This window comes from Lysinibacillus sp. NPDC097279 (assembly GCF_044761745.1).
Lineage (GTDB): Bacteria > Bacillota > Bacilli > Bacillales_A > Planococcaceae > Lysinibacillus.
Map to the genome: position 1 here is coordinate 1,906,656 of NZ_JBIWDA010000001.1, position 57,671 is coordinate 1,964,326.

56 protein-coding genes and 2 riboswitches (1 of these 58 only partly in view) are annotated in these 57,671 nt (G+C 37.2%); of the genes, 13 read left to right on the forward strand and 43 right to left on the reverse strand.

All coding sequences use genetic code 11. The annotated features are described in order from the left end of the window. Positions 1-17 precede the first annotated feature (17 nt). Positions 18-143: riboswitch (FMN riboswitch) on the reverse strand. A 120-nt stretch (positions 144-263) separates the two neighbouring features. Continuing rightward, positions 264-389: riboswitch (FMN riboswitch) on the reverse strand. A gap of 394 nt (positions 390-783) precedes the next feature. Continuing rightward, positions 784-1,917, forward strand: a complete 1,134-nt coding sequence (locus tag ACIQ1H_RS09635; protein WP_402888384.1) for a YibE/F family protein — start codon at positions 784-786, stop codon at positions 1,915-1,917. After that, positions 1,914-2,696: a YibE/F family protein gene (locus tag ACIQ1H_RS09640; protein WP_402888385.1), complete on the forward strand. Its 783-nt coding sequence runs from the start codon at positions 1,914-1,916 to the stop codon at positions 2,694-2,696. The genes ACIQ1H_RS09635 and ACIQ1H_RS09640 overlap by 4 nt, the downstream gene beginning before the upstream one ends. Before the next feature lie 60 nt (positions 2,697-2,756). Here ACIQ1H_RS09640 and ACIQ1H_RS09645 read toward each other — a convergent pair whose 3' ends face one another. Genes ACIQ1H_RS09645 through ACIQ1H_RS09655 form a run of 3 tightly spaced genes read right to left on the reverse strand, consistent with a single transcriptional unit; the run spans position 2,757 to position 4,685 of the window. Further along, positions 2,757-3,545 (reverse strand): ABC transporter permease, encoded by a 789-nt coding sequence (locus ACIQ1H_RS09645; protein WP_402888387.1) that lies wholly within the window; start codon positions 3,543-3,545, stop codon positions 2,757-2,759. Continuing rightward, on the reverse strand, positions 3,542-4,450 hold the full coding sequence (locus tag ACIQ1H_RS09650) for an ABC transporter ATP-binding protein (protein ID WP_402888389.1): 909 nt from the start codon (positions 4,448-4,450) through the stop codon (positions 3,542-3,544). Before ACIQ1H_RS09650 ends, ACIQ1H_RS09645 begins: the two co-directional genes overlap by 4 nt. Continuing rightward, entirely contained in the window at positions 4,434-4,685 is a 252-nt protein-coding gene (locus ACIQ1H_RS09655) for a PLD nuclease N-terminal domain-containing protein (protein WP_402888391.1), read from the reverse strand. Before ACIQ1H_RS09655 ends, ACIQ1H_RS09650 begins: the two co-directional genes overlap by 17 nt. Before the next feature lie 361 nt (positions 4,686-5,046). Here ACIQ1H_RS09655 and ACIQ1H_RS09660 point away from each other — a divergent pair, with 361 nt between their 5' ends. Then, the gene (locus tag ACIQ1H_RS09660; protein WP_402888393.1) at positions 5,047-5,664 is read left to right on the forward strand and encodes an HAD-IA family hydrolase; all 618 of its coding nucleotides are present in this window, start codon (positions 5,047-5,049) and stop codon (positions 5,662-5,664) included. 153 nt (positions 5,665-5,817) lie between these two features. Here ACIQ1H_RS09660 and ACIQ1H_RS09665 read toward each other — a convergent pair whose 3' ends face one another. Continuing rightward, entirely contained in the window at positions 5,818-6,783 is a 966-nt protein-coding gene (locus tag ACIQ1H_RS09665) for a VanW family protein (protein WP_402888395.1), read from the reverse strand. 517 nt (positions 6,784-7,300) lie between these two features. Here ACIQ1H_RS09665 and ACIQ1H_RS09670 point away from each other — a divergent pair. Continuing rightward, positions 7,301-9,802: a winged helix-turn-helix domain-containing protein gene (locus tag ACIQ1H_RS09670; RefSeq protein WP_402888397.1), complete on the forward strand. Its 2,502-nt coding sequence runs from the start codon at positions 7,301-7,303 to the stop codon at positions 9,800-9,802. Positions 9,803-10,204: 402 nt separating this feature from the next. Here ACIQ1H_RS09670 and ACIQ1H_RS09675 read toward each other — a convergent pair whose 3' ends face one another. The 5 genes from ACIQ1H_RS09675 to ACIQ1H_RS09695 form a co-directional block, all read right to left on the reverse strand. Further along, a complete protein-coding gene (locus tag ACIQ1H_RS09675; RefSeq protein WP_402888398.1) occupies positions 10,205-10,813 on the reverse strand; it encodes a CAP domain-containing protein in 609 nt (202 codons plus the stop codon). A gap of 323 nt (positions 10,814-11,136) precedes the next feature. Beyond that, on the reverse strand, positions 11,137-12,288 hold the full coding sequence (locus ACIQ1H_RS09680; protein WP_402888400.1) for a DHHW family protein: 1,152 nt from the start codon (positions 12,286-12,288) through the stop codon (positions 11,137-11,139). A 14-nt stretch (positions 12,289-12,302) separates the two neighbouring features. Further along, positions 12,303-13,688 (reverse strand): MBOAT family O-acyltransferase, encoded by a 1,386-nt coding sequence (locus tag ACIQ1H_RS09685; RefSeq protein WP_402888402.1) that lies wholly within the window; start codon positions 13,686-13,688, stop codon positions 12,303-12,305. Positions 13,689-13,691: 3 nt separating this feature from the next. Continuing rightward, a complete protein-coding gene (locus tag ACIQ1H_RS09690) occupies positions 13,692-14,174 on the reverse strand; it encodes a DUF4358 domain-containing protein (RefSeq protein ID WP_402888403.1) in 483 nt (160 codons plus the stop codon). Positions 14,175-14,390: 216 nt separating this feature from the next. Further along, positions 14,391-15,005: a transmembrane-type terpene cyclase gene (locus ACIQ1H_RS09695; RefSeq protein WP_402888404.1), complete on the reverse strand. Its 615-nt coding sequence runs from the start codon at positions 15,003-15,005 to the stop codon at positions 14,391-14,393. Between the two features lie 211 nt (positions 15,006-15,216). Here ACIQ1H_RS09695 and pgeF point away from each other — a divergent pair, with 211 nt between their 5' ends. Together pgeF and ACIQ1H_RS09705 are read left to right on the forward strand one after the other, a co-directional pair. Then, a complete protein-coding gene (pgeF, locus tag ACIQ1H_RS09700) occupies positions 15,217-15,978 on the forward strand; it encodes a peptidoglycan editing factor PgeF (RefSeq protein ID WP_402888406.1) in 762 nt (253 codons plus the stop codon). A gap of 232 nt (positions 15,979-16,210) precedes the next feature. Then, positions 16,211-16,501 carry a DUF5658 family protein gene (locus ACIQ1H_RS09705; RefSeq protein ID WP_402888408.1) on the forward strand — a complete coding sequence of 97 codons (291 nt, stop codon included), beginning with the start codon at positions 16,211-16,213 and terminating at the stop codon, positions 16,499-16,501. A gap of 30 nt (positions 16,502-16,531) precedes the next feature. Here ACIQ1H_RS09705 and ACIQ1H_RS09710 read toward each other — a convergent pair whose 3' ends face one another. The 4 genes from ACIQ1H_RS09710 to ACIQ1H_RS09725 all read right to left on the reverse strand — a co-directional run bounded on the left by ACIQ1H_RS09710 (position 16,532) and on the right by ACIQ1H_RS09725 (position 21,718). Then, a complete protein-coding gene (locus ACIQ1H_RS09710; RefSeq protein ID WP_402888410.1) occupies positions 16,532-17,644 on the reverse strand; it encodes a Ger(x)C family spore germination protein in 1,113 nt (370 codons plus the stop codon). Beyond that, on the reverse strand, positions 17,641-18,732 hold the full coding sequence (locus tag ACIQ1H_RS09715) for a GerAB/ArcD/ProY family transporter (protein WP_402888411.1): 1,092 nt from the start codon (positions 18,730-18,732) through the stop codon (positions 17,641-17,643). Before ACIQ1H_RS09715 ends, ACIQ1H_RS09710 begins: the two co-directional genes overlap by 4 nt. 30 nt (positions 18,733-18,762) lie before the next feature. Beyond that, the gene (locus ACIQ1H_RS09720; RefSeq protein ID WP_402888413.1) at positions 18,763-20,157 is read right to left on the reverse strand and encodes a spore germination protein; all 1,395 of its coding nucleotides are present in this window, start codon (positions 20,155-20,157) and stop codon (positions 18,763-18,765) included. 187 nt (positions 20,158-20,344) lie between these two features. Next, on the reverse strand, positions 20,345-21,718 hold the full coding sequence (locus ACIQ1H_RS09725; protein WP_483869766.1) for an amino acid permease: 1,374 nt from the start codon (positions 21,716-21,718) through the stop codon (positions 20,345-20,347). A 489-nt stretch (positions 21,719-22,207) separates the two neighbouring features. On the opposite strand from ACIQ1H_RS09725, the gene bcaP reads away from it, so the two are divergent. Continuing rightward, positions 22,208-23,593 (forward strand): branched-chain amino acid transporter BcaP, encoded by a 1,386-nt coding sequence (gene bcaP, locus ACIQ1H_RS09730; protein ID WP_402888415.1) that lies wholly within the window; start codon positions 22,208-22,210, stop codon positions 23,591-23,593. A gap of 137 nt (positions 23,594-23,730) precedes the next feature. Here bcaP and ACIQ1H_RS09735 read toward each other — a convergent pair whose 3' ends face one another. From ACIQ1H_RS09735 to ACIQ1H_RS09760, 6 genes are all read right to left on the reverse strand, one after another. After that, complete coding sequence (locus tag ACIQ1H_RS09735; RefSeq protein ID WP_173478500.1) at positions 23,731-23,940, reverse strand: hypothetical protein; 210 nt, start codon at positions 23,938-23,940, stop codon at positions 23,731-23,733. Positions 23,941-23,962: 22 nt separating this feature from the next. After that, positions 23,963-25,483 (reverse strand): NCS1 family transporter, encoded by a 1,521-nt coding sequence (locus tag ACIQ1H_RS09740; RefSeq protein ID WP_402888417.1) that lies wholly within the window; start codon positions 25,481-25,483, stop codon positions 23,963-23,965. A gap of 275 nt (positions 25,484-25,758) precedes the next feature. After that, entirely contained in the window at positions 25,759-27,021 is a 1,263-nt protein-coding gene (preA, locus tag ACIQ1H_RS09745; protein WP_402888419.1) for an NAD-dependent dihydropyrimidine dehydrogenase subunit PreA, read from the reverse strand. Between the two features lie 13 nt (positions 27,022-27,034). Then, the gene (locus tag ACIQ1H_RS09750) at positions 27,035-28,402 is read right to left on the reverse strand and encodes an NAD(P)-dependent oxidoreductase (RefSeq protein WP_402888421.1); all 1,368 of its coding nucleotides are present in this window, start codon (positions 28,400-28,402) and stop codon (positions 27,035-27,037) included. Positions 28,403-28,609: 207 nt separating this feature from the next. Beyond that, positions 28,610-30,013, reverse strand: a complete 1,404-nt coding sequence (gene hydA / locus ACIQ1H_RS09755; protein ID WP_402888423.1) for a dihydropyrimidinase — start codon at positions 30,011-30,013, stop codon at positions 28,610-28,612. Positions 30,014-30,196: 183 nt separating this feature from the next. Continuing rightward, positions 30,197-31,441 (reverse strand): Zn-dependent hydrolase, encoded by a 1,245-nt coding sequence (locus ACIQ1H_RS09760; RefSeq protein WP_402888425.1) that lies wholly within the window; start codon positions 31,439-31,441, stop codon positions 30,197-30,199. 139 nt (positions 31,442-31,580) lie between these two features. On the opposite strand from ACIQ1H_RS09760, the gene ACIQ1H_RS09765 reads away from it, so the two are divergent. Together ACIQ1H_RS09765 and ACIQ1H_RS09770 are read left to right on the forward strand one after the other, a co-directional pair. After that, on the forward strand, positions 31,581-32,750 hold the full coding sequence (locus ACIQ1H_RS09765) for a PucR family transcriptional regulator (protein WP_402888427.1): 1,170 nt from the start codon (positions 31,581-31,583) through the stop codon (positions 32,748-32,750). A 213-nt stretch (positions 32,751-32,963) separates the two neighbouring features. Continuing rightward, a complete protein-coding gene (locus ACIQ1H_RS09770) occupies positions 32,964-34,493 on the forward strand; it encodes a CoA-acylating methylmalonate-semialdehyde dehydrogenase (protein WP_402888429.1) in 1,530 nt (509 codons plus the stop codon). Positions 34,494-34,580: 87 nt separating this feature from the next. Here the strand turns inward: ACIQ1H_RS09770 and ACIQ1H_RS09775 are convergent, their stop codons facing one another. From ACIQ1H_RS09775 to panB, 9 genes are all read right to left on the reverse strand, one after another. Then, positions 34,581-34,937, reverse strand: a complete 357-nt coding sequence (locus tag ACIQ1H_RS09775; protein ID WP_402888431.1) for a DUF378 domain-containing protein — start codon at positions 34,935-34,937, stop codon at positions 34,581-34,583. A gap of 263 nt (positions 34,938-35,200) precedes the next feature. Next, the gene (locus ACIQ1H_RS09780) at positions 35,201-35,683 is read right to left on the reverse strand and encodes a methylated-DNA--[protein]-cysteine S-methyltransferase (protein ID WP_402888433.1); all 483 of its coding nucleotides are present in this window, start codon (positions 35,681-35,683) and stop codon (positions 35,201-35,203) included. Further along, positions 35,670-36,584, reverse strand: a complete 915-nt coding sequence (locus ACIQ1H_RS09785) for a DNA-3-methyladenine glycosylase family protein (RefSeq protein WP_402888435.1) — start codon at positions 36,582-36,584, stop codon at positions 35,670-35,672. Before ACIQ1H_RS09785 ends, ACIQ1H_RS09780 begins: the two co-directional genes overlap by 14 nt. Continuing rightward, positions 36,581-37,156, reverse strand: a complete 576-nt coding sequence (locus ACIQ1H_RS09790; protein ID WP_402888437.1) for a bifunctional transcriptional activator/DNA repair enzyme AdaA — start codon at positions 37,154-37,156, stop codon at positions 36,581-36,583. Before ACIQ1H_RS09790 ends, ACIQ1H_RS09785 begins: the two co-directional genes overlap by 4 nt. 19 nt (positions 37,157-37,175) lie before the next feature. Continuing rightward, entirely contained in the window at positions 37,176-37,943 is a 768-nt protein-coding gene (locus ACIQ1H_RS09795) for an isocitrate lyase/PEP mutase family protein (protein WP_402888439.1), read from the reverse strand. A gap of 171 nt (positions 37,944-38,114) precedes the next feature. Beyond that, on the reverse strand, positions 38,115-40,886 hold the full coding sequence (gene dinG / locus ACIQ1H_RS09800) for an ATP-dependent DNA helicase DinG (protein WP_402888441.1): 2,772 nt from the start codon (positions 40,884-40,886) through the stop codon (positions 38,115-38,117). Between the two features lie 331 nt (positions 40,887-41,217). Further along, positions 41,218-41,601: an aspartate 1-decarboxylase gene (panD, locus tag ACIQ1H_RS09805; protein WP_173478486.1), complete on the reverse strand. Its 384-nt coding sequence runs from the start codon at positions 41,599-41,601 to the stop codon at positions 41,218-41,220. Position 41,602: 1 nt separating this feature from the next. Beyond that, entirely contained in the window at positions 41,603-42,457 is an 855-nt protein-coding gene (gene panC, locus ACIQ1H_RS09810; protein ID WP_402888444.1) for a pantoate--beta-alanine ligase, read from the reverse strand. Continuing rightward, a complete protein-coding gene (gene panB, locus ACIQ1H_RS09815) occupies positions 42,458-43,294 on the reverse strand; it encodes a 3-methyl-2-oxobutanoate hydroxymethyltransferase (protein ID WP_402888446.1) in 837 nt (278 codons plus the stop codon). A gap of 527 nt (positions 43,295-43,821) precedes the next feature. On the opposite strand from panB, the gene ACIQ1H_RS09820 reads away from it, so the two are divergent. Genes ACIQ1H_RS09820 through ACIQ1H_RS09830 form a run of 3 tightly spaced genes read left to right on the forward strand, consistent with a single transcriptional unit; the run spans position 43,822 to position 45,568 of the window. Next, complete coding sequence (locus tag ACIQ1H_RS09820; RefSeq protein WP_173478483.1) at positions 43,822-44,142, forward strand: PadR family transcriptional regulator; 321 nt, start codon at positions 43,822-43,824, stop codon at positions 44,140-44,142. After that, complete coding sequence (locus tag ACIQ1H_RS09825) at positions 44,135-44,734, forward strand: DUF1700 domain-containing protein (RefSeq protein ID WP_402888447.1); 600 nt, start codon at positions 44,135-44,137, stop codon at positions 44,732-44,734. Before ACIQ1H_RS09820 ends, ACIQ1H_RS09825 begins: the two co-directional genes overlap by 8 nt. Next, positions 44,735-45,568, forward strand: a complete 834-nt coding sequence (locus tag ACIQ1H_RS09830) for a DUF4097 family beta strand repeat-containing protein (RefSeq protein ID WP_402888449.1) — start codon at positions 44,735-44,737, stop codon at positions 45,566-45,568. Between the two features lie 67 nt (positions 45,569-45,635). On the opposite strand, the gene ACIQ1H_RS09835 is transcribed toward ACIQ1H_RS09830, so the two are convergent. From ACIQ1H_RS09835 to ACIQ1H_RS09865, 7 genes are all read right to left on the reverse strand, one after another. Then, positions 45,636-46,619 (reverse strand): biotin--[acetyl-CoA-carboxylase] ligase, encoded by a 984-nt coding sequence (locus ACIQ1H_RS09835; protein WP_402888451.1) that lies wholly within the window; start codon positions 46,617-46,619, stop codon positions 45,636-45,638. Between the two features lie 88 nt (positions 46,620-46,707). Continuing rightward, positions 46,708-47,238 carry a GNAT family N-acetyltransferase gene (locus ACIQ1H_RS09840; RefSeq protein WP_402888453.1) on the reverse strand — a complete coding sequence of 177 codons (531 nt, stop codon included), beginning with the start codon at positions 47,236-47,238 and terminating at the stop codon, positions 46,708-46,710. Positions 47,239-47,373: 135 nt separating this feature from the next. Next, complete coding sequence (locus tag ACIQ1H_RS09845) at positions 47,374-48,549, reverse strand: CCA tRNA nucleotidyltransferase (protein WP_402888455.1); 1,176 nt, start codon at positions 48,547-48,549, stop codon at positions 47,374-47,376. Beyond that, entirely contained in the window at positions 48,536-49,681 is a 1,146-nt protein-coding gene (gene bshA / locus ACIQ1H_RS09850) for an N-acetyl-alpha-D-glucosaminyl L-malate synthase BshA (protein ID WP_173478477.1), read from the reverse strand. The genes ACIQ1H_RS09845 and bshA overlap by 14 nt, the downstream gene beginning before the upstream one ends. Positions 49,682-49,712: 31 nt before the next feature. Next, entirely contained in the window at positions 49,713-50,117 is a 405-nt protein-coding gene (gene mgsA, locus ACIQ1H_RS09855) for a methylglyoxal synthase (RefSeq protein WP_173478476.1), read from the reverse strand. Positions 50,118-50,135: 18 nt separating this feature from the next. Then, on the reverse strand, positions 50,136-50,933 hold the full coding sequence (gene dapB / locus ACIQ1H_RS09860; RefSeq protein WP_173478475.1) for a 4-hydroxy-tetrahydrodipicolinate reductase: 798 nt from the start codon (positions 50,931-50,933) through the stop codon (positions 50,136-50,138). Beyond that, on the reverse strand, positions 50,933-51,268 hold the full coding sequence (locus ACIQ1H_RS09865) for a nucleotide pyrophosphohydrolase (protein WP_337981681.1): 336 nt from the start codon (positions 51,266-51,268) through the stop codon (positions 50,933-50,935). Before ACIQ1H_RS09865 ends, dapB begins: the two co-directional genes overlap by 1 nt. 114 nt (positions 51,269-51,382) lie before the next feature. On the opposite strand from ACIQ1H_RS09865, the gene ACIQ1H_RS09870 reads away from it, so the two are divergent. After that, positions 51,383-52,252 (forward strand): YitT family protein, encoded by an 870-nt coding sequence (locus ACIQ1H_RS09870; RefSeq protein WP_173478473.1) that lies wholly within the window; start codon positions 51,383-51,385, stop codon positions 52,250-52,252. A gap of 225 nt (positions 52,253-52,477) precedes the next feature. Here the strand turns inward: ACIQ1H_RS09870 and ACIQ1H_RS09875 are convergent, their stop codons facing one another. The 8 genes from ACIQ1H_RS09875 to ACIQ1H_RS09910 all read right to left on the reverse strand — a co-directional run. Further along, complete coding sequence (locus ACIQ1H_RS09875; RefSeq protein ID WP_483869769.1) at positions 52,478-53,152, reverse strand: zinc metallopeptidase; 675 nt, start codon at positions 53,150-53,152, stop codon at positions 52,478-52,480. A gap of 60 nt (positions 53,153-53,212) precedes the next feature. Continuing rightward, positions 53,213-53,809, reverse strand: coding sequence for a lipoprotein heptaprenylglyceryl N-acetyltransferase LhaT (gene lhaT / locus ACIQ1H_RS09880; protein ID WP_402888589.1), 597 nt, complete (start codon positions 53,807-53,809; stop codon positions 53,213-53,215). A gap of 225 nt (positions 53,810-54,034) precedes the next feature. Beyond that, a complete protein-coding gene (locus ACIQ1H_RS09885; protein ID WP_173478471.1) occupies positions 54,035-54,808 on the reverse strand; it encodes a menaquinol-cytochrome c reductase cytochrome b/c subunit in 774 nt (257 codons plus the stop codon). Positions 54,809-54,850: 42 nt separating this feature from the next. After that, positions 54,851-55,525, reverse strand: coding sequence for a menaquinol-cytochrome c reductase cytochrome b subunit (gene qcrB / locus ACIQ1H_RS09890; protein ID WP_024364262.1), 675 nt, complete (start codon positions 55,523-55,525; stop codon positions 54,851-54,853). A 22-nt stretch (positions 55,526-55,547) separates the two neighbouring features. Next, the gene (locus ACIQ1H_RS09895; RefSeq protein ID WP_173478470.1) at positions 55,548-56,051 is read right to left on the reverse strand and encodes a QcrA and Rieske domain-containing protein; all 504 of its coding nucleotides are present in this window, start codon (positions 56,049-56,051) and stop codon (positions 55,548-55,550) included. 154 nt (positions 56,052-56,205) lie between these two features. Continuing rightward, on the reverse strand, positions 56,206-56,655 hold the full coding sequence (locus ACIQ1H_RS09900) for a DUF2487 family protein (RefSeq protein WP_173478469.1): 450 nt from the start codon (positions 56,653-56,655) through the stop codon (positions 56,206-56,208). 150 nt (positions 56,656-56,805) lie between these two features. Further along, positions 56,806-57,363 (reverse strand): ReoY family proteolytic degradation factor, encoded by a 558-nt coding sequence (locus ACIQ1H_RS09905; protein ID WP_024364265.1) that lies wholly within the window; start codon positions 57,361-57,363, stop codon positions 56,806-56,808. Between the two features lie 14 nt (positions 57,364-57,377). Then, on the reverse strand, positions 57,378-57,671 hold the final stretch of the coding sequence (locus ACIQ1H_RS09910) for a tetratricopeptide repeat protein (RefSeq protein ID WP_402888461.1). 975 nt of this gene lie beyond the right edge of the window; the window shows 294 of its 1,269 coding nt (coding positions 976-1,269); its start codon lies beyond the right edge, outside the window; its stop codon occupies positions 57,378-57,380.

Below are 57,671 nucleotides of genomic sequence, written 5' to 3' on the forward strand. Positions count from 1 at the left end.
CCACAGGCTACCATCTCATTGTTCTTCTCCCATCCAGACTATAACTGTCGGTTTTGGATTTGCACCAAATCAGCTTGCGCTCACGGACTTTGAATTGCTTCATCACCGCCGATTGGGAATTTCACCCTACCCCGAAGAACAGATACTTATTAAATTGTTAACTAAATAAAAAACTCCCCAACGAAGTCGATGGGAAGTAGCAATGTATATAAGCGTAGCCAAATAGACCCTTTAAACTCATACGAATTTAAAAAGCTTATACGTTTACCCTTCTCCCATCCAGACTGTAACTGTCGGTTTTGGATTTGCACCAAATCAGCTTGCGCTCACGGACTTTGAATTACTTCATCACCGCCGATTGGGAATTTCACCCTACCCTGAAGGATATGTTCATTTAGTTATTTCTTACGATAACATTATTTCAATAGATTATCCACCTAAAAATATTTTTCGTAACTAAATGAAGTTTAGGCGAAAGATGGAAGGCTGATATCACACTACAATGCATCTTTGTTTAAAGGAAACATACACGAACGGACATGTGTTACGTAAAAAAATAGCTTACCTAAAGATATCATTGTATAACCATTAAGTTTACTATGCCGCTTAATCGGTAAGAAGAAACTTTAATTGGTATAGAGCGTTACTTCCTAGGTGACTACTTTTGATAAGCTTGACATAGAAAAATAGGGATGTTAACGTGAATCATTGTTCCAAGCGTCTTCTGTCTAACGGCAAACTTGATACGAACATAGTCAAATTCCCTCATTGGAGGTTTTTTTATTGTTTACTAGTACACCTACTAAGAAAATTACTATACGGATTATATGCTATTTCCTATTAGTACTGTGCTTTGTGGCTTCCGTTTTTTTCGTTGGTCACAATGAATCCTTGTACGAACGTCCGATTGCTGAAGTTACCAAAACAGTGTTAGAAGATACAACACCTGTCTCAGACATGTACAGCAATGACGATCAATTATTTACACAGCGTATAACTGCAGTGTTGAAAAATGGAGAAGCTAAAGGACAGCTTATTTATTTAACTAATGAATACTCTTCCTCGGCTGCTTTTGATCACGAATATAAGGTCGGAAATAAATTATTCATATCCATTAAGGCAGACACGAAAAACACAGGACAATTAACAGGGACAATTATAGATGTCAAACGCGATTATTACGTTTTAATGGTAGCGTGGATTTTTATTTTTACTTTATTAATTGTTGGCAAAAGAAAAGGTTTATTTTCGATCATTAGTTTGATTGTAAATGCCCTAATTTTATCATTTGCATTGGATTTATATGTCAAGCATTCTAACGTTAATTTGTTAATTGTTAGTGGTGTATGTGTTCTTTTATTTACTGGTGTTTCGTTGATACTTATAAACGGATTAAATGAAAAAACCTATGCTGCAATGCTTGCAACCATTTTAGGAACTTTCATTTCCTTGCTTATAAGCTTTTTCGTAATGTGGATTACATCTGAAAAAGGACTTCGTTATGAGGAAATGCAATTTCTAACTCGACCTTATCACATGGTTTTTATGGCCGGTTTGTTTATTGGAGCCTTAGGAGCTGTTATGGATGTTTCAATTACGATGGCTTCTTCCATGTTTGCACTATATGACCAAGATCCAACTATTTCTGATAAAGCATTAAAAACTTCAGGGCTTGATATTGGTAAAGATATTATGGGAACAATAACGAGTATTTTGTTTTTTGTTTATATTTGTGGTTCCATTCCGATGCTAATTTTATATTTAAAAAATTCTTCTACATTAGGGCTAACACTTTCCATGAATCTTTCATTAGAACTAGCTCGTGCACTGTCAGGCGGGATTGGCGTAGTTTTAACAATTCCCATCAGTCTTTACACTTCTATGATTTTCATTAAACGAAAGAGGGTAAATCGATGAATGTATTAGTATGGCTAACGGCCATTTTATTTATATTAATGATTGCTATCGGTGGAAAAAAAGGGGTTCGCTCTTTTATTTCTTTATTTTTAAACTTCGGGGTACTCTTTGTAACGATTTTCTTAATGACCAACCCTAATAACAGCCCAATTGTCTTAACGTTTATTGCCTGTACAATCATTAGCTGGATTAGTTTATTTTATATCAATGAAAAGAACAGCAAAACAGTTACCGCCTTTATTTCAACAATGATTACTATTGTAATCCTGCTATTTTTTATAGTTTTTGTCACCGAAAAGTCGATGATCCAAGGATTTGGAGAAGAATCAACAGAGGAAATTAGTATCTTTTCACTTTATATTGGTGTTAACTTTGTTCAAGTTGGCGCTGCTGTAATCATCATGAGTACAATAGGTGCCATTTTAGATGTCGCCATATCCATCGCCTCGTCGATGCACGAAATTTTCCATCACAACCCGCTCATTAGCAGAAAAAAACTATTCACTTCAGGTGTAAGCATTGGGAAGGATATTTTAGGAACAGACACAAATACTTTATTTTTTGCTTTCTTTGGTGGCTATTTAGGTCTTTTAATATGGTTTAAAGATTTAAACTACTCAATTGGCGATATTATCAATTCTAAAGTGTTCAGTACGGAGCTTATTACAATTTTTTGTGCAGGCATTGGTATAGCAGCCATTATCCCTATTGCAGCCTCCGTCAATGCCTATTATTTAGTCAAATCACGAGAAAAAGAAAGTGCCAGTCACTCAAAGTGACTGGCACTAGTAATTGTCTTCCCCACCGTTTGACCGCTCGACTCGATTTACTATGCTTATTTAATTTTTATGATATTTCTTTGCAGATATCCAATAGTGTGAAAACATTACGATTAAAGTAATCCATATGAAAGTAATGAACATATTGCCATATAAATGCGAATCGATTGAACCCGTTATTAATACCATCACGGCATGTTGACTCATTCCAGCAGGATTTACTAAATCAATTATAGGATGTAAACCACTGATTATTTTAAACATAAGCAAGCAAACAATACTTATTAAAGCGATAACACCCTGCCCAGTAAAAATGGTACTAATCATCGAAGTAAACGAAATCATAAAAAGAACCCATAATTGATAGAAAATAATTGCAAGAACCATATCTCGAAATGGGATATGACTAAACAAAAAATTTACATATACATAAGATACAATGTATCCAAGTGTCACACTAATCGCTACAATGGAGAAATTCGAAAAAATTTTACCACCAATATAGGAACCTACTTTTACAGGTCTTGTTAAAATAAAGTCAAGCATCCCATTTGCTTTATCTGACTGAATAATACCCATCATTGCAATCACAATAATCATAATCCCTAACTGATCGAATTGGGATCCAAGTGTTGCAGCCATTACTTGCGCTCCATCCTGCTGAAGCATCGAAGGATCAATCGTAATGCCTTGATTTCCCCCAAGTGCTGCTAAAATGGTTGGTAAATAATATGTGACTACTGGTTGCGTAGCCCCTAAAAACATAAAAGCAAGCGGTAACCATATCACTTTAAAATCACGAAACATTTGCACATATTCTTTTTTTGTTAAAACATATATAGGCGTCATACGCTCACCACCATTTTTAAAAAGATGTCCTCTAACGTCTCACTGCTTCCAACTTCGAATCGAACAATATCTAATTTGTTTTCCAAAGTGTCACGCATTAACATATCTTTATTTTTCTGCACATTTTCGAGCGTTACCTTCATTCTTTTTCCGTTTGCTTCTACATGTTTTACATACGGAAGTTTTTCTACTATTTGAACAGAAAGCATATTTTCCGATGCTATTTCAAGATGTACAACCTCTTCACTATTGTGAGTTAATAATTTATCTATTGTCGTATCCATTATTTTCTCACCTTGTTTCATGATGACAAACCGTTCACAAATTTCTTCAGCATCGCCTAAAATATGCGTTGATAATAAAATAGTCGTTTCATGTTTAATTTCTTGGATTAAATTCAAAACCTCTCTCCTTCCTATTGGATCTAATGCCGAAACAGGCTCATCCATAACAATAAAAGATGGTTTATGTAAAAGCGTTTGAGCAATGCCTAATCTCTGCTTCATTCCCCCAGAAAATGTTTGAACTTTCTCATTCTGTTCGTTTATTAATCCTACTTTTGTTAATATAGCAGGTACTTCCTCAATAAGTTTTTCTTTAGTTATACCTGATAACTGTCCCATAAAAAAGAGTGTCTCTTTGGCAGTCATCCAGTGGAAGAAATCAGGGTATTGAGGAAGATAGCCAACCTCTCTTTTCATGTTTGAAATTTTTTTCCCATCGAGCAGTACCTCGCCTTTATCCGCATATAAGATGTCTGCAATAATTTTAATTAGCGTAGACTTTCCAGCACCGTTTGGGCCTATAAGTCCTACACATTGTCCAGTTTCAACTACCATAGAAAAGTTATGAACGGCTGTCTTTGTTTTAAAGTTTTTTGTTACACCTTTAATTTCTAGCTTCATTAAGCTTCGCTCCTTTTCGTCCAATAGTGAAATATAAAATGGGCCCAATTGTATTGAAAAATAAAATAACAATTGTCCATAAAAGAACATTTGCCCTTTCCTTCCGATGCCTATACAAATCAAATAGTGCAATTAGGATAAGAATGAGACCTACCACCATGAACGGTAAAGCTATCTGTAATACTGCTAACCAATCTACATCTCCCAATTCATTTAATCCATAGTGAAGTTTCATGTAATTTTCTCCTCTCAACTTACATTATCATTACTGATAATGATAACAATAACACACAATTTTTGGAATTGCACCTGTTTATTGCTTTATTTTTATATACATTATCATTACTGATAATATCATCGGTACTGATAATACGATTTCACTGTGTATTTAGTGGTCTAAACTTTTAGTACTTTCCATTCTTCTCAACTATGTATTTTTCAGCGCCATGACTACTTTCAAAAACTAGATCTCCTACAAAAATTGCTTGTTATCTATTTCTTTTTTTGCGTATTCATGTCATCATGAACGAATGATTACACTTATATAAAACATACATCTAAATAACGATGTTAAATCTTAAAGGAGAATAGATACAATGAAACATATCATATTTGATTTTGATGGTACACTTGCAGATTCCACTGCTGTACTCGCCTCTGTATGGAACACCATTGCAAAAGAATACGATTTTAAAGAAGTACAACTAGAGGACATTGATTCACTAAAAAAAATATCAATTACCGAACGCAGTAAATTATTTAACTTTCCACTACACAAACTACCAATTATACTTCCTCAATTTTATCGTTTATACCAACAGTCCATAAAAGATGTTCACCTTTTTCGTGGGATGAAAGATGTCTTAAAGGCAATTGAAAACAAGGGTTATACAATCGCAATTATCTCTTCTAATTCGAAGGACAATATTTCAGAGTTTTTAAAGGTAAATGATATTAATCATGTTTCTGAAGTACTATGCTCTAGCCGTATTTTTGGGAAAGATAGAGTGATTAAAAAGTATATAAAAGAAACAAATATCAAAAAATCAGACGTCTTATATGTTGGAGATGAGCAGCGTGATATTGTTGCCTGTAAAAAAGTAGGAATACCAATTATTTGGGTTGGTTGGGGTTATGATGCAATTGAGGTTATTCAATCAGAGAAGCCTGATTATAAAGTATTTTCTCCAGCAGAAATATTAACTATCATTTAAGCAATGAATACATTTCTCATGTCCTCAGGCTCGAAAAAAAAAGACACTTTCATCAGTGTCTCAGAGTAAAACAGAAATACAGAGAAGGTTGATTTGCTCCAAAATAACACTTTTGAGCTAGCCTTACATCAACCTCTTTTTTTTACTATGGGGCTAGCTTTTTATAAGTTCTTTGTATTTTTCGGATGTTCTTATTTCAATAGTAAGAAAATCTTTACCGTACGTTGCCTTAATTAAAAAAGGCACATCACTTGTGTTTTGAAACCTAAAATCTAATCCGCCATAGGATACCGTTGCATCTCTGCCCTTTGGAACGTAGCCAACATCTAATGAATGATGATGTCGCTCGACGAATTTTATAGGTAATTGATCGACTGCATTAAACAACGTTGAGGAAGTTTGGCATATACCCCCACCGATGCCCATAACAAGTTTTTTATTAATAATTTCAGGTGCGGGCTGATAGCCGTTTTTTTCATCTCTCGGTCCAACAACCGTATTAAAAGAAAAAGTATCCCCGCTCCCAACAATGACATTATTGATCGCCTTTGCTGACAGTTCGATATTTTTGTTTCTTCCTACATCTGAGGAGCTGAAGTATGTTGTATACGATGCGACCACAACATCCTCTAAATACGGTATGTCTTCTAGATAATAGCCACTTTCAGTAATATACAGTGGCATTTCTACTTTGCCCCCTGTTACAGATGCAGCTAGTACCCTTTCAACCAATTCACTTTCTTTTAAAATCACCAATGGACTTCCTTTAATAACCCGACCATTGTCATCCAATTTGTCGAGCACCATGCGCTTATCTAAACCAACTACTGTTTCTGTTCCTCTTGCTAACTGTTGTGCTAATTGTTCAATTTTCTTTTTATACGATTCAGGGTCTGTTTCATAGCCTAGTTCCTGTGGTGATATGATGTGGATGATTTCCAAAGATTGCGGATCAACAATTTCAACTACTATAGGTCCAGCTTCCTGCTCCTTGTCCTCCGTGTAGGTCACTGGCTGCTTTACATCGTCAATGTCAATTTGTTCGTTCTCTAATGATTCTTGACAGCCAGCCAAAGCAATAGTACTTCCTAAACAAAATACAGCTATCCAGCTCTTCAATAATAAACACCTACCTCTACCTTACTTACAGCAACATCTTATTCGACTAGTAAGGATAGTGTGTTTCTTTTCATGCATTTTTATTGGTAATTGCTTAAATAATTGTATATAAACTATGCGGAACTAGGCTTGTAACTAATCAAAAGTGGTGTAATTTTTATTCATTTTACATAATTTAACCAATTAGAAAACTCTCTATGTACAAAATTTCCCAACTCTAGCATAGTGCATTGGCACTTGTGGCATTAAAAAGTGTTTTTTATCTGTTTCAATATTTTTGTATGTTATTCTTCGATTTTTTTACAAACGCCATCTACTGCAATTTCCTCTATTTAAAATCTAGCACTTTTTCTTTGATCATTTGTAAACAACTTGCATAAAGTCCCCTATTTCTACTATATAGGAAAAGTCAACGAACAAAGTTATGGTTAGGACTATTAACATTCGTAATAATGCGGAAGCTTGTAGTAAAATAAATTACATCATTATCCTAAATTTCGAAAAGGAGGTAGAAAAGATGCCTACTACACTATTATCTTCTAAATTAACGATTCCTCTCAATGCACCTGATTTAATTGAACGAAAACAAGTATTTGATCTTTTACGACTTCATACTTATAAAAAAGTAACGATTTTACGTGCTCCAGCGGGCTATGGGAAAACAACTGTCCTAAGCAGCTGGTTTAAAAATAGTAAGGAAGCTGTAGCTTGGGTTTCTCTTGATGCTGCTGAAAATGATCCGATACGTTATTGGACTTACGTTGTGCATGCCGTTGCAAAAGCTTATCAGTGCAATATAGACCAAGTACTTGCTCCACTATTACATGCTCAAGACCTAGCGACACTTGAATTTTTTATCAATTCATTTTTGGAAGAACTCCATGCTTTCGCAAAACCAATACATATTGTATTAGATGATTATCATGTAATTGATAATCCCGCAATTCATCAACTTATGACGCAGTTCATAGAATACTTACCCTGTGAGGCACATATATATATTGCGACTCGGACAACCCTTGCACTCCCTACCGCTAAGTGGCGTGTTAAACAATGGCTACAAGAATTTAATGCAGATCATTTACGCTTTACGTTGCAAGAAACTAAGCAATTTTTTTCTTACAAACATGCAACACCACTAAATCAACAACATTTACAAAATGTTTTAGACAAAACGGAAGGATGGGTGGCTGGATTATTGTTAACGCGCTTGGCAAATGAACAACAAATAGACCCAATCGATAATATAGCGCAGCCGTTTATTTCTGAGTTTCTATGGCAAGAAATTATTCAAAATCTTCCGTCTACAACACAAAAATTTCTCATACAGACATCTTTACTGCATGAGCTAGAACCTGCTATATGTGACCAGCTTACAAAGCAATCAAATAGCCTTGAATTGTTAGAAAATTTAGAAGCAAAAGGTCTATTTATCATTCGTCTGCAATCAAAAAAGCCTGTTTTCCGATACCATCATTTATTTGCGGAAGCTTTACAATTAGAACTAAACAAACAATATTCAGTTCAGCAAGTACAATTGATTGTCCAAGAAGTTGCTCATTCTATTTACAAGCAGGGAAATTATAATTCTGCCATCGAGCTAGCACTTAAATATGAACAATATGAACAAGCAGCTTCATGGATAACAGAACATCTTGTACAGCTCTACGCTTCTGGACAAACGACAACATACATGCGCTGGCTACACCAACTTCGGAGTGCACATTATATCGTTCCATATGAAATGCTTGTTATCGGTTTCCTAACTTCTATTACAACAATGGATACAAAAATAGCTACTTCCCTTATGGAGGAGCTTGAAATACGACAACATGTAGAACATTGGATGGATCAAGAAGAGCATGCTGCGATGGCGTATATATATGAAAGTGCTAAAGCATATGCAATTGTCGCTTCTGGTGGGAATTTACAGTTAGTTGAAGAAATTATGCGCAATCTGCTCGCAAAAGGTCCTGCTCCTTCTCGTTGGGATAACGTGCCGATTCCTTATAATATTTTTGAATACAAACTGTCTCGTACTAGTATCGGCTCAAAAGGGAAACTTCAAATAATGGAAGATGGCGAAGCTGTTGGTAAACTTTTTCGAGAAACATCGTTACAAACTGCAAATGTTACAGCTTTTAGCTATGGGGTTGCTGCTGAATCATTATATGAACGAAGTTTAATAGAATACGCTCAAAAGGAGCTTGAAATCGCCATCGGTTTAGGTCATCATCATCAAGATCCTGGTTTATTTGTTCCTATGTATTTATTAAAAGCAAAAATTTACACCCATCAACAACAAGCAACTACAGCACGTGCGATGCTAGCACAAGTATTAGAAGATGTTTCAGAAAAACATTGGCGAACTTCCATTCAAATTATGCAAGCTTATTTTTTTATAGTTGATGGAGATAGTCAAAATGCAGAGATGCTATTGCAGGCAACGAAAACGAAACAACCATTTTGGCAGCTCGTTTATGCTCGTTTACTGTTATTAAAGGGCGAGCTAAACGATGCATTATCTATTGTCATTCAAGTGAAAACGAAGGCTCAGCAAGATGAGCAAATCGCAACGATTATAGAAGCAACAGTGCTAGAGGCTATTTGCCAGCATCGTTTAGGAAACACTTCTATCGCATTAGATATTTTACATGAAGTGTTACAATTAGCAGCAAAATATTATTATGTTCGGACGTTATTAGATGAGAAGGAGCTACTCCCCCTTCTAGAGCAATATTTTCAATTAGAGTCGTATGCATTAAAATGGAATCCTTACCCTGATTATTATTTCAATTATCTTCAAAGTTGCATAACGAATGGAGTTCGTAACGAAATATTAACACCACGTGAAAAGGAATTGCTCAATCTTTTAGCCAATGGTGTTACCAATCGAGAAATTGCAAAGCTGTTGAATTTATCAGATGGAACCGTTCGCGTTTATTTATCTACTATTTATCAAAAACTAGGCGTCAAATCCCGTACGCAGGCAATCCTCCACTCAAAAAAGGAAATATGAAAACGGGATCTATAATTACTAGAACCACTTTAAAACAAGCAAATGCCATCTTTTTAGTATCAATCCGAAATGTTGCCTTAATTGGTAATAGTTTAACGGAAGGTTGTCCAGGAGTGTCTTTCTCGAATATATTAAAGGAAAAGTTCCAAGCATTACATTTACTAATGTCGTCAAATCGGGCGAGACCGTTTGTGTGCTCGTTTAACTATTAGCTACTAATGTTGATCTTGCTTTTCTCTTTATTGGGGTCAATGATGTTTATTCTAAATTGCTAAATGGTGCTGGCATTGTTGCAAACGATTATGCAATGATGATAAATAAGAAGCAAACTAGTTAATGTAAATTAATGAATATTAGACAAAAAAAGAACTGCTCCCCATATGTTGGAACAGTTCTTTTTTATTATTTTTGTATAAACATTTGAGACCAGTAGTTGCCATCTTGCACAAATCCTACACCGATATGTGTAAAGTTTTTGTTTAAGATGTTCGCTCGGTGTCCTTCACTATTCATCCAAGCATTGACAACCTCAGTCGCTGACTTTTGACCTTTAGCAATATTTTCACCAGCTGATTTATACGTAATACCAAAGTTTTTCATCATTGTAAATGGTGTGCCATATGTTGGACTTGTATGGTCGAAATAGTTTTTATCATGCATGTCTTGAGATTTATATTTTGCTACTCTTGAAAGCTCCCAATCTTCTTTTAATGCTGGAAGACCCGCTTTTGTACGTTCTGCATTGACTAGCTTAACGACTTCTTGTTCTACAGATGCTTGCTCATTTGTTGGAATATTAATTTTTTGCCCTATGTTTATTTGATCAGGATTTGCTAGTTGAGGATTTGCATCAATTAGCTCCTGTACGCCTGTTTGAGTATTTACGGCAATTTTCCAAAGAGAATCACCTGCTACTACTGTATATGAATCAGCTGCCATTGCGCTGATTGGTACTAATAATGAAACCGATAATACGGATGCCATTGCGACTTTTTTTACTTTTTTAAACATGTTATTCATTCCTTCCTGTTTTGCTCTATATTCATGGTAAATAGTTTTGCAACATAATTCATCACTAAATATTTGGAAGGATTTTTACAGTTGTATTACATCTGAAATAATTAACGAACAGATTGCCAGATTTACGGTCTTTTTTCTCAACTTTTTAGTAATAAATTTGAAATATAGTTGTAACAGGAATATATTACTACGATATTTTCAGCAGCATCATTCCCTTTTTATTCATTAAAAATCCAATAACTAGAAAATAAATTGTTTGAGTGCCTGTCACTGTATGTATTCAGAATTGTTTGGGTGCCTGACACCGCAACTATTCAGAATTGTTTGAGTGCCTGCCACTTTATTGATGTATCTTCTACGAAGGTCGCTGTATTAAATAAAAACAAAATATTTTCTATCCCGTTTTCAGCCATATACTTCGATATATTCCCGTTATAGTAGCGCAAGTCAATTACATGAATTTCAGAAATATGATTTGTCAAAAACGGAATGACGCTATGGGCATATGAGTCTTTGATAACTAACAGTTTCTGTTGATTAATTTGTTGTGTATCGAGCTTTGTCGTAAGCTTCATAAGCGCATGGACTCCACCTAGGAAATATGAATATTGATCCTTTTTCTGTAGAAAGCTTGAATCATACATTGATGTATAGGTTTGATCAGAATCTGCAATATACATCTCTGTCTCTACTTTCTTACGTGGCGTATACACTTGCAATTGATCAGGCGTGACAACATTAAATTGACTGCGAGTATGATAGCTGCCGAGAAATGTGTTGCTAATGGTTTTAATTAAAAAATCACTTTGCGAAAGCGGTTGCCACCCCATTTGCTTCGCATATGCGACATATGCTAAATAGGCTCCATATGTCGTCCAGTGATGGTCTGTACGATAGTAAATTGATTCAGAAGCATGTGGCTCCAAAAAATTAAAACCATTGATAAACGTGACCTTATTGTGCAACTGCCCTTCTATTAATTGATTGACTTTCTTTTGAGGATACGTTGGTGCTAGCCACGGTAAGCGCTCAGGATAAAGTCCAACAGATGTTGGTGCAAGCATAAAAGTCATGTTTACTTTTGGATGATTGAGAGCAAATTGCTTCACTGCCTCTACGTTTTGTTGCACTTGCGTATCATCAGGTTTTGTAAACTTGTCGAATAAATAGCCATCTTTTCCGTTATAGATGCCATTATTCTCTTGTTGTAAACGTCCTTTTTCCGTGGCTGATTTCATCCACAACCATTTGTCACGAAATGGGAAATGGTCTGTGACGAAACGCTCCGCTTCCTCTGCATATTTTTTCGATATTATATTATCCCATGTTAAATGGGGTGCTGCTTGTAAATATCTATTTTCCAATTCGGAGAAGCGATGATGAGGCAAAATGAAAAACAGTAGCGTGAAGAACAACATTGTACCGATAAAACTAAAAACTAATAGCCGCTCTGCTTTTTGCTTCATACTGATCTACCTCCTTAAAAGCGAAAATATAAAAATGGATTAAACGTCGCGTCGACTAAATAAGCTACAGAAAGAAAATACAATATGCCATACCAAGCAATATGCAGTAAGGATAACTCACTCGTTTTCTTCCATAATTTCATCGGTATTGAAGCCATAATTAGCACTAGAAGGAGCACGATATTCGTATAAAAATAGTACCCAGTGTCATTATTCCAAAGGGATTGTCCATTGAATCCGAACATGGCCGCCAAATAGTTTCCTATTAACGACGGTTGCTCGAAGGCAAACAGCACCCATCCAATTAAAATTAGGAAGATGGCATACAAATGTCTTGTCCACCGTGGTAGGCGAGAAAGTAAAGTTAAACCCCACCATTTTTCAACAATAAGAATAACTCCGAAATACAACCCCCACCATATAAAATTCCAACTGGCCCCATGCCAAAAACCTGTTAATAGCCAAACGATTAAAATATTGCGCATTTGAGTGGCTAACCCTTTACGATTGCCACCGAGTGGAATGTAAACATAATCTCGGAACCAGCTACTTAATGAGATATGCCACCTTCTCCAAAAGTCCGTAATGCTTTGAGCAATATACGGCTTGTTAAAATTTTCATTGAATCGAAAACCAAACATTAATCCAAGTCCTATAGCCATATCAGAATATCCGCTAAAATCAAAATAAATTTGAAAGGCGAAAGCAATAATGCCTAACCAAGCTGTTAACATTGGCATCGTTTCTACATTTGAGCTAGAAATTGTGTCCCAAAGTAAGCCTATGTTATTAGCTAATAGCACCTTTTTAGCTAAGCCAATAATAAAGCGTCGCACACCTTCTGCAAACATACTAATACTTTCTGCACGATGCTGCAGTTGTTGGGCAATTGTATTATAAGTCACGATTGGGCCAGCCACTAATTGGGGGAACAGAGCCACAAATGTACCGAAATCAATCCAGTTCCGCTGTGCTTTTGCTGTTCCCCTGTAGACGTCTATAATATAAGACATGGATTGGAACGTATAAAAGGAGATACCGATTGGCAAAGGAAGTTCTGTTAACGGGATATCCGTACCAAGTAATGTATTTATATTGTGAATTAGAAAATCTGCATATTTAAAATAAGATAACAGCATTAAATTCACAATAATGGAGCATAGAACAATGCCCTTTCTTTTTACTGACGACATGTTTGGCTTATCTAATAACAAACCGAAACTATAATCCGTCAGTGTAGACACTAGCATAATCACGATATAAACTGGTTCGCCCCATGCATAAAAAATTAAACTCATAATAAATAAAATGAAATTTTTAATTTTTCTTGGCGAGCAATAATAAAGCATTAGCACTATTGGCAAAAATACGAATAGAAAGAGCAGGCTACTAAATACCATGTGCTATTTTGATTCAAAGAAGCTATCGTAAACTTTTATAAGCTCGTCAGCACTATCTGAAATTACTAATAATACGTAATTCCCTTTTGTAATAAGTTTGTAGTTTTTAGCATTCTCATATTGGTCTGGTAAATATTGTTCAAATTGTTTTTGAACATTTTCTGCACGTTTTTTTAATGCCGCTTGGATATCCGAAACATCCTTTGCTTCTTTTACTTTGAATATAGCAATTTCATTCGTTTTAATATTCATCATTGGCACACGTACTGAATAATCCTCAAGCTTAGCAGAATCTATATTATAGAGGTCCTTTAATTCTTCCGCTGATAATTCCATTAGTACGGGTTGCTCTACTTTTTCTAACATTTGATCTGCCATTTCTTTAGCAGACAGTTTTACTTCAATTGTCGAATCTTTATCTCCAGCACAAGCAGAGATGATCACAGCTAGCATAGCCGTTAATAAAATCATTATTGTTTTTTTCATGTTAAAAACTCCTTTTAAATGTGTATTTCAATGAGAGTAGACGTAGAGCATCTACGAACGTTACATAAAAAGTTTTTTCTTTTATAATTTTTTGCGTTTTTTAGAAGTGATTGTACTTTTTTAGCAAGAAACACTTACCTTTAACCTCTTTTCTATGAAAAAATATCCACAAAAAAGGGTACACCGATTTCCGATGTACCCTTTTTCCATTTACATTCATTTTCTTGATAAACGATAAACTAAAGCAATATACAGTAAATCATACATAACGGTTGCCATAGAAGTAATTGTAATGAATGGGGTTCTAAAATAAATAAAGAAACCGACAGCTGCAAATAACGTTCCAATCATTTTGCAAAGTGCAATGGACATAGATTGGCCAGCTAAACTCCCCCTACCGAGCAATAAACCGATAAATAGTCCAGACATCATTAAATTTTGTATAAATGCCGCATATTTTCCTTCCATATCATGTAGCTCATGGGAAAGTACCATAATGATTAAAAAGCTGACGCTAAGTGTAAATAGGAATGATGTGTAAAAAAGTTTTGAAGAAATCGTTTTTTTATATTCATTACGCCCATATATTAAATATTGCCACATAATGACAAGGTCGAGTACAAACCATATAAACGAGATAACTCTTTGTAAATCATTTTGCGGATAAATAAAAGTAAAGATAAATTCCCATGAAATATTGGCACATATTGCAACCATTGGCATACCATATTTCTCATCTTGAAAGCTCCGTTTAATAATAAGTATGTATGTCAAAATCCAAAAAAGTCCCATGCCTAGTTGGCAAATAAATAAAAAATTATATTGATTCATTAAACACGCTCCTTTTAAACTTGCTTGATAGAAAAGAAACCTCTTCATGTTACTGTATGACTAGTACTGAATCTATTATGTCAGTTGTAAGAGGTACAATTTAAACAAGTAAAAATATAGCGCTCCAGTCAATTAACCTGTAAGTCAGGATGCACGTTGCATAAGCTATACATTGGCAATTCAATTCGATATAGTTAAACGGGGTGAGTAAATGAAAACTAAAATTTATTACAACAATGAGCAGTTCATAGCAGGAACTACCTTGAAAGATAGTACGGAACTTGAACAAAACAATATGGCACTACACGTTTGCACAAGCCCAGATGATGTAGTAATTAATCGAAAGAAATTAGCGGCAACCTTACATTGTGATATTAATGATTTTATTTGTACGCAGCAAACACACAGTGCTAATTTTCATCGCGCGACGTTAGCCGATAAAGGATTCGGGGCACAGCGACAAGATACAGCCATTGCCAATACCGATGCGCTGTATACTTTTGAAAAAGATTTAATACTTTGTAGTTTTACGGCTGATTGTGTACCTGTCATTTTTTATAATAATCATCATGGTGTGATTGGTGTGATTCATTCAGGCTGGCAAGGTACAGTCAAGGAAGTGACAGTCAAACTATTTCAACATCTAATCGAGACAGAGCAATGCAGTCCTCAAGATTTCCACGTACAAATCGGCATGGCACTTAGCCAGCAGAAATTTGAGGTTGATGCCGATGTCTATGAACAATTTAATCGTCTCGGCTATGCGGATGATTTTATGTATTACAATGCACAAACAAATAAGTATCACATTGATAACCAACAAACTGTGAAAAAGCAATGTGAGCTTGCAGGCATTCCTTCACATCAAATTATGATTGATAATACGTGCACGTTTCTTAGTGACCAAGGGTTCTCCTATCGTCAGGATAAACAGAGTGGCAGACATTTGAGCTTTATCATGCGAAAATCATAAGGATTACAACCTACTTACATCAAAAAGGCAATTTATCACTAATATCGATGATAAATTGCCTCACTTCTATATGGTTAATTCACATATCCTCATTATTTACTGATTCATTTCTATTAGCATTTTTTAAATTGCATAAAAGCTGGCTATCCTATATAACATGTCCATTGGTTTTCCAATTCATTAGTGTATAGGAGGAATAATAATCCCTATTCCATATATTATTGTACTTAGCTTGCTTATTTCATTATTAAATATATTTGATGGTTTTGCGACACACTTTGGGTTGCTTCACAATAAAATTGAAGAATCAAACCCGATTATGCACTTTTTATGGATGTCAAGCCCTGCCTTGTTTTTAACAGTGAAAATGATGCTGTCTATATCCATTTCCTATCTTTCCTATTTAGTTTATAAGCTGAGTAGCACTCGTTTCCGAAAACTATATACAACCTGTTTATTGGGAATTTTTATCCTTTACTTAGCAATTTTTAGCCTGCATCTGTACTGGCTAATTGTACTTTAATCTAATGATTCTTGCTTTATAGAAAAATGGTTATTTTAATGTTCCCGTACTAATGATGGATGTTTTTACATGAACATCGATTGCAACTTTACTAACAATTTCTCTCTTCTTTTCGGTTGTCCATTTTCCATAATGATACATTCGGAAATATTCACTTAGCCCACTTGGATCTACTTGCCATCCATTCAGTTTATCTAAAAACGCCTTACTATCTTGCTCTAACTCCTTATTTACGTCTTTTTCCAATTCGGCTAAGCTTTCTGTTGTAAATAAATCATTCTCTCTTTCACCTTTGTACTCACTTAATGTTCCTTTTATCTCTATAGATATAGTGAGCTTAGGTGAAGTCATACTTTTATTGCTTTTTAAGTGCACATCATTTTCAACTAAGTCAATTAATAGTTTTTCTTTGCCATGTCCCTGTTCCATCGTAATATCCAATGGGGCAAGGTTTTTTCTTCCTTGTATTGCTTGAATAATAAGTGCCTCTTTTGGATTTATTAATTCAAACATTTGGTTACCTTTAAACACCGCAATTCCTTTTATTTCAATTTTATCACTATTTTTATCAATAAACGGAATAATAGGATCGAACACAGGATTAGTAATCGTATACATAAAATCGTGAATATTTGTATTAGGATTAAATGCTGTATTTATGCTTGGCTGCAATAAATCGTTTAAATAAAAGTTAATATTTGGTTTATCTGGATAATTATATTTTAGCATTTCCTCTCCATTTTCTTTCACAATCGCAATAAGTACTTTATTACCTACTTCTGCATTTCGGTATAAATGTTGAATCACTTTTCGCACATTACCTTGACGTGCAAACTCCTCATTAAACAACACAACACGTAATTGATTAAAAACAATCTTTTTATCTGAAAGCTTTTCTATTTCAACAATGCCATTTGAAACGAGATCCGTGACGACTGTAAAAGTCTGTGTACTCCGTTGTGCTTCAGGTGAATATTGAGGGATTGCGACGGTTAGTTTCATGCTGTCTTTATCTATATAATCAAAAGCGATTATACCTACCATCCCTACATCTTCAAGTGGTACCTTTATTTCCTTTTCTCCGCAAGCAGCTAAAAATAACAGTTGTATAAAAAGCATTAGACAAAGAAGTTTTCTGTTCATAATTGCACCTGCTTCTTTTTTCGAAATGCATAAATCATAATTAATAAAATAGGCCAAAAAATTAGCATGTAGCCAACATAACTTGCACCAATAAATAATTTTTCTTGAAAATCTCTTGAAAAAGGCATTTTCACAACAAAGAAAATAATTATTGCTAAAATATATAAATAAGCTTTACTTTTTTTAGATAGTAAAGAATCTACACCTTTTTTCGCACACCATAAATAAGCTGCCACCGTAGATAATATTAAAAATACCCATAATGTAATACCGAAAATATCAATTCTTTCAATAAAAGAAAACTCACCAGCTTTAAATAAATTTAATACTGAAAATTCAACATTTACCAGCTGCCATTCTGAATAATACATTACACTTATCGCTGTTGTAATAAAACAAATTAGAATACTAATCCAAATACCTATTAGCGTATGCCGATATGCTTTTTTTTGATCGACAATGTAAGGAAAATAAAACATGATTAATTCATAGCCTAAAATCGATAAATAACCTCTTTTTAATGCCTCATAAAAGTCGTTTACACTAAAAAAATTGTATAGAGGTAGAAAATGGCTCATATCGCCCTTTTCAAATGCCCAATGTGTAAAATAGACCATTCCAATTGTTAGAAAAAAGGTCAAAATACAAAATCTCGCTATAGATTTAATACCTCCACTAACAATGTAAACAAGCAATAATAAAAAACAAAAAACAGGTCCAGTAATTGTTTGCTCTTGAAGTGCAGTACTTTGAATAAGGTGCATATAGTTACTAATAATTCCCGCAATAAAAACAATAAATTGAATAACGAAAAAAAGATTAATAAATTTACCTAACCATTTTCCTAGTAGAATTTCATTTATACGAAATAAGTTATCGTTCGGATATTTTGAACTAATCCAAACCATTGGGTAAAGTGTAGCACTCGCAATAACACCAAAAAGCAGTGGCATAAAAGCTTGGCTATATCCTAAAGAACTAAGTTGCTGAGGTAGTGAGAGAATGCCAGTACCGATCATTACGCTTTGTGCCAAAAAAACTACATGATATGCATTTAATAGCTTCCTCTTGCTCTTACCTGTACTCAACTTTAAACACCTCAAATTCTGTAACAGCTTTTATTTTTTTTGTGCTCTAGAAATACCTTTCTTTTCATTTAAATATTTAATTGGAAAACGAATAATACTATCCATTAAATCTTTTGCGTTCCGAGGAACGACTGGCGTCATATATGGTGTCCCTAGAGAATTTAAACGTAATAAATGCGCAAATAGCCATGCAAACGCGAGCATTAATCCGTACAATCCAAAAAGCCCTGCCGATAAAATAAAAATATACCGAATAAATCTACTTGTATTACTTAATAAAAAGATCGGTGGGAGGAATGACAGTAAGGCTGATGTGGCAACTAATACAATTAAAATATTACTAAGCAATCCAGCTTCAACGGCCGCAGTACCAATAACGATACCTCCTACGATACCAATTGTTTGACCAACTTTCGCAGGCATTCGTGATCCAGCTTCACGGAGTACTTCAATAATTAATTCAATAAACAATACTTCTATTAGCGGTGGAAACGGTACTTTACTTCTTGATTCCTGCAAGTTTAACAATAGCTCATAAGGTAAAATTTCAGGATGAAAAGTCAATGCAGATATATACATTGGCGTAATCATAATGGTCATAAAAAAACCAAAAAATCGAAGCATTCTTAGCAGAGATGCTGTAGTCCAACGGTTATAATAATCTTCAACAGAAACAAACATTTCAAAAAATGATGTCGGACAAACAATCGCTGCTTGGCTATTATCCATAAAAATCACGATTCTTCCATCAATAAGATACTGACTGACACTGTCTGGTCGTACGCTCATATAATGCTGTGGGAAGGGCGATAACGGATTATCTTCAATCAGTTGCTTGAGCTCTGATATATCTGTAAAGAAGGGATATTGTAAATTATCAATGCGCTCTCGTAGCGTGTCTAAATTTTCTTTATTTACTATATTTTCCATATATAAAATTGAAATTTTTATATTTGTTTCGGTTCCTACAGTACGTGTTTCGTTTTTTAACATTGGATTTTGAATTCGTCTTTTTACTAATGAGATATTGGTCTCTAATGATTCTGTAAAAGCATCTTGAGGTCCAATAACTGTTGACTCCGTTTCCGTATTCGTAATTGAACGAGTAGGCGCACTATAGGTATCAATTACCTGTAAAAGAGCAGGTTTATGGAAAAATAATAACGTTTGACCAGCATTTAATTTTTGTAAAATTACATCAATATCGTCTAAGGCAACCGATTCCGATATTTGGAAAATTTGATTAACATGATTGACTAACGGAATGAAAACCATTGATTGTATGGTCATTTTCTCGATAAGTGAAGAGAAATAAATAATCGTAACATACCCTGCGTCTGTATCCATCTCTTTAATAACAACATCATCAATTTCTTGTATCTTTTTCTTTATTTCTTCTAGTACTTGTTGTTCTTTTTCTTCCATGTTATGTCTCCCCCCTTAAAAGCTAATTGAAATTGGCACGCCCCATCTAACGTTTATATGTACCATGCATACACCATCACCATATTATTCATATAGTTTGTCCTTTTACTGAATAAATATGTATAAAATATTTCTATAAAAAGGACAAAAAAGGATATATCCCAAGCAAGAGATATATCCTTTTCTATTATTTTGTATAATTATTTTCAGATCGTTTTTTTCCAATACCGAACAAATAGTAGCTAAGTGTAATAAGAATAAGGAAAACAATGCCTACAATTAATGAAACTCGTGTATCCTCATTGAACCACATACCAACGAGTACCATTATTAAAAATGCAATTGTCGCATAGTTTGTGAAAGGAGCGAATGGCGTTTTAAATGGATGTTTTTCCAATTGTGCCCCTTTTTCCTTTCTAAAGCGAATCTGACTTATCAAGATGACAAACCATGGAATCATCCCTGGCAGTACACTAGCACTATATACATAGACAAATAGGTTTTTTGGAGCAATGTAACTTAAAATAACGCCTACAACTAAACCAACTAGCACACCAGCTGTACCTAGAATTGGTACACCATTATTTGAAACCTTTGCAAAAAACTTAGGTGCTTGACCATTCATAGCAAGTGTGTAAAGCATGCGCCCAGCACTATAAATCCCACTATTACAGCCACTCATCGCTGCTGTAATGACGACAAAGTTAATGATACCTGCCGCTGCAGTAATACCCACTTTTGCGAAAGTGGCAACAAATGGACTACCAATTGTCCCTAGCTCATCCCACGGATAAACGGTTACAATGATAAAAATTGCACCAATATAGAAAATTAGTATGCGCCAAATAATACTTTGTATCGCATTCGTAATAGTTGTTTGGGGATTTTTTGCTTCTCCCGCAGTAATCCCAATAAGCTCTACGCCTTGGTAAGCAGCAACAACTAAAGATAATGCAAAGAAGAAACCTGTCCATCCGCCAGTAAAGAAGCCTCCGTGAGCCCAAAGATTTGATAGACCAATTGCAATGCCTCCATTGCCAATACCAAAGAAGATTAGGCCAAAGCCCGCCACAATCATTAGCACAATCGTAACGATTTTTATCATCGCAAACCAAAACTCAAATTCCCCAAATGATTTAACAGAAACAAAGTTGGCAACACCAAGTATCACCATGGCAATCAATCCAGGAATCCACGCAGGCAAATCTGGGAACCAATACTGCATGTACGTTCCGACTGCGATAATTTCTGACATCCCAACGATAACCCACTGAAACCAGTTACTCCATGCCGTTAAATAACCTGCTAATGGATGAATATATTTATAACCAAATGTTGCAAATGACCCCGTACTTGGCTCAACATAAAGCATTTCACCCATTGCACGCATAATAAAAAATATAAAAATACCTGATATAGCATAGGCAAGGAGCACGGATGGCCCAGTCCACTGAATAGCACTGGCAGAACCCATAAATAGACCTACACCTATGGTACCACCAAGAGCAATCATTTGAATATGTCGCGCCTCCAAGCCTCTATTTAATTCTTTTTTTGCCACTTGTATACGCCTCTTTCCACTAATATTGCTTCGTTATTTACTTTATAAATAATAATAAATTCTTTCGATAAATACAAATGTATTTTTAGGAAAAACATATTTTTTCTCACTAGAAGAAATAAAAAGGCAACCGTAAACGCTAGTTACTATGTTGTAATACAAGACATTAGATTAGGATTAAATCCCGTTAGAACAAGGAATTTTTGGGTAAACTCCAGATGAAATCCATTATTCATTTTGAAAATATATAAACGTACTACTTTGTAATTTGAAAATTTTAAGAAGCAAAAAAAATTATTTTATGTATCCGTATTATTATTTCAGAATATTCTTAATTGTATTTTTGCAGTCAATAACCAAATATTGTTCATTCAATTTAAATATTTCTTAATATTCAACCGATTTAGCGGAAAATTAGCAAAAACAATTGACCTGAAAGTCAAAAAAGTATAATATTTTTACATATTTCTATGAAAAAGAGGCTTATATGTGAGAAATTTATTATTTAGAAGAAAAAATATAAAGGATTTATTAAAAAAAGATAGTACCATTCAGCTCAAACAATCGCTAGGCGCTTTTGATCTAATATTACTTGGCGTTGGTGCTATTGTTGGAACAGGTATTTTCATCCTACCTGGCACAGTAGCTGCTACCCACGCAGGCCCTGGAATTGTGTTTTCTTTTATTATAGCTGCTATCGTCTGCGCGTTAGCAGGCATGTGCTATTCTGAGTTTGCGTCAAGTGTACCTGTCACGGGAAGTGCCTACACATATAGCTATATTGTATTTGGAGAAATTGTTGCTTGGTTAGTTGGTTGGGCGCTGTTATTAGAGTATGGACTAGCCGTTGCAGCCGTTGCAACAGGATGGTCATCTTATTTAAGTGCTTTACTGGCTGGCTTCCAAATATCGCTTCCAACAGCAGTCTCGGGTTCATTCGATCCATCCGCGGGTACGTACATTAACCTCCCTGCTATTGTCATAATTTTCGCTACTGCATTTTTCTTAACACTCGGAATAAAGGAATCAACAAGATTAAATTCCATTATGGTGTTCTTGAAAGTCGCAGTGATTTTTCTATTTATCGGCGTTGGAATATTTTACGTTGAGCCTACAAACTGGCAGCCATTTCTCCCATTTGGTGTAAGCGGGGTATTGGGCGGCGCAGCACTTGTATTCTTCGCTTACTTAGGATTTGATGCTGTTTCATCCGCAGCTGAGGAAGTAAAAAATCCCCAACGCAATATGCCTATTGGGATAATCGGTTCACTATTAATATGTACAGTTCTTTATGTCATTGTCTCACTAGTGTTAACAGGCATGGTCCCATACACACAACTGAACGTCAGTGATCCTGTCAGCTATGTCATGCAGCTCGTTCATCAAGATTGGATTGCTGGTATCATTTCATTAGGTGCAGTTGTAGGAATGATGACCGTTATTCTTGTAATGTCCTATGGAGGGACACGCCTGTTATATGCACTAGGTCGCGACGGTTTACTACCAAAAAGTATGGCAGAGCTAAGTCCAAAGTTTAAAACGCCAGTGAAAAACACTTGGGTATTTGCAGTACTTGTTGCTTTCTGTGCTGGCTTCGTTCCTTTGTCAAAGTTAACAGAGCTTGTCAATATGGGAACACTCATAGCTTTCACAATCGTCTCACTTGGCGTGATTTATTTAAGAAAAAATAAAAACATTCCTTCAGGCGGCTTTAAAGTACCGTTCTTCCCTGTGTTACCTATTTTGTCATTCTTCATGTGTTTATTTTTAATTTCACAGCTATCCGTACATACTTGGATTGCTTGTGGTCTTTGGTTTATTGTTGGCTTGATAATATACTTTGTATACGGGCTAAAGCATAGCACAATGAATTAAGGTGTCTGGCACTCAAACAATTCTGAATTTTCACTGGGCATGCCCGTGAGAGTGTCAGGCACTCAAACAATTTTTTCCGATTACAAAAAACCCGCTGAAAATTCAGCGGGTTTTTACGTTTTAGTAGTCTTATTGATTTATTGCAACATTGTTTGTTCCTGTAGCTTTATCGCAAAATATTTACGCGCATCCGCTGTCAGAATTTGCAAATGCACAACCTCTTCCTGCCGTGCAAACTCCACAAACATGCCACTTAAGTTTTCATAAACATATTTGATTTTAAAGCCACTATCTAAAAATTCGTCAATTTTTTTTATTTCCTCTGTACTTTGTAAGAAATCAGACATAGCCACACCCCTCTTTTACTTTCTACTCAGCACCTTTTATTTCAAGTATTGGTTCTGCCTGATCTACTGTCTCAACGTCCTCTGAACTAGCTGTCGGCTGAGATAGTGAATCTTGACCAAATAGTTCATCCAAGTTGTGACCAGCAGTAATTCCTAAATACTTAACATCACTTGGATCTTCTAGTTCAGCTTGTGGATACTTTTTGAACCACCAATACTTCGCCAACACATAGTAAACGAGCGCTCCGACAATAAATCCAACTAGGGACGAATATGCAGAAAACACATTAGCTACTGCCCCACCGACAATCCAAGCTATCAAACCAGCCAAATTAAAGCCTTTCATATATTTAAATTGGCCATTTAGCTCATACAAATCTTTTACGTTTACGCGTCTTTTACGTATTAAATAATAGTCTGCAAATAAAATACCGACAATTGCCGTTAAAATACCACCTATAATTAATAACGCATTCACTAATACATCAAATAAGCTCCACGGCTGTGCAAGAATTCCTATTATCCCTGCAATAACAACACCTACCCAGAACGGAACTTTTGGACCGCCAATATTTGAGAAAATAGTAGCTGCCGGAATTACATTAGCAGATGTATTTGTTGACCATTGTGCTAGAACGATCATTAATAAAAGTATCCCCAAAATAAAGCCACTCGCACTTTGTTGTAATGCGTTTATTGGATCAGCAGATGCGACAGCCATATAACAAACCGCTCCGATAGTAACGATAAACGTATTTGTAATAGGCATGACAATTAATGAACCGACCAACTGCGTTTTGTTACGTTTAAACCAATTGCGCTCATTTTTTGGTGCTTTAAAGTAGCGAGAAAGGGACGGCATGTCGGCTGCTAAAGTAGCCCAGAAGCCCATATTCGCCATAATGACAATCATAAATGCTGTAAATGCCGCTACACCTGTAGTTGGCGTCTCAACCCAAGACCAAATTTCTTTCCCTTGAGCTGTAGCAGCATCAGCTAATGTTATATACATCCAACAGGAAATCAAAATGATAATCGGCGCTGCTAAATCTGCAAACCGCTCGATTGATTTAATGCCTAACGACGTATTGAAAAGTTGAAGTGCTGCAAAGACAAGGAAGCATAAGAACCAATTATTAAAGTCAAATAGTAAATTTAAAATCCCATTAATAGCCATTGCACCGAAATATGTGTTTAGACCAAACCAACAGGCCGCTGTCACCCCTCGAACTAACGACGGTATATGTGTTCCAAACGTACCGAAAGGAGCACGCATATAGACAGGAAAAGACAAGCCATGTTCTATTCCGATATCTCCAATTAACGTCATAAATACACCGATTAAACACGAACCTATTAACGTTGCTAAAATTACCATAGGTAACGGTAAACTCATAATAGCAGAACCGCCTATTGCAAAGGCCGCTAATACAATAGCCATTCCTATCCAAATAACTGCAAAACCGAATGTTCCAATATTTCTTTGTTGATGTGTCACTGGAAGTAAATCAGGGGATTTCAAATAATTCCCGTCATGTTCCATACATTTCGCTCCTTTTTAATAAATTATGCATCTGTATCAAGCAATCCGAAAAATGAGTCAGGCTGACCTAGCACATCATTCATCACTTGTACTTGTTACATGATTTTTCATTCAAATAGTTCCCAAGTGAAAGGGCTATAAGAACATTTCTTTCGAGCTCCTTCAACGGTTGATTGCCCTACTGAATGAAATTTTCCGTGACATCTACTTGAGGTTGCCTCCCTTTAACACTAAAGGGAGGTGGAAAAACAGTTACTAACTAACAGTCGAAAATTTTATTTAGATAGACTACTCATAATTAATTGGCGTTCATTCCAAGTCATTGGTGCAATAGCAGATTTTCTTTCTACCATTGTAATTGCGCCATCCACTGGGCACACAATGGAGCACAAATTACATCCGACGCAATCTTCCTCACGAACCTTTAACTTTGGCACTCCATTTTCTGTATATAAATCGATACATTGATGGGACGTATCTTCGCATGCAATATGACACTTATTACAGTTAATACATACATCATTATTAATTTCCGCGACAATTTTATAATTTAAATCTAAATTGCCCCAGTCTGAATAGCGAGATACCGAGCGTCCAACTAAATCTTTCAAGGATGCAATCCCTTTATCATCTAAATAATTATTTAATCCATCAATCATATCTTCAACAATACTAAATCCATGATGCATTGCGGCTGTGCATACTTGCACACCTGTCGCACCCATTAAAATAAACTCTGCCGCATCTTGCCAATTAGAAATACCTCCGATACCCGAGATAGGCACATTAATAAGAGGATTACGGGCACACTCTGCCACCATATTTAGGGCAATCGGTTTAACAGCTGGACCACAATAGCCACCATGTGCCCCTTTACCAGCAACATGAGGCACAGTATTCCATGTATCTAAATCGACACCTGCCAGACTATTAATTGTATTAATCATACTAATGGCATCTGCTCCACCTCTTGTCGCTGCTTCAGCAGTGACAGTTATATCCGTTATGTTAGGTGTTAACTTCACAATAACTGGTGTACGTGCTGCCTCTTTCACCCAATACGTTTGCTTCTCCACCAATTCAGGTACTTGACCAGAGGCGGAGCCCATTCCTCGTTCTGCCATCCCATGTGGACAACCAAAATTAAGCTCAAGACCATCTACCCCCACATCTTCTACTCGTTTTACAATTTCATGCCACTTTTCCTGCTTCGGTTCTACCATAAGGGAAGCAATGATGGCATGATCAGGAAACCTTTTTTTCGTTTCATAAATTTCTTTTAAATTTACTTCCAACGGTCTATCGGTAATTAATTCAATATTATTAAAGCCTGCCACTCGTTGTCCGTTATAACTGACTGCTGCAAATCGTGAAGAAACATTTAAAATTGGTTCACCTAATGTTTTCCACACCGCACCACCCCACCCCGCTTCAAATGCACGTTGCACTTGATAGCCTGAGTTCGTTGGCGGTGCGGATGCAAGCCAAAATGGATTTGGTGATTTTATCCCCGCTAAATCAATTCGTAAATCTGCCATGTCACTTCCCCCCTTATGCAATCTCGCTCGGTTTTCTTAAACGCTCATGAATCTTATATGCTGCATCTTTACCTTGCTGAACAGCAGTTACTACCATTGCCTCACCTTGTCCGTTTCCAAAAACAACATCGCCACAGGCAAATACTTTTTTATTGGATGTTTGCATTGTTGTTTCATCAATATCGACAACGCCATTCGTATGTTGAATGCCAAAAGATTCAATTAATGAAACAAAACGTGTTTGACCAATCGCTTTGATGACGGCGTCTACATTGATTATAAAATTGGACCCTGCAATTTCTTCTGGTCTTTGACGGCCATCCGCACCTGGTGCACCGAGCTGCATTTTCACACATTCAATGCCAACAACTTCCCCTGCTTCATTGCCAATAATTTTTTGGGGTGCAGTTAACCAATTGAACTCCACTCCATCTTGCTTAGCAAATTCAAATTCAAATTTGTAGGCAGTCATTTCTTTTTGTGTTCTTCGATAAAGAATTTTCACATTGTCGGCGCCTAATCGAACAGCACAAGTAGCACCATCAATTGCTGTATTTCCAGCACCAATTACCGCTACGCGTTTCCCTACCATATCAGTTGGAAGCGCTCCCACTTTTGTTTGCTTTACAAACTCAATTGCATCATGGACACCGACAAGATCTTCCCCTTCGATGCCAAGGTTCGGTACAGCTCCCATCCCAACGGCTAAAATAACACTGTCATATTGTGCTAAAATTTCATCTGCAGAAATATCGATACCAACCGTAGTATTTGTTTGAATGTTTACACCAAGCTTTTCAATTTGTTCAACTTCCCAATCAGCTACCTCATTAGGTAATCGGAATGACACAATGCCGTAAGTTCCTAAGCCACCCGCTTTCGATTCAGCCTCAAAAATTGTGACACTATAACCAAAACGACTAAGCTCACGTGCCGCTGAAAGACCTGCTGGACCAGCGCCGATTATTGCGACCTTTAGTCCATTACTTTCACCTTTCTTAAAGAGCTGTGTATTTGTCTCCATTGCCCAGTCTGTAGCATAACGCTGAAGTTCTCCGATTTTGATTGGCTTTGTTGATGAATTTAATACACAAGCCCCTTCACACAGCTCTTCTGTTGGACAAACTCTTGCACAACTTGCACCAATTGGGTTTGCTTCTAATATAGTAGTAGCAGAGCCCTTCATATTACCCGATGCAATTTTTTTTATGAAATTTGGAATTTGAATACTCGTTGGACAAGCTTTAATACATGGTGCGTCATAACAATAAAGACATCGATTTGCTTCTTCGATTGCTTCGTTTTTGGTCATTCTACTAGTTAATTCAACAAAATTACGTTTCAGTTGCTTCGTCATTTCATGTTCTTGAATCGGAACCATTTCCACATCCCCCTCATGTGTTCTTGATGTGACTCGCCATTGTTTAATAGCCGATTGTCTTGTTCTCCAGTCAAAACAATCGGCCATGCATAGCCTTTTATTGATTTATCACTTACTTGATTTAGTCTAAGGGTGACCCACTCAGACTGTAGGTCCCCTTTTTAGCATGCTTTCTCTACTTATAAAAATAGAGAATGCTGAAGCAAGTTAAATTTTTATCGTTTCTCCAGCAGACGCTTTCAACTCACGTTTTATAAAGCGTCCACTACCTAATACACCGACAAATTCTTTCTCTTTAATAACGTATTCACCACGCACAAGTACTGAAATTGGTTCACCAGTAATTTCCCAGCCTTCATATGGATTGTAATCGACATTCATATGATGTGTTTTAGCTGAAATTTCGCGTTTTACATCAGGATCAAAAATAACAATATCAGCGTCTGAACCAATTGCGATTGTCCCTTTTTGTGGGAATAGACCAAAGATTTTCGCTGCACTCGTCGAAATCATATCGACAAATTCATTAATTGTTAATTTGCCCTTTGCAACACCTTCTGAATATAAGATGCTAAAGCGATCTTCAATAAACGGTCCACCATTCGGAATTTTTGAGAAATCATTTAGCCCTAATTGTTTTTTGCCATTAAAACTAAACGAGCATTGATCGGAACCTATTGTTTGTAATTGCTTTGCTTTTAGCGCATTCCACAGGTGCTCCTGATGATATTTCGGACGAAGTGGTGGTGACCAAACATATTTCGCCCCTTCGAAGCCAGGTTGTGCTAAAGCAGACTGATCTAATGTTAAATAAGGTGGACATGTTTCCCCATACACGTCGTAACCTTTTTCACGCGCAGCGATAATTTCATCTACCGCCTCTTTACAAGTTACATGGACAACATACAGCGTTGCACCTGCTAAATGAGCTAATTCGATGGCACGCTTTGTCGCCTCGCCCTCTAACTCTGCTGGACGAGTTAGTGCGTGGTATATCGGCTCTTTATGTCCCGCTTTTCTCGCCTCTTCCACAAGCTCGTCGATAACAGAGCCATTTTCACAGTGCACCATAACGGTAGCGCCAACATCTTTTGCAATTTTAAACGCTTTAAAAAGTGTACGGTCTGTTGCTTGGAATTCTTTTGCATAGGCCATAAAGACCTTTACTGAAGTAATTCCTTCTTGCTCTAACAATACTGGTAACTCCGCCTCTGTCTCTGGCGTTAAATCACCAATCATTAAGTGGAATCCGTAGTCAATTGCAGATTTCCCTTTTGCCTTTTCATGCCACTTCTCAACTGCTGTAGAAAGCTTCTTTTCTCCAGCCGTTAAGCAGAAGTCTAAAATGGTTGTTGTGCCACCAAATGCCGCCGCAATCGTACCAGACTTCCAATCATCATCTGTCACTGTATTGTTAAAGGGCATATCTAAATGTGTATGTGGATCAATTCCTCCTGGCATAACATATTTGCCAGTGGCATCAATAATTTCTGCGCCTTCTACAGATAAATTCTTGCCAATTTGGACAATCTTTCCGTTTTCTATAAGAATATCTGCCTCATATACATCAGAAGCAGTTGCTACTCGTCCACCTTGAATGATTTTTTTCATGCTATCCCTCACCTTTCGTGTCAATTCAAGTCATTATTTGAATTTATTCTAGTAGCCTGATAGTTTGCAAAATCACCTTTAAAAAATTAACTGCTTTAATTGTCACAGCTCTGCTAGCTTTTCCTGCGGGGTCATCGAGTCCGTCATTTTCCTACCAACTTGTCTATTAATATTCTTGTAAAACTAATTTACCGAGTACGATGCGCCCATACTATATTTCGTTTGCATCGTTAATACCGTTTCAAGTAGTACGTCTGCTCCCTTTGCACAATCTTCAAACGCTGTTTCCTCCTCCTCGCAATGACTCTTGCCTTTAATGCTCGGTACAAATATCATTGCTGAAGGAATTATACTCGCAATATATTGCGCATCATGCCCTGCGCCACTAAACATTCGATGAGCGCTATAACCAAAACGTTGGCAAGACATTTCGATCTCATCACAAATTTTTGTATCAAACATTACCGTATCTCTACCCCACAGTTTGACTGGCTGTATGCGGCACCCTATATCCTCTGTAGGCAAAGCATTCAAAATCTCTTCAACCCTTTGCATTACCTCAGGCTTTTGATGACGAGAATCAATTGTAAATGTCACTTTATTTGGAATAACGGTATGAATATTAGGAAAAACATTCATTCGGCCAAATGTAAATACGAGTTGGTCGTCAATTTCCTCAAGCTGCTCATGTAAAGACAACATTGTTTTTGCTGCAACAATCATTGGGTCTTTGCGCATTGACATCGGGGTCGTTCCAGCATGATTCGATTCGCCTGTAATCGTAATTTCATAACACACCATTCCAAGCACCCCTTGAACAACTCCAATTTCCAATTGCTTCGCTTCAAGTACTGGCCCTTGTTCGATATGAAGTTCGATGTAAGCGAGCGCTTCTTTTAATCGATGCTGTGGGTCCCCCTCATAACCACTAGCTTTTAACGCGTCTTGAAAGGACATGCCATTTTTATCGAGCGACAGCAGCATTTTATCCTTTTCAAATTTCGAAGCAATTACGCCTGAGCTCATCATCGCTGGATCAAAGCGAGCACCTTCTTCATTTGTAAAATTAACAATCATTAATGGCACATCTAGCTCAACATCGTTGTCCTTTAATGTTCTAATTGCCTCTAAAGCTGTTAAAACACCTAAAACACCATCAAACTTGCCACCCTTTTCAACAGAATCTAAATGTGAGCCCATGACAATTGGAGGAACTTCCTTTTTTCCTGGTAGAAGGGCATAGATATTAGCCATATCATCCACCTTGATTTCCATCCCTAATTCCTCGCAGCACTTACAAAAATAATCCCTAGCTAAAACATCCTCATTCGAAAGAGACAAACGCGTTACGCCACCGTTTATAGTAGCCCCAAACTGACTAAATTGTTCAATTGAATCTTGCAATCGTCTACTATTACATTTATACATATGCAAGTCCTCTCTTTCACAGTAGTTAATAAATATTCTAAATTAGATAAAATTTACGAGATATGGATATAAAACTAAAAAAATATGTGCATCTGCACATGATATATGGTAAGTTATGTTCATATTAAGGGGGGAAACTATGGGAACGATTCGCAAAATTGTGGAGGGAGTTCAATTCCCTATGCTGACATTAGTAGCTGGACAAAGTGGGTCACATCGCAGAGTTACCGGTATTAACGTAGTAGAGAGCATTGATTTAATTATGTTTTGTCGACCAAATGAACTTGTCGTCACTACAGGTATTAACTTATCACAGCAAGAAGATTCCTTAGAACAACTCGTTAAGTTAGCTTACGAAAAAAAAGTAGCAGGCTTTATTATTAACATTGGCCCTTATATTTCTGCTATTCCTCAGTCAATCATCACTTTTGCTAATGAGCATGATTTCCCTGTTTTTCAAATGCCCTGGCATTGTCGAATAGCTGATTTATTAAAAACTACTTTTCAATTCATTGCAAACCATCACCAAGAGCTTTCCATTGAAGAAAAGGTCCTATATCATTTACTTTTTCACTATAAAAAACATAATGACTCGATAAAAGAACAATTGATACAACTTGGATTTCCACAAGGTAGAGAGCTTGCCATCATCACTTGTTCAATGATAGGTAGCCAGTCTAGCATCGACCGCTACGAGGTCATGGTCCAATTTGCATTCCAACATCGCTATAAACGGTTTTTAAAACTTAAACATAAAAATCACCTCATTTTCTTAATTGATAGAGCGCAAATCAATACACCAAACATCCCCTTCTCGAAAATTGTTGAAGAAATCTATGATAAAATTAAACAAAAAAATGGTTCCCTCGATATGATTATCGGTAAAGGAAACTACCAAAAAGAGCATGAAAATATACGTAAAAGCTATGAAGAATCTTTAACTGTCATACAATTAGCACAGCTTCATAACAACCGATTTTTATATAAATATAAAGATATTGGTGCCTATCAAATTATTATGGCCGTTCAAAACCAACCATTAATGCAATCCTTTAGCCAAGATATATTAGGTCAATTACATCGCTACGATGAGCTACACAATACGGATTATGTAGCATTTTTGCGCATTTTTCTCGAGGAAAATGGTAGCACGAGTAAAATAAGCGAACGACAATTTATTCATCGTAATACCGTCCTATATAAAATGAGAAAAATAGAAATGCTTTTAGATATGGATTTAACAAACCCTTTTACAAAAACAAATCTTTACTTAGCTTTTTTGATAGAAGATGTGTTAACGCATCATTAATTAGTGTTTGTCATATTATCTTACTCCCGAAATATATGTCTGAATTTTCAATTAATATATTGTCCTTCTAAAACAATTAAGCTATTCATATAAAGTAATAATGGAGTGATCGCCATCTGTTGCCAATAAGCGCAACAGCTTAATAACTACTAATCGATTTTCGTAGTAGTGCTGAAAATTGAATTGTTTATCATTGCTATACTTGAAGGAGGAATGTTTAAGTTGGTAACGAATACGGGTGTAAAAGAACTGGGGCACTTTATTAATGGGGAAATTGTAGTAGGAAAAAGTAAAACCTTTTCAAATGTCTACAACCCAAGTACAGGAGCAGTAATTGCACGAGTCCCTCTTGCCACAAAGGAAGAAGTGCAAGAAGCAATCGTTAGTGCCCAAAATGCCTTTCCTGCTTGGCGCGGACTTTCAGTTGGAAAGCGGGCTGAAATTGTACTAAAGTTTCGTCAATTACTAACAGCACGCATGGATGAATTAATTGACATGATTTGTACTGAAAGTGGGAAAACGATTGAAGATGCCAAAGGGGAAATTACAAGAGGCTTAGAGTCAGTCGACTTGGCAATTAATGCCCCCCATTTGTTAAAGGGCGAGTATTCAGTTAATGTAGGCGGGAACATTAATGCCTATTCAGCAAAAGCACCACTTGGCGTTGTTGCTGCAATTTCTCCCTTTAACTTCCCAGTGATGGTACCCCTCGCTATCACTAGTATGGCCGTTGCAGTTGGGAATGCCGTTATATTAAAACCATCTGAGCGTGTTCCTTGCTCTGCCCTATTTTTGTCTGAGCTTTGGAAGGAAGCAGGTTTACCAGATGGAATTTGGACTGTTATTAATGGGGATAAGGATACTGTAAATGAACTTTTAACGAATCCTTCCATTGAGGCAATTTCATTTGTCGGTTCGACACCAGTTGCAGAATATATTTACGCAGCAGGCTCAAAACATGGCAAACGCGTGACAGCATTAGGTGGTGGTAAAAACAATATGGTTGTTATGCCTGATGCCGATTTAGAACAAGTGGCAAATGCGTTTTTAGGTGCAGCTTATGGTGCAGCATCCCAACGATGTATGGCCATTTCTACCATCATTCCAGTTGGTGAAACTACAGCTGATAAGCTTGTAAAAATATTAGCTAAAAAAATTGCAGCTTTAAAAGTAGGACCGTATACGGATCCAGAAGTTGATTTTGGACCTGTTATTACTCAACAATCGAAAGAGGCCATCATTGGCTTTATTGACCGTAGTCTTCAAGAGGGGGCTACTATTGTGTGCGATGGTCGTCAACCAGACATCTCGAAAACGTCTAATGGTTTTTATTTAGGACCAACATTATTGGATAACGTCAAACCAGGTATGGAAATTTATGAGCAGGAAGTATTTGGACCTGCACGAAATGTCGTCCGTGTCCAAACGTTGGAGGAAGCGATTGATTTAATTAACAATCACGAATTAGGGAATGGCGTAACGATCTTCACGAATAATGGAGCAGCCGCTCGTAAATTCACTTCCGAAATTGAAGTCGGTATGGTAGGCGTAAACGTACCAATCCCAATTCCTGTAGGCTACCACAATTTTGGAGGCTGGAAACGGTCAAAATTTGGTGAAGGTCACATGTTTGGACCAGACCAAGTTCGCTTCTTTACAAAAGCAAAAACAATTTCCGAAAAGTGGTTTGAGGATACTACAGAATCTGCATCTTCCTTTGCTTTCCCAAGTAATAACGACTAAAAATATAAGCCGTCTCAGTTGTACATTTGAGACGGCTGTTTGTTACGAAAAATTAATGCACCTAAAGAACGATCCGTTTTCAAGTGCTTACTTTTTCTTGTTTTTGGTATTTGTATTGATATTGTTATTAGTATTTGTATCTTTTTTATTCGTTTTTGGAACGTCTGTGAAGTCTGCTTCTTCCCCAGCTTCCATACCATAACTCGGGTTGCTGTTAATACGAGTATGCGTCTCGAGGTTCTCTTCCCCATCCAAACGCTTTGCAAGGATTGGAATCGATATAAGTCCAGCAATTCCGACAAGTGCATATACCCACCTAGACAATACAGCTGTTTGTCCACCAAATAAATATGCGACTAAATCAAATCTAAAAAATCCGATTAGACCCCAGTTAATTGCACCAATAATTACGAGAACTAAGGCAATCCTATATAATGTTCCCATTCGTAGTCCCTCCTTTCTTCTTTTAGTGGCAAAGCAAGTCAAATGTCTGGCAAAGCTAAACCTCACCATTATTCTTTATGACGAATGAGTCATTAGTGAATGTGTCATGTAAGTTATTTACAACACTCATAATGACGGTCTTATTTTTCGCAATAACTGTTTTTTTATACAAGGTGCGCTTTGACTGCAAAAAAGCATACAAAAAGCACTAATAAATCTTAAAATGACCATTTATTAGCGCTTAATATTTCGTTATAGTTAGTTTATTTACCTTTGTGAAATGACTTTTCATGCTGAAGTAACCATTCTTTCCGCCATAAACCGCCAGCATACCCAGTTAAAGTTCCATTCGAACCGATAATCCGATGACAAGGAATAACAATGCTAAGTTTATTTATGCCATTTGCATTGCCAACAGCTCTTATCGCTTTTTCATTGTTAATTGATAGGGCAATTGTTTTATATGTCCCTATTTCTGCATAGCCTATTTTAGTCAATGCTTGCCATACTTGTTTCTGAAAGTTCGTGCCTTCAACGCTATAAGGAAAAGTAAAAGTAAAACGTTGTCCCTTAAAATATTCATCCAATTGCTTTAGGCAATCAAGTAAAATTTTCGGTGTTGAATCTTTTGGAAAGTTTATTATGTGCGGCCGTTCGGAAAACATAATTGAACAAACGGCTTCAGCACTGCCAATAATTTCTATAATCCCTATAGGAGAATCGTAATCCACTTTATACATTGTCATATAATGACCTCCATAAATAAAAGGTTGCATAAGCTTGCCATCCTTGCCAAAGTACTTCAAACTCTTTTAGCTCATCTATTGTTGGTTTTCGATCTAATGCTAGTTGCATTTTCAAAGCATTATGAAGTCCAACATCGGCAATGGGAAACGAAGTTGGATTATGAAAACATTTCATAAGGACATAATCCGCAGTCCATGCACCAATTCCTCTTATTGCCATAAGAATTTTTTTAATGTTGGCACTATCTTCTTCCTTTAGTAATTTTTCTTTCGTTAATTCACCGCTTGCCATCGCTTGTGCAATTGCAATTATATATTCCGATTTTCGAACAGTAAATTGCAATGCTCTTAAATCTTCTATATTTAGAGAGGCAATTTTTTCACATGTTGGAAATAGCCAATATGCTTTCCCCTCATAAGTCACATGCTCACCAAAATGCTCTACAAATCGTTTTTTGAGCGTATAGGCGAATGTTAAATTTATTTGTTGCCCAATAATTGCCCATACAAGCGCTTCAAATAAATCAAGAATACCTATTATCCTTAATCCATCATATTTTTTTACTACTTGCTGTAAAATCTTATCTTTATGTGCCATTTTATAAAATGGCGTCAAGTTTCGATCTAAGTCGAACCATTCTCTTATATAGGCTATCACTTGTACAACAGCAGTTTGGGAAGGTGTTTTAAGCGGAAAGTGTACCTGAATCTTTTGTTCGCTATAGCTAATTTTACATAAAATAAATTCATTATGAATGTTTAGCAATTTGTATAATATTTTATTGTGTATCGTATGCAGTATTTCATGATTGGATCTAGCTAAAAATAATAAGCATTCATCATAGTTAAATAACATTGGCGTACTAATTTCAATGTAGCATTTTTCCTCTGACTGTTTCATAATTCTAGCTCCTTATTTTGCCGATTGCGATATTCAGTAGGAGAGCAGCTTTTTTGGCGCCGAAAAACTTTGTAAAAATTAGAAGAACTAAGAAATCCTGTTTCAAAGCAAATTTCTAAAATCGTTAAGTTCGTACTCTTTAATAAATGTGCCGCTTTATCGATTCTTATTTTTTCCAAATAAGTACGTGGGGTTTCAGCAGTTGCTTGTTTAAATAATCGTTCGAGATGGAATGGGCTTATCCCTACATGATTGGCAATTTGCTGCAACGTAAGCGTTTGCTTGTATTCTGTCATTAAAAATGATGTAACTACTTTGATAAGTTGCGCATGTGGGGAGTGCTCAACTTCAGGTTGACACCGTTTACAAGCACGAAAACCTGCTTGTTCAACCTTAGTTCGATCATCATAAAATGCTACGTTTATTTTTTTGGGCTTTCTTGACCTGCACGAGGGACGACAATAAATTTTTGTCGTTTTCACTGCTGTGAAAAACAATCCATCATAAGTTCGATCACAAGCAATGATTTTCTCCCACATCTCATCAAACGAAAGATTGACGTTAATATCCATTAAACCCCTCCATTTTCAGCTATTCATATAAAAATGATGTATCTCTCGTCTCGATTAACTGTGTTGCATTTTTTGTTAAATACGCAATGATTGTATCAGATAATGCATTGCCAAAACTAAAACGTTTAACGCCTAATTGCTGTAGCGTCTGACAATTTGTTAGACCTGGTAACGACATTAAATTTATTGGCGCATCAATCGCTGAAGTCATTTCTCTTATTTCATCATGATCTATCATCCCTGGTATAAAAATTCCACTAGCACCGCTGTCGACATATGCCTTTGCTCTTGTCATTGTTTCTAAAAAGGGCTGCTCCATTTGAAAATATGTATCTGTACTTGCATTAATAAAAAAGTCTTTAAAACCATGTTGATCTAACATCGTTCTCATTTCTTCTAGTAGGGAACAATGTTCATTAATATTTCTTAGTCCTTTTTGTTGTTTTAGTGAATCCTCAATATTAATACCTGCCACGCCAATATCGGCTGTTCTTAATACATTCTCTAATATTGTTTTCGTATCGCTTCCATACCCTGATTCAATATCCGCTGAAACTGGAATATTGACATTATCGGTAATTGTTTTAATTATAGCTAAATGTCTGTTAAAATCGATACATTCACCGTCTGTATATCCAAGCGAATTTGCGATTCCCCAGCTTGTCGTTCCTATAGCTTTAAAACCCGCCTTTTCTAGCGTTAATGCGGATAATAAATCCCAAACATTTCCTAATAATAATAAATCTTGTGTTGTATGTAACGCGTTGAATGTTTTTATTGTCGTCATATTTAATCCCCCTATACATGATAAATATCATCTTAACAGGGGTGCATCAGTCATTTCGTCCTCATTCTTGCTCTTATGGTCCATTGCAGACACTTACATAACATTAAAAAGCTACATCATTGCACCAATTATTAAAAGTCCCTCCTAGCATAACGCTAAAAGGGACCTTTATTATTTCTGCCAATTACTTAATTCTTTTAATAGCTCTGGCAATTGTAATTTTCTTACATTTATCGGTGGTAATGCATGAATAAATTCTTTTCCATAGGATTTTGTGCTAATACGGCGATCTAACACAATAAATGCGCCCTTATCTTGCGATGAACGAATTAATCGGCCAAACCCTTGCTTAAAACGCATAATGGCTTCAGGTAAAGAAAGCTCAGTAAATGAGTTGCGCCCTTGCATTGTGATATGTTTGGCACGCGCTTTGAACACGGGCTCTTCTGGAGAAGAGAACGGTAGTCGTACTACGATAACCGAAGAAAGTGCGTCACCTGGAACGTCAACACCTTCCCAAAAGCTATTTGTTCCAAATAACACTGCTTGGCTAAATTTCTGAAATGACTTGAGAATACGCATTCGACTACCACCTGTCACACCTTGTGCGAAGAGCATATAGTCATCGAGCAGCTCACTATCCTGTATGAGCTCAACCGTTTTGCGCAACATATCTTGTGCAGTGAATAGCACAAAGCAGCGGCCTTCCGTCATACGAACCGTACGTGTAATAGCATGTGCAACCGCCTCTATATATTCCGCCTGTGTAACTTGTTGAATATCTGGCATATCCGTGACGATAAATGCCTTTGCCCCTGCATAGTACGACGGAGGTGCCTGTAACTTTACGACCTCCACACTGTCTGAAATACCTAACTGACGTGTAATAAAACGTTCATTACCTGGCACGGTTAACGTACCAGAAGTCCAGACTATACTTGCTTGGTGACGGAGTGGCGCAAGCACCTTCTCAATGATTGGTGTAACATTTACTGGCTTTTTAAAGACATGTAGACTACCTGGGACACTGCGCAAATCAAACTCAAACCACACTGAATTATCCTCATGGGGTAATAGGAAAATTTCCTCCCATTCGGCAATTCTTAGCTTCATTTCACGAATCCAATAATGCCACTCAGATACAATAAATATTTCATTTTTGTCTAATTGCTCAATATTATTTTCAAATGCTTTGCCCGCTTCCACTGCAAGGTCTAGCCATTGCTGTAATAATTTGCTGACTTGTAAGAGTGGCTCTTTTGCAAGAGATACATCCTCTAAAAACAGTGTACACTTGCTACTAGTCTGTTTGCCTTTAATCTGCTGTTGCACTTTTTGTACGACACGCTGAATTGTTTCATCGAACACACGCTGTAGGCGTATAAATTGCTTGTCAAGTTGCTGTAAACTTTGCATCGGAATGCGTTGCTTCTTTTTAGCCGCATGACTAAATTGCTGAAAGAGGGCTGTTTCTTCCATTGTACCAATTTGTCCAAAAATATATTTCCATTGAGTATACGAAAAGACCGTTTCATCTTGTTGCATAGCTGCTTGAATAACTTGATGTGCTTCATCAATAATCCAACCATCAATTTGTGTAAAAATGGGTGTTTGTCGAACTAAATCACTAATGACCATTGAGTGATTTGTCACGATACAGTCCGCTGTTGCACTATTTTTTAACGCTTGTTCGTAGAAATCAAAGCCCTTTGTCGGTTTGTCATCAGGTATTTTACGGATTTTTTCTAAAAACAGTTGCCCTCCGCCCGAAACATTAAGTTCACTTAACACACCAGTTTGCGTTTTTGTCAGCCATACAAGCAATTGTAAAATTGTAAAGGTATCATCATAGGATTCATCCGCATATGCCATACACTGCTCAAAGCGTGCGAGGTCAATATAATGCTGCATGCCCTTAAGGACAGCCACATTTACTTTTGTACCAAGAATTTTTTCGATTTTCGGTAGTTCCTCTTCGACGAGCTGCTCCTGTAAATGTGCTGTATACGTACTGATCGCTATCTTTTTATTGTGCGCTCGCGCATATAAAATACTAGGTAAAAGATAACCAACCGTTTTTCCGATGCCTGTCGAAGCCTCGATAACGCATTCTTTTTTCGTGTTCAATGCTTGCCAAATCGTATCCATCATTGCAAATTGTGCTGGTCTTTGCTCAAAGTTAGGCATAGCCTTTGTCATCATTGCTTCTTTATCTTTAGAAGTTTGAGGGTAAGGTAATAGCTCAGGCTGAAAAACCTGTTTTTGACGTCCATCACAAATTGCAAAATTGCGATAGTAGGTAATATTTTCATCAGTTGAACTTTGATGGCGTTTTATTTGTAATGCCTCAAAGAAGAGCTGAGATAAGTTAGATTTTAATCGGAACGAGCGTTTATGCATTTGTTCCAGCGTTAGTTGTGGAAGGTTAAGAAGCTCCTCCCAACAATGTTTAAAAAGCTCAGCTGTTGCAAGCGCATCATCGTCCGCTCTATGTGCATTTTCAAGCTCGATATTTAAATCGGCTGCTAAATCACCTAGCTTAAAACTTAGTGACATAGGAAATAATATTTTTGCTAGCTCTACCGTATCCATTTTCTTACCATGCCATTTTGGTAAACCAGCTCGTTTGAATTCTGCTTGTAAAAAGGATAAGTCAAAATCGGTATTATGCGCGACAAAAACACTATCGGCAATTAATTCATATATGTAGTCCGCATGTGCCTCGAACGGCAATGCATCCTTAACATCCTCGTCCGTAATATGCGTTAAATCTTGAATAAAGGATGGAATAGATTTTCCTGGATGAATAAATTTCGTATAGGTGCGCTCTATTTTCCAATCCTTAATAATGACAATGGCAATTTGGATCATACGGTCACCATTTGCTGGAGAATGACCTGTCGTCTCCAAATCAACAATTGCATACTTTTGACTTTCCATCATACATCTCAACTCACAGTTCACATTAGATAGATGAATTTTATCATAAATTCATCTCGCTGGTCATCCTTCCGCCATCTTGGATGAAAGAAAATGCTTTTTCGCTAATGTTTTTCCATAAAACTCCTCTAAAATGTTTAAAAATTGTGTGAGTGCCTGACACTAAAGCGGAAAAATCCACTTCGCTTTCCTCGGGCACAATGTAAGCCATAACCGTCGCTGTTGCGCTCGTCTGTTATGGCTTATATGCTGTGCTATTCCCGCTGGAGTCTTCGTGGATTTTTACTCGACTATACAAAAATGACTTGCATTGAAATTGTGTGAGTGACTGGCACTATAAGATAGTTGCTTCAGGCTCGTAGGCAATCATTTCTTTTATTGTATTGCCTTCTCCCATAATTGCTACAGTTGGTTTATGTTCTTTTGCCTCTGCATTATCGACATAAACATAAGAGATAATGATAACAATGTCTCCACGTTGTACGAGGCGCGCTGCTGCACCATTTACACAAATAACGCCTGAACCACGCTCACCTGCAATAATATAAGTTTCAAAGCGAGCACCATTATTATTATTTACGATATGCACTTTCTCGTTTGGTAGCATACCCACTGCATCTAGTATATTCTCATCAATTGTGATAGATCCTACATAATTTAAATCCGCTTCCGTAACTGTAGCACGGTGGATTTTGCTATTCATCATCATTCGTAACATATTATTTTCCTTCTTTCACATTAAAGATACAATTATCGATTAAACGTGTTTGTCCGATATAAACAGCAGTTGCTAAAAGGACTTGTTCCGTTTGAGCTGTTACAGGGAGTAGGTCTGGGTAAGCTAATAATTCGATATAGTCAATTTTGCCATGTGTGTTTGCAATGATATGAGCCTGTGCTTTAGCCAATGCCCCAGTTGCATCACCATTTGCTAAAAAACTATCTCTTGCAAGCTGTAAAGCCTTATATATAGCTGGTGCTTCACTGCGATCTTTAGCACTCAAGTAGACATTACGCGAAGATTTTGCTAAACCATCTTCCTCACGTACGATAGGCACGACACGCATTTCTAAAGGAAAATGATAATCACGTACCATCATAGCGATAATAGCCGCTTGCTGTGCATCCTTTTGACCGAAGTACGCACGAGTTGGCTGCGTTAAGTGAAATAAAATAGATACGACCTGTAATACGCCATCAAAATGACCTGGTCGACTTGCCCCACATAAAATGGTTGCCTGTTCGCCTGCATGGATGAAAATTCCACCGTTATGCGGATATATCTCGTCAACACTTGGTGCAAAGACAATATCTACACCTACAGATTGTGCTAAAGCCTTGTCACGTTCTAAATCACGAGGATAACTTTCAAAGTCCTCATTTGGACCAAATTGCGTCGGATTAACGAAAATACTCATCACAACAAGGTCATTTTCCGCCCGAGCTTTTGAGGCTAATGTTAAATGGCCTTCATGCAAATAACCCATCGTTGGCACTAATCCAATGGTTTTTTGTGTTAGCTTAGCTGCTTGTATTTCTGCAGTTAGTGCTTCGATTGTTGTAATGACTTTCATTTATTTAACGCCTCCGTATAGCTGATCCAATGCTTCATCCTTCATCGTGAAGGAGTGGTTTAATGTGGGGAATGTCCCTGCTTTCACTGCATTTACAAAACTTTCAATACCACTACTTGCTTCACTTCCCATATCGGCAAAGCGTTCCACAAATTTTGGCACATGATGTGATCCATAGCTTAGCATGTCATGGAAAACTAACACTTGCCCATCTGCCTCAAGTCCAGCGCCAATGCCAATCGTCGGAATCATTAGTGCAGCGGATACTAACTCTGTTAGCTGATGTGGAATACATTCTAATACAATGGCACAAGCCCCCGCAGCTTCACACTTTTTGGCATCCTCAATAAGTTGTTGTGCCTGTTCAGCTGTCTTCCCCTGTACCTTGTAGCCACCAAGTACGCCTGCTAATTGCGGTTGCAATCCTAAATGGGCAACGACTGGGATACCTGCTGATGTTAATTTACGAATTACTGGCAATACATCACCTGCTCCCTCTAGCTTAAGAGCATCTGCCCCTGTTTCCTGCATCATGGATACCGCTGTTTTTAAGGTGTCGTTAATCTCACCTTGATAAGACCCAAATGGCATATCCACAATCATAAATGTATTTTTTGCCCCGCGACGTACAGCTTTTGCATGATGGACCATATCCGCAACCGTAACTGGCATCGTTGATGAATAACCAAGCACGACCATTCCAAGCGAATCGCCTACAAGAATCATTTCAACACCTGCTTCCTCAGCAAATGTTGCGGATGGATAATCGTATGCCGTTAACATAACGATTTTCTCTCCTGCTGCTTTCATTTTTAAAAAATCTGATGTTGTCTTCATTGTGTAGTCCTCCTTTTTTTAAGGAAAAAAACAAAAGACCTTTCTATTCCAATAATGGACAGAAAGGTCATGGGTTCGTTCAGAACTGTTACCCCATTGTCAACAGACTAGTAGGCTTTTGTATGCCTATGCCGTGACATGACGTTGAGGCTTTCACTTCATTTAACCAAATAGAAACAAGCCATTACAATTTTGTAGGTAGACTGTTTCCACTCAATCAAGTTAAATTTTGAACGCATCGTTTTCTTCCGTCCCTGTCTATAAAGATCAAGGCAGATATTTGTTGTAATTGGTAAATCAATTTTGAAGGTGCCGTTCACAAAGGATACTGCCCTTCAGCACTACTATAACAGATTCCAATTAATCTTCAAATATTTTTTTCTAGTAATTGACTTCCCGCTAAAAATTCCCTCTCCCATTATTTTCACAAAAATTGACAAACACATACTATACGTCATATACTATCAGCATACTATACAGCATATAATATAAAACCTTGTATAGGTAATTGAATGTGAGGTGGAAAGATGACATTTCAGCTAGGCTCCGCATTACTCGACGCTTGTGTACTTGCAATTGTTGATAAGGAGGATGCATACGGCTACTCATTAACACAGCAAGTACAATCTGTGATGGATATATCCGAATCAACGCTGTATCCAGTATTGCGCCGTTTACAAAAAGCGAACTACCTAACAACCTATGATCAACCTTACCAAGGGAGAAATAGACGGTATTACCAAATAACCGAGCAAGGGCGGATAAGATTGCTAGAGCTTTTACAGGAATGGCAAATGTATAAGCAAAAAGTTGACTGTGTACTTTTAGGAGGGAAATTAGATGGATAGAGCTAGCTATTTAAAAAAGCTACGCAGCAAATTAAGTCGGCTTCCAGCGCACGAGCTAAATGCTGCGCTTGTCTATTATGAAGAGTATTTTGATGAAGCAGGTGTAGAAAACGAACAGCAAGTCATTGCGCAACTAGGGTCTCCCTCTGTTGTTGCATCACAAATAATGGCTGACTTTGCCATAAAGGATTTAGATGCAACACCCGCATCTACAAAGAAAAATATGACCGCGATTTGGCTCATTATTCTAGCAATATTATCGGCACCACTATCAATACCATTACTTGCAGTTGCAGTAGCACTAATTTTATCGGTTGGAGCCGTCATTTTCAGCTTTGTTGTGGCGATTGTAGCAACAGTTTTAAGTATCTTTTTAGGTGGTGTTGTTGCACTTATTGCAGGTTTCTTTGTGTTAACAGAGCACTGGCCAACGGCACTTCTCTTTATAGGAATAGGGCTAATTGTTAGTGGATTGGGCGTTCTCCTTTTCCCTGCCGTAGCGCGCTTGATTAAAAAAATTGGGCTTGTTTGTGTAGAAGTTTTGGCAAGTTTATTCCGTAAAATCACAAAAAAGCGTAAAGGGGGATTTTAGATGATTTCGCGATATAAGCTCATTGCGCTTAGTATGATTACTTTAGGTATTTTGCTTGCCGTCATTGGTTTTTCCTCTGGAGGAAAATTGAATATCGTACAAGAGGGTAATGGCTTCACTGTACCTGCTAAAAATGGGCTCGAAAATAATTTTTATACACTTGAAGCATTTACAGACCTGCATATAAACAATGACTACGGGGATGTTGAAATACTTCAGTCAGATAGTTATTCATTAGAAACAAACGTTTTGAAAAATACGGATGTGACTTATAGCATTAAAGATGGTACTTTGACAGTTGAAACGAAAAGTAAAAGAAAAAGTGGCATGTCGATTGGCATTGGCTCATGGAAGTCACCCTCCATAAAAATTACGGTTCCAAAAGATACAAAATTAAATTCGCTAGTGATTGACAGTAATTTTGGCGATACAATACTAAAAGATTTCCACTACAAACAACTGAATGTTAAAGAGGATTATGGCGATATCCTACTGAAAAATATTACTGGAGAAAAAACAGAAATAATACAGGCATTCGGTGATTTAACGCTTGACCAATTTAATGGTAACGGCTTTATTGTTGAGAGTGAGCATGGGGATATCAATATAAATGGAACACTTAACGGTCAATCTAAGATTGCCTCTAGCTTCGGAGATACTTCGCTACACTTAGACAATAACAAAAGTGATATAGGATTCGAATTAAAAACAAGCTTTGGGGATATTACAGTGAATGATAGTTCTCAAAATAGTAAAGTTTCACAGCTACATGCAGGAGAAAATCAGCTTAGTATTTCTCTTTCTCATGGAGATATAGAATTATCTTTAAAATAATAGATAGAACAGCCGTTTAGTATAACTAAAAGCTGCATGGAAATTAATAACCATGCAGCTTTCTTTTTTATAAAATTTTAATATCTCCCGAATAAATTGTTCGAATTGTACCATCTTTTAATGTTAGCTGTAGCACGCCTTCATCTGTAATGCCGCTTGCAATTCCTTCAAAACGTTCGCGTAAAGTGGTCACCTCAATACGCTGTCCTATTGTGCATGACATTTGCTCCCATAGCTCCTTAATACTAGAGAAGCCCTCTTTTACGAAAAGCTCAGTAAACTGCTCTAAATATTGTAAAATCGTTGCAACAAGCGCGGCACGATTAATTTCCTCTCCTGCAGCTAATCGTAGCGATGTGGCAATATCGGCGATGTCAGGTGAAAAATCATTTTCTTGCTGGTTGGCATTGATACCGATCCCTACAAGTAATGCTTGTACAAGGTCAGCCTCTGCCTGCATTTCTGTTAAAATTCCTGTACATTTTTTGCCGTTTATTAGTAAATCATTTGGCCATTTTATGGCAGGCTCAACATTTTTGTATAAAGTTTTAATCGCCATTGTCACTGCGACGGCTACGACAAGTGTAAATGAAGACGCTTGCTGTGGTGATACATCTGGTCGTAAAATAATAGTCATCCAAATACCCGTGCCTTTTGCTGATTCCCACGGTCTAGACATGCGACCACGTCCTGCCGTTTGCTCTTCACCGATGACAATCGTTCCATCTGGCGCACCTTCTTGTGCTAGCTTATGCGCAATTGTTTGTGTGGAATCCACCACATCAAAATAGTGAATTTCTCGTCCTAACCACTCTGTTTTTAAAAATAATTCTAATTGTGTTGGACTTAAAGTATTCGGCACACCAGTTAACACATAACCTTTTTTCTTAACGGTTTCAAAAGTATAGCCTTCCTCCTGTAGCGTCTGCATATGCTTCCAAATCGCCGTACGTGATACACCTAGTGAATCTGCCAATTCTTGTCCTGAAACCGCCTCACCGCTCGCTACTAATAATCTTTTTAAAATTTCATCTTTCATGGACATACTCATTCTCAAACCAATCCTTTAGTATTTTTCTTCATTGTTATCTTGAATTACGAACGAACATCAATGGGTTAACACAAAAGGTCATTAAGATTTACCATTCATGCTTTAAAATACTGTATAAAAGAGAATCTCGCCAGCCATCTCTTAATAACAAATCTTGTCGTATTCTACCTTCATTGGTCATCCCGACTTTTTCTAACACTTTTGCAGAGCCTACATTTCTTGGGTCACACGTAGCGAAAATACGGTGTAAATTCAATGTTCTAAATCCAAAATCAATTAGCAACTTCGATACTTCTGTTGCATATCCGTTCGCCCAATAATCTGGATGAATAATATAACCAATTTCACCTTGTCTATTCGTATTATCTCGAATATTAATCTCTCCAGCACCAATTACCCGTTCCTTTACAATGACGGCAAAAACAAAGCGACTTCTTGGTATGATTGAAGCATCTAACATTACATGTGTGACAAACTCATATGACTCTTTTTCGGAGTTCGGACCCCAAGGTTGATATTGACAAACAATTGGTTGAGATGCGTATGCATGCACGGCTTCCCAATCCTGACGTTCCATCGCTCTTAGTATAACGCTTTCCCCTTTTATATGGTCGATCATCATCAACCCCCTTTGATTGAAATTTTATTTATGTATAAATCGTTTTCGTTTCATCCTTAAAAAAATAAGCAAGTGACCTTTTAATGACGTACTTTCAATGGTCACTTATTGTCACTTGCCCTATTAATCCACTATTCATCCTTCAAGGTCATACTCCCGCTCAAACCAATCTTTGATGTCTTTGCGCTCATTAGACAGTTCCCCATTAATAACGGCCGTTAAAATCAATTGCAAGGCTTCTTTTAACCATGGTCCTCGTTTTTGTCCAGACCATTGTAGTAAATCCATTCCATTTACTACAAGCTCTTGACGATGTCTTATTGGTAAGCGTGCCTGAGCCTCCCGTATGCTTTGTTGCGAGTTGGGCGCTAGTTCTTTCAACTGCGCAAAGTATTGTGCTGTTTCGAGCTCCTCTAACGAATACGTAAAATAGTCCATACTTGTCCAGCCTTTTTGTAGCGCATGAAACGCACTTAAAACAGCTTTAACAAATGCCATTTCCTTATTGGACAAACGATAGGCACGCAATACTTCCTGCCATTGCTCTTCTTGTAGAAGAGCAAAATACGCCCAACCACAAGTTGCATTTTTTACAGAAAAACCATGCCAATGCTCTCCTTGAAAGTTACCTCGCAAATAGGATACTAATCCACTTTCTTCAAGCTTTCGAATGCCATTATAAACATCTTTTCCTACCCAAAGTTTATCAAGTTCAGCCTTAATGCGCTCTTTGGCAACCCAAGCGATATCAGAAGCTTTTTCCTGCATTGCTTGAAGTGTCTTGGCCTCGATTGTAAAGCCAAGCTGTGCTGAAAAACGCACAGCCCTTAGCATCCGTAAGGCATCCTCAGCAAAACGTACTTTGGCTTCTCCTACTGCTCGAATCACACCAGTCTCAATATCACGTTGACCACCATAAAAATCTACAAGCGAGCCATCTCGACGCATAGCTATCGCATTCATCGTAAAGTCACGACGCTGTAAATCTTGTTCTAGAGAGCGAACAAAATGAACCTCCTCTGGTCTTCGATGATCCGAATATTCTCCATCTGTGCGATAGGTTGTTACTTCAACGGGTGCTGTCGGCTCAATAACAAGCACAGTGCCGTGTTGAATACCAATATCAACCGTACGATTAAAAACAGTTTTAACTTCTTGTGGCAATGCATTTGTCGCTACATCTACATCATGTACAGAACGATTTAATAGGGCGTCTCGCACAGCTCCGCCTACGACAACTGCCTCAAAGCCCGCCTCCTCCAATTGTTCAATAACTGAGAAGGCAGCCTGCCATTCTTTATTGTTTTGCATGGTTTTTTTCAGCAACCTTTTCATACAGTTGTTCATACTGCTCAACAATTTTAGATGAGTGGAATTTTCCACTCACTGCACGCATTGCTGCTTCGCGGAAACGAAGTAATTTATCTTCATCGTTCAGTAACTGTACAGCATAGTCAGCTACAGCATCCGTATCGCCTAATTCCACTAAATAGCCATCTACACCATGATCAATGACTTCTGGTATCCCACCAACGGTCGTACCGATACATGGCACACCACAAGCCATTGCTTCAAGCAAGACAAGTCCAAAAGATTCTTGTTGTGAAAGTAATAGCTTTAAATCACTAATAGCGTATAATTCAGCTAAATTTTCTTGTTTGCCTAAAAATAAAACGTCCTTAACATATGGGCTTTCTTTTACTTGATCCATCACACGATGCTTTTCGGGTCCATCCCCTACTAACAGTAGCTTCGCTTTTACATTTTCACGGATTTTCATAAACGCATCGACAATATGAGGGAGGTTTTTAATTTTTCGGAAGTTAGAAACATGAATAATAACTTTTTCATCTTCTTGAATGCCAAACTGCTCTTTTAAGTTACCAGCATTTTGCGGACGATAGACACGCTCATCCACGAAGTTGTATATCGTTTCAATTGGCTTAACAGTATCAATAAGTTCGTAGGTTTGCTCTTTTAGTGACTCTGAAACTGCTGTCACAATATCAGATTTATCAATACCATATTTAATGGCTTGTGACAGTGTAGAATCCTGTCCAAGAACGGAAATATCCGTACCATGGAGCGTTGTCACAATGCCAATATTTTGCCCACTCATTTCTCGGGCTAGTACCGCACATACGGCATGTGGGATTGCATAATGTACATGTAGCACGTCTAACCCTTCATCTTTAATCACGTCCGCCATTTTACTCGCTAATGCAATATCATATGGCGAATACTGAAATACTGAATAATTGTTCACTTCTACTTCATGGAAAAAGACGGTCGGATAAATTTTATTCAATCGAAATGGTACGCTTGAGGTGATGAAATGAATTTCGTGCCCTCTCTCTGCTAGCATTTTTCCTAATTCTGTTGCAATTACACCAGAGCCTCCAACTGTTGGATAACAGGTAATGCCGATTTTTAGCTTTCTCATTCGATAATCATCCTTTCTAAATTCACGTCTTTTAATCTCGTCTTTCTTGAATCAGTCTCCAATCCACAAAGCCCTCTTGTAGGCCCTTTAGTAGTATTTCTGCAGTTCCCATATTTGTTGCCAGTGGCACTTGATAAACATCACAAAGACGGATAAGTGCAGAAACATCTGGCTCATGTGGTTGTGCTGTTAATGGATCACGGAAGAAAATGACCATGTCCATATCATTATTGGCAATCATAGCGCCAATTTGTTGGTCCCCTCCAAGCGGACCCGAGCGGAAACGTGTAACCTCTAAGCTTGTTGCATCGATAACACGTTGCCCTGTTGTACCTGTTGCGTAAAGTGTATGTTCATTTAAAATATCACGATACGCGATAGCAAACTGTACTAGATTATCTTTTTTACGATCATGTGCAATTAATGCGATTTTCATAAGTTTTCCATCCGTTCTTTAGATGATGTTTTCTAAACCATAAACTAGCTGATCCATTTTCATAACTTCTTCTACACAAAATGCAACGCCAGACATAAAGGAGTTACGATTTAATGAGTCATGACGGATTGTTAATAGTTGCCCGTCTCCTCCAAACAATACTTGCTGATGTGCCACTAAACCAGGTAAGCGAACAGAATGAATTCGCATACCATCAAAATCAGCCCCTCTTGCGCCTTCAATCGTTTCTTTTTCCTGTGGATGACCTTGCGTTTTTTGTGCTCGCACCTCTTGGATCAGTTGTGCTGTTTTGACACCAGTTCCAGATGGTGCATCCAATTTTTGGTCATGGTGCATTTCAATGATTTCTACATCGGGTAAGTATTTTGCTGCTTCTTTAGCGAATTTCATCATCAGGATTGCCCCAATCGCAAAGTTCGGTGCAATAATGCATCCTAACTCCTTCTCATTAGCAAGTGCTGATAATTCTTCAAGTTGCGCATCTGTAAAACCAGTTGTGCCAATAACTGGCCGTACATTTAAATTTAAAGCTTCTTTTGTATGATTATATACTGCATGTGGATTCGTTAAATCTACTAATACGTCAGGTGCAGTTACTTCTACTAGCTCATTCATATCTGTAAAGATTGGTGCTGTATAACTTGCTGGAAACATCTCTAAATCAGCTAATGTCTGGCCAACCTCTTTATAATCAAGTACAGCTACTAACTCCATTTTGGCATGTTTCATAACTGTATGTACAGCTTCAGCTCCCATTTTTCCTCTTGGCCCTGCAATTGCAACACGAATCGACATTATTCCTCTTCCTTTCTTGTCCAGCGATCCTTATCTCTCGTTTCAAATTTATGTATGACGCGTAAAAGTGCCTCATCTAATTTTATACCTTGAGCATTCGCAAAGCATACTAAAACAAAGAAAAAGTCACCTAATTCTTCTTCAATACTATTCGTTTCTTCAGAGCTCTTTTTCTTTTTCTGCCCGTATACGTCCTGTACTTCGCGTGACAATTCTCCAAGCTCTTCCGTTAAACGTGCGAGTAGTTCAAAAGGAGGGAAATAACCTTCCTTAAATTGTCCAATATAGTCATCCACACGTTTTTGCAAGGCTTGCATCGTTATCTGTTCTGTCATCCCATATCACACTCCTAATTACCATCGTATAAAATTTACACCATTGTTGTCAAAAACAATAAAATGACAGATAATAAAACCACTACTTCATAGTTAGGAATTACAGGAGGTCTTATGTTCAAACAGATCAGAATTCGTAATATTATCGCAATAATGCTCGGAGCAGCCATTTATAGCTTTGGTTTTGTACACTTTAATATGCAAAATCAGCTAGGTGAAGGTGGTTTTAGTGGGATTACCCTTGTTCTCTATTTTACACTAGGTTGGGATCCCGCATTACTTAATTTAATCTTGAATATTCCAATGTTTATTTTAGGTTGGCGCCTACTTGGAAAAAAATCATTTATCTACACATTAATAGGTACAATTTCAGTATCCATTTTCCTGAAAATATTTCAGAAATACCAGTTCACGATTCATTTAGAGGATGATTTATTCCTCGTGGCACTGTTTGCTGGTGTTTTCGTTGGACTAGGGCTCGGTATTGTCTTCCGCTTCGGTGGCACTACTGGCGGTGTGGATATATTAGCACGTCTCGGCCATAAATATCTAGGCTGGAGTATGGGGAAAACAATGTTTATTTTCGATGCTATTGTTATTATAATATCATGGCTAACATTTTTAGATGCACGTTCTATGATGTATACGCTAGTTGCTGTATTTGTAGGTGCTCGCGTTATTGATTTTGTTCAGGATGGTGCCTATGCAGGACGTGGAGCACTCATTATTTCAGAGAAATCGAGTGCAATTGCGGATATGATTGCATTACGTATGGAACGAGGCGTTACGATTTTAGAAGGGCATGGTCACTTTACAAAGCAAGCCAAAGAAGTGATTTACTGCGTTGTTGGACGCAATGAAGTTGTACGTTTAAAATCGATTATTCATGAAGTTGATCCTCATGCGTTCGTCTCCATTTCGGAAGTACGTGATGTGGCGGGAGAAGGCTTCACGCTCGACGATCAAAAACAACCATTACATTAAAATGCAAAAAGTGTTAGATTGACAGTAAATCAATCTAACACTTTTTCTTGCTAAAGGACGATGTGATCCGCTACGGCAATTGCTTTTGTTTTATCGGCGATTCTTCGACTTTTATCGGCGATTGCTCGTGTTTTATCGGCGATACTTCGACTTTTATCGGCGATTATTCCCTACATACAAATAAAAAACTTGTTATAGTGGTCATCCCACTATAACAAGTTTTTCTTAGTCATCACTACGCATATTTGTAAAGATTAAAATTAATCGTAATAATTCTAAAACAGCTACTGCTGTAGCAGCTACATAAGTTAACGCAGCGGCACTTAACACTTTACGCGCTGGACGTTCTTCTTCGTTCGTAATAATACCAAGTGAATTCATTTGCACGAGTGCACGCTTTGAAGCGTCAAACTCAACTGGTAATGTTACTAATTGGAACACTACGCCTGCTCCTAGTAAGACGATACCTAACAATAACATATTAGATAAACCAGAAAAAATTCCGATCATCACGAAAACCCAAGAGAAGCCAGATGAAATATTCGCAACTGGAACAAGCTTACTACGTAAAGTAAGCATTGAATATGCCTCTTTATGTTGAATGGCATGGCCTACTTCGTGGGCAGCAACCGCTGCACCTGCTACACTTGCCTCATAAAAGTTACTTTCTGATAATGCGACTGTTTTTGTCGCAGGGTTGTAGTGATCAGATAACACACCTTGTGTTGGTACAACTCGCACATCGTACAAGCCGTTCGCATCTAAGATCGCCCTTGCTACCTCAGCACCAGTTTGTCCCTTCATGGTACGTTCCTTTGCAAACTTATTATACGTACCTTTTACCTTCATTTGAGCGTACAATGGCAGTAGCATAATAATCGCAAAATAAACAATATACATGCCTGTTGACAATTTCCTAACCCCTTTCTACCTCGATACTATAATTCTATAGAGATTTCCCTAATTGGGCAAATATTTGCGCCACCTAATTGAGAAAATAGCGATGAAAATACAAGCAATTGATAACCAGAAAGTAAAATATCCAATAGCACTTGTATATTCCGCTAAATCACGATACATTGGCATTTGCCCAAACACATAGTCTATGACATCATTATGCAAAGTCCAAACGGCTGCAACCGCAACATGCCAATACGAAAATACATATTTACCGATGTAAAGGATTCCTTGAAATGCCATCGCAAAATGTGATCCGATAAGCATCCAGCCTTGCCAGCCAATGTAGCCTGTTTCTACTAAAGTCCAAAGATTCATGACATCTGCCCAAATACCATATTTAACTAATGTGACAAGTACTAACACTTCCATCAATGGCCATCTTTTTCCTACTATCCATGCCAACAGCACAAAACAAAAAAACAAACTAGCAGTCGGACTATCTGGTACAAAAATATAAAAAATCGGCTTCGTAATCGCTAATTGCCAGCCATACCAATAATAGCCGTAAATCGTTCCTAACAAGTTGATCAGTAGTAATATGATTAAAAATGTTTTATGCGTAAGGAGGTACCAAATATTTGCACGTGTCATTTGCATGATTAAAGCTCCTTTACTATCCGTCCATACTAAGATGTCTTTTTCTTTAATATTTATGTATTTTTTGGCGGCTACGCCTCTATGGCACTTATATGTTACAACAAGTGGCGTATTGCAATAAGAAGTATTATCCATAGACTTTTCTCATTAATTATATCAAAAGCAAGTGCAAAATGTTGAATAGAAGCTAGAAAAAAAGAGTCAGTTTCCCGACTCTTTTTGAAATTATTCAGCTTTTAAGCCTTCGATAAACTCAGCTAACTTTTGAAGATCTTCATCAGAACCTGTCCATAGACCTGCTGGCATTTTACCACTTGGTGAACCATTGTGTGCAATGTCTATAATTTCATCAGCTGTTAGGCCTGTATTCATAAGTGTTGGCGCACCAGCACCACCTTCTAAGCCTTCACCATGACATGTAATACATGCAGAGCCGGCATAGATTTGGTAACCTTCTGAGCCTTTATCAAACTCTACAGTTTCTACGATAGCACCTTGAATTTTTTGAGCTTCCCAGTCATGATTAACAACTGACTCCCAAGTTAAATAGAACATAGCAGCCAATGTTAATAACATAAACGCTGTTGGTAACGGGCGTTTAGACGGACGGCGTTCTGGACTCTTATCTAAAAATGGCATTAATAATAGCGCTCCAAATGCTAGACCTGGAATGACAATTGCTCCGATAACATTATATGGACCAGAAGCAAATGAGTATTTTAAGAGTTGGTACATGAATAAGAAGTACCAGTCCGGTAATGGCGTGTATGCTCTTGTTGGATCAGCTGGCCCTTCAAGTGGAGATGGGTGAGCGACTGTTAACAATAAATAACCGATTAAGAAAACAGCACCTACCATCCATTCTTTTAGTAAGAAGTTCGGCCAGAAAGCTTCAGTTTTACCTGGATATTCGGAATAATCCTTTGGAACGTTCGGCATTCTGTGATTCGCTTTAATACGAGAATCGCCGACAAATTTCATTCCTTTTCCGCGATGCATAGTGTCCCCTCCTTTAAAAAATCATCGAACCGTCAAGAATTATTACAACGGCCCTGAAATTCCTTGACGACGAATCATGATAAAGTGTGCTGCAAGTAACCCAAACAATACTGCAGGCAAGAAGAATACATGAATCGCAAAGAATCGTGTTAACGTTTGAGCACCAAGAATAGTACTGTCACCCGCTAATAATACTTTAATCATCGAACCAATAAATGGTACAGATGCCGCAATTTCGATACCTACTTTAGTAGCGAACAATGCTTTCATATCCCATGGTAATAAGTATCCTGTAAAGCCAAGACCCATCATTACACCAAAAATACCTACACCAACCATCCAGTTTAACTCACGAGGTTTCTTATAAGAACCAGTGAAGAATACACGAAGCGTATGTAAGAACATCATTACAATTACTAATGAAGCTCCCCAGTGGTGCATACCGCGTACGATTTCACCAAATGCTACTTCGTTTTGTAAATAATAAACTGATTTCCAAGCATTCACGACGTCTGGTACATAGTACATTGTTAAGAACATACCAGATAGAATTTGAATTACTGTGATGAAAAATGTTAATCCACCGAAGCAGTAAACGAATGCTGAAAAATGGTGTGCAGGGTTCACGTGCTCTGGCACTTCGTGGTCGGCAATATCACGCCAGATTGGTGTAATATCTAATCGTTCATCGACCCAATCATAAATTTTGTTTAGCACTGAATTCGTACCCCCTTACAAATTAAACTAGAGTATTTGCTCTTGCTGGACCAATCTCTAAATAACCATCTTTTTCTTGTACTTCAAATTCATCCAACGGACCTAGAGGCGGTGTACCTGCAATGTTTTTCCCGTTTTTCTCGTAACGCCCTGCATGACAAGGACAGAAGAATTGATTTGGGTGTGCTGAATCGCCATTCCAGTCCACCATACATCCTAAATGCTTACAAACAGGTGATAGCGCAATTATTTGGTCGCCTTCTTTGTAAACCCAAGCTACGTCTGTAACATTAGATTTGTACCAAGCGTCAACTTGCTCATAAGTGAAGTCAACTTTAACTGGCTCTGAAGTAAGGTCAGCGACTTTATGTTCGGTTTTGATAAAATCCCCACCTTCATGCTTTTGTAAAACTGGGTCAATTGCAAAACGAACCATTGGCATCAACATACCTGCCGCCATAAATCCGCCAACACCAGTGAGTGTGTAGCTTAGAAATTGACGACGTGAAACTCGATTGTTACTCATCCTTTTCCCCCCTCTAACTTAAAGGTCAGTCCAACGGACATACTTTTACAAATAGTAATACTAGGACATATCTATGATATATCAAGTCCATAGCTTGGTCAATATAGCATTCTGTGGAAACCTGGAGAATGTGAACATTTATTGAAACAAATTGCTAATTTTGTGACCATTTGGTCGAAAATACAGGTATTACTTGGCGCAACTGATCTTCGAGAATGGTTTGTTTCACGTTCATATTCATGGATTCTAGTGGAATAGCTGGTAACCAAATAATATTTACAACATCTCCAATATTTGTCCAAAAATGGTCACAAGTAATGAAGAACACATGCTTAAAGCCAGCAGTATGTAATTGTGTTTCTAATTGCACTGGCATTTCTTCGTTTTTCAAAGCAGTACTATACGAAAATGGTGGCATGACTAGTAAGCGACCTCTAAACTGTTGTTCAATAAAAGCTGTAAGCGATAACAAAAAATCTGATTCTGCGCCACTTTGCTTTAATTTTTCAGCAGTAAGATCGATTCCTACAAGTGGAATAATTGCCGTATCGATAAAATCCTTCTGCGCTAAAAACGATGTCACATCGTTTGCATTAAAATACATCCAATCCCCCCCTAACTGTAACAAATATAAAAATGCCCTTTTCCACTCTTTTATAGGATAACCAATAAAAAGTGAAAACAATCATTCACTAGTCATGTTACCATATAGAGGTGGATAAAGGGCATTCAAATTTTACCTATTGACTTAACACTATTGTAAATTAGCAGTTTCTTTTAAAACTTGTAACAAATTTGACAATTCATAAAATCGTTCTTCATCGCCTTTATCTAGGGCTTCATCAATTTGTGCAAGTAATTTTTCTTCTTGGAATACGAGTAAACTATTGGAAAGTAACTCTTCTGCCAGTAAACGATCCTTTTCACTAACAATTAATGTTTCTGGCATATAAGGGTTTTCTTCAAGAACTGCTAAGTATTGTGCACTTGGCGGTATATTTGGGAAGTTCAATTGTATATACATATCTTCTTGTTCATGTAAACGTAAGTCATGGAACGATTTCTCAGCATCGGCTGTCATCACATTGCCTTTATAAAAACGAAATGGTACACCTGTTGAGTCTACTGTAGACATCACCATTGCTCTAGGGCAATAGTGAGCTTCTTCTACAAACCGTATTCGTTTTAACAACTCATCATTACTTAATAAGTAATTTAAAATCCATACACACTCACGACGTTTTAATTGGTAATTTTTTAAAAACCAGCGAACAAATGCTTTTTTATCGACAACTGATACAGAAGCAGTCATACCCACTCCCTCCTTTACTCTAATTCTAAGCCTTCTAACATCTCTTGCCATTGTGGTTCACTTGGTTGAAGCTTGATTAAATGACCGAGAACTTCTTTAACTTCTGAACGCTTGCCTTCTTCTAATAAGAAATAAACAAATTTTTCTAAAAATGCTGCGTCTTCCTTAAAATCAGTATATGCCAAACGGTAAAATTCGTATGCACGGTCGTACAATTCTAAATTTGCATATGCATCTGCAGCGTAAGGGTATAAAGTTATCCATTCAAAATCATTTTTTTGTAATGTCTCAAATAATTCAACGACATC

Bases quoted from the DNA above. Each gene is read 5' to 3' on its own strand.
- ACIQ1H_RS09870 (WP_173478473.1), top strand. From the start codon at position 51,383: ATGTTCAAACAGATCAGAATTCGTAATATTATCGCAATAATGCTCGGA.
- ACIQ1H_RS09720 (WP_402888413.1), bottom strand. From the start codon at position 20,157: ATGGAAGAAAAAGAACAACAAGTACTAGAAGAAATAAAGAAAAAGATA.
- ACIQ1H_RS09825 (WP_402888447.1), top strand. From the start codon at position 44,135: ATGGATAGAGCTAGCTATTTAAAAAAGCTACGCAGCAAATTAAGTCGG.
- ACIQ1H_RS09695 (WP_402888404.1), bottom strand. From the start codon at position 15,005: ATGAATCAATATAATTTTTTATTTATTTGCCAACTAGGCATGGGACTT.
- mgsA (WP_173478476.1), bottom strand. From the start codon at position 50,117: ATGAAAATCGCATTAATTGCACATGATCGTAAAAAAGATAATCTAGTA.
- ACIQ1H_RS09900 (WP_173478469.1), bottom strand. From the start codon at position 56,655: ATGTATTTTAATGCAAACGATGTGACATCGTTTTTAGCGCAGAAGGAT.
- dinG (WP_402888441.1), bottom strand. From the start codon at position 40,886: ATGATGGAAAGTCAAAAGTATGCAATTGTTGATTTGGAGACGACAGGT.
- ACIQ1H_RS09905 (WP_024364265.1), bottom strand. From the start codon at position 57,363: ATGACTGCTTCTGTATCAGTTGTCGATAAAAAAGCATTTGTTCGCTGG.
- preA (WP_402888419.1), bottom strand. From the start codon at position 27,021: ATGGCAGATTTACGAATTGATTTAGCGGGGATAAAATCACCAAATCCA.
- pgeF (WP_402888406.1), top strand. From the start codon at position 15,217: ATGAAAACTAAAATTTATTACAACAATGAGCAGTTCATAGCAGGAACT.
- ACIQ1H_RS09750 (WP_402888421.1), bottom strand. From the start codon at position 28,402: ATGGTTCCGATTCAAGAACATGAAATGACGAAGCAACTGAAACGTAAT.
- ACIQ1H_RS09785 (WP_402888435.1), bottom strand. From the start codon at position 36,584: ATGAAACAGTCAGAGGAAAAATGCTACATTGAAATTAGTACGCCAATG.
- ACIQ1H_RS09820 (WP_173478483.1), top strand. From the start codon at position 43,822: ATGACATTTCAGCTAGGCTCCGCATTACTCGACGCTTGTGTACTTGCA.
- ACIQ1H_RS09675 (WP_402888398.1), bottom strand. From the start codon at position 10,813: ATGTTTAAAAAAGTAAAAAAAGTCGCAATGGCATCCGTATTATCGGTT.
- ACIQ1H_RS09760 (WP_402888425.1), bottom strand. From the start codon at position 31,441: ATGTATAAATGTAATAGTAGACGATTGCAAGATTCAATTGAACAATTT.
- panD (WP_173478486.1), bottom strand. From the start codon at position 41,601: ATGTTACGAATGATGATGAATAGCAAAATCCACCGTGCTACAGTTACG.
- ACIQ1H_RS09775 (WP_402888431.1), bottom strand. From the start codon at position 34,937: ATGGGAACATTATATAGGATTGCCTTAGTTCTCGTAATTATTGGTGCA.
- ACIQ1H_RS09835 (WP_402888451.1), bottom strand. From the start codon at position 46,619: ATGAGTATGTCCATGAAAGATGAAATTTTAAAAAGATTATTAGTAGCG.
- ACIQ1H_RS09640 (WP_402888385.1), top strand. From the start codon at position 1,914: ATGAATGTATTAGTATGGCTAACGGCCATTTTATTTATATTAATGATT.
- panB (WP_402888446.1), bottom strand. From the start codon at position 43,294: ATGAAGACAACATCAGATTTTTTAAAAATGAAAGCAGCAGGAGAGAAA.
- ACIQ1H_RS09790 (WP_402888437.1), bottom strand. From the start codon at position 37,156: ATGGATATTAACGTCAATCTTTCGTTTGATGAGATGTGGGAGAAAATC.
- ACIQ1H_RS09740 (WP_402888417.1), bottom strand. From the start codon at position 25,483: ATGGAACATGACGGGAATTATTTGAAATCCCCTGATTTACTTCCAGTG.
- panC (WP_402888444.1), bottom strand. From the start codon at position 42,457: ATGAAAGTCATTACAACAATCGAAGCACTAACTGCAGAAATACAAGCA.
- dapB (WP_173478475.1), bottom strand. From the start codon at position 50,933: ATGTCGATTCGTGTTGCAATTGCAGGGCCAAGAGGAAAAATGGGAGCT.
- ACIQ1H_RS09660 (WP_402888393.1), top strand. From the start codon at position 5,047: ATGAAACATATCATATTTGATTTTGATGGTACACTTGCAGATTCCACT.
- ACIQ1H_RS09780 (WP_402888433.1), bottom strand. From the start codon at position 35,683: ATGACAATGTATAAAGTGGATTACGATTCTCCTATAGGGATTATAGAA.
- ACIQ1H_RS09710 (WP_402888410.1), bottom strand. From the start codon at position 17,644: ATGAACAGAAAACTTCTTTGTCTAATGCTTTTTATACAACTGTTATTT.
- hydA (WP_402888423.1), bottom strand. From the start codon at position 30,013: ATGAAAAAAATCATTCAAGGTGGACGAGTAGCAACTGCTTCTGATGTA.
- ACIQ1H_RS09885 (WP_173478471.1), bottom strand. From the start codon at position 54,808: ATGCATCGCGGAAAAGGAATGAAATTTGTCGGCGATTCTCGTATTAAA.
- ACIQ1H_RS09650 (WP_402888389.1), bottom strand. From the start codon at position 4,450: ATGAAGCTAGAAATTAAAGGTGTAACAAAAAACTTTAAAACAAAGACA.
- ACIQ1H_RS09670 (WP_402888397.1), top strand. From the start codon at position 7,301: ATGCCTACTACACTATTATCTTCTAAATTAACGATTCCTCTCAATGCA.
- ACIQ1H_RS09830 (WP_402888449.1), top strand. From the start codon at position 44,735: ATGATTTCGCGATATAAGCTCATTGCGCTTAGTATGATTACTTTAGGT.
- ACIQ1H_RS09690 (WP_402888403.1), bottom strand. From the start codon at position 14,174: ATGAAAAAAACAATAATGATTTTATTAACGGCTATGCTAGCTGTGATC.
- ACIQ1H_RS09845 (WP_402888455.1), bottom strand. From the start codon at position 48,549: ATGCAAAACAATAAAGAATGGCAGGCTGCCTTCTCAGTTATTGAACAA.
- ACIQ1H_RS09840 (WP_402888453.1), bottom strand. From the start codon at position 47,238: ATGATCGACCATATAAAAGGGGAAAGCGTTATACTAAGAGCGATGGAA.
- bshA (WP_173478477.1), bottom strand. From the start codon at position 49,681: ATGAGAAAGCTAAAAATCGGCATTACCTGTTATCCAACAGTTGGAGGC.
- ACIQ1H_RS09875 (WP_483869769.1), bottom strand. From the start codon at position 53,152: ATGTATATTGTTTATTTTGCGATTATTATGCTACTGCCATTGTACGCT.
- ACIQ1H_RS09765 (WP_402888427.1), top strand. From the start codon at position 31,581: ATGGGAACGATTCGCAAAATTGTGGAGGGAGTTCAATTCCCTATGCTG.
- lhaT (WP_402888589.1), bottom strand. From the start codon at position 53,809: ATGCAAATGACACGTGCAAATATTTGGTACCTCCTTACGCATAAAACA.
- ACIQ1H_RS09680 (WP_402888400.1), bottom strand. From the start codon at position 12,288: ATGAAGCAAAAAGCAGAGCGGCTATTAGTTTTTAGTTTTATCGGTACA.
- ACIQ1H_RS09645 (WP_402888387.1), bottom strand. From the start codon at position 3,545: ATGACGCCTATATATGTTTTAACAAAAAAAGAATATGTGCAAATGTTT.
- ACIQ1H_RS09865 (WP_337981681.1), bottom strand. From the start codon at position 51,268: ATGACAGAACAGATAACGATGCAAGCCTTGCAAAAACGTGTGGATGAC.
- ACIQ1H_RS09685 (WP_402888402.1), bottom strand. From the start codon at position 13,688: ATGGTATTTAGTAGCCTGCTCTTTCTATTCGTATTTTTGCCAATAGTG.
- ACIQ1H_RS09895 (WP_173478470.1), bottom strand. From the start codon at position 56,051: ATGAGTAACAATCGAGTTTCACGTCGTCAATTTCTAAGCTACACACTC.
- ACIQ1H_RS09770 (WP_402888429.1), top strand. From the start codon at position 32,964: ATGTTTAAGTTGGTAACGAATACGGGTGTAAAAGAACTGGGGCACTTT.
- ACIQ1H_RS09655 (WP_402888391.1), bottom strand. From the start codon at position 4,685: ATGAAACTTCACTATGGATTAAATGAATTGGGAGATGTAGATTGGTTA.
- ACIQ1H_RS09795 (WP_402888439.1), bottom strand. From the start codon at position 37,943: ATGACGACAATAAAAACATTCAACGCGTTACATACAACACAAGATTTA.
- ACIQ1H_RS09735 (WP_173478500.1), bottom strand. From the start codon at position 23,940: ATGTCTGATTTCTTACAAAGTACAGAGGAAATAAAAAAAATTGACGAA.